The 53,186-nt window shown below is 39.5% G+C and carries 50 protein-coding genes, 1 tRNA gene and 1 pseudogene; 15 read left to right on the forward strand and 37 right to left on the reverse strand.

What is annotated here, in order from left to right; translation table 11 throughout:
• Nucleotides 1-178: 178 nt before the first annotated feature.
• The 4 genes from ACVRWY_RS04515 to ACVRWY_RS04530 form a co-directional block, all read right to left on the reverse strand.
• Nucleotides 179-646, reverse strand: coding sequence for an FMN-binding protein (locus ACVRWY_RS04515; protein ID WP_354368459.1), 468 nt, complete (start codon nt 644-646; stop codon nt 179-181).
• 157 nt (nt 647-803) lie between these two features.
• The gene (locus ACVRWY_RS04520) at nt 804-1,568 is read right to left on the reverse strand and encodes a hypothetical protein (protein WP_354368457.1); all 765 of its coding nucleotides are present in this window, start codon (nt 1,566-1,568) and stop codon (nt 804-806) included.
• A 175-nt stretch (nt 1,569-1,743) separates the two neighbouring features.
• Entirely contained in the window at nt 1,744-3,033 is a 1,290-nt protein-coding gene (locus ACVRWY_RS04525; protein ID WP_354368455.1) for an adenylosuccinate synthase, read from the reverse strand.
• 82 nt (nt 3,034-3,115) lie between these two features.
• A complete protein-coding gene (locus ACVRWY_RS04530) occupies nt 3,116-3,328 on the reverse strand; it encodes a hypothetical protein (RefSeq protein WP_435533034.1) in 213 nt (70 codons plus the stop codon).
• 136 nt (nt 3,329-3,464) lie between these two features.
• On the opposite strand from ACVRWY_RS04530, the gene hslO reads away from it, so the two are divergent.
• On the forward strand, nt 3,465-4,331 hold the full coding sequence (gene hslO, locus ACVRWY_RS04535) for an Hsp33 family molecular chaperone HslO (protein ID WP_354368453.1): 867 nt from the start codon (nt 3,465-3,467) through the stop codon (nt 4,329-4,331).
• On the forward strand, nt 4,324-5,301 hold the full coding sequence (dusB, locus tag ACVRWY_RS04540) for a tRNA dihydrouridine synthase DusB (protein WP_354368451.1): 978 nt from the start codon (nt 4,324-4,326) through the stop codon (nt 5,299-5,301). The genes hslO and dusB overlap by 8 nt, the downstream gene beginning before the upstream one ends.
• A 40-nt stretch (nt 5,302-5,341) precedes the next feature.
• Here the strand turns inward: dusB and ACVRWY_RS04545 are convergent, their stop codons facing one another.
• The 6 genes from ACVRWY_RS04545 to rpsB all read right to left on the reverse strand — a co-directional run bounded on the left by ACVRWY_RS04545 (nt 5,342) and on the right by rpsB (nt 11,143).
• On the reverse strand, nt 5,342-5,710 hold the full coding sequence (locus ACVRWY_RS04545; RefSeq protein ID WP_354368449.1) for a hypothetical protein: 369 nt from the start codon (nt 5,708-5,710) through the stop codon (nt 5,342-5,344).
• A gap of 12 nt (nt 5,711-5,722) precedes the next feature.
• Nucleotides 5,723-6,037 (reverse strand): bacteriocin immunity protein, encoded by a 315-nt coding sequence (locus tag ACVRWY_RS04550; protein ID WP_354368447.1) that lies wholly within the window; start codon nt 6,035-6,037, stop codon nt 5,723-5,725.
• Between the two features lie 119 nt (nt 6,038-6,156).
• On the reverse strand, nt 6,157-8,586 hold the full coding sequence (locus ACVRWY_RS04555) for an ATP-dependent Clp protease ATP-binding subunit (protein ID WP_354368445.1): 2,430 nt from the start codon (nt 8,584-8,586) through the stop codon (nt 6,157-6,159).
• Nucleotide 8,587: 1 nt separating this feature from the next.
• A complete protein-coding gene (locus tag ACVRWY_RS04560) occupies nt 8,588-9,046 on the reverse strand; it encodes a CtsR family transcriptional regulator (protein ID WP_354368443.1) in 459 nt (152 codons plus the stop codon).
• Nucleotides 9,047-9,192: 146 nt separating this feature from the next.
• The gene (gene tsf, locus ACVRWY_RS04565) at nt 9,193-10,233 is read right to left on the reverse strand and encodes a translation elongation factor Ts (RefSeq protein WP_354368441.1); all 1,041 of its coding nucleotides are present in this window, start codon (nt 10,231-10,233) and stop codon (nt 9,193-9,195) included.
• A 130-nt stretch (nt 10,234-10,363) separates the two neighbouring features.
• Nucleotides 10,364-11,143, reverse strand: coding sequence for a 30S ribosomal protein S2 (gene rpsB, locus ACVRWY_RS04570; protein ID WP_354368439.1), 780 nt, complete (start codon nt 11,141-11,143; stop codon nt 10,364-10,366).
• Nucleotides 11,144-11,371: 228 nt separating this feature from the next.
• On the opposite strand from rpsB, the gene ACVRWY_RS04575 reads away from it, so the two are divergent.
• Nucleotides 11,372-11,442 (forward strand) — tRNA-Cys (locus tag ACVRWY_RS04575).
• 202 nt (nt 11,443-11,644) lie between these two features.
• The gene (locus ACVRWY_RS04580; RefSeq protein ID WP_354368437.1) at nt 11,645-12,601 is read left to right on the forward strand and encodes a S66 family peptidase; all 957 of its coding nucleotides are present in this window, start codon (nt 11,645-11,647) and stop codon (nt 12,599-12,601) included.
• 36 nt (nt 12,602-12,637) lie between these two features.
• Here ACVRWY_RS04580 and ACVRWY_RS04585 read toward each other — a convergent pair whose 3' ends face one another.
• The gene (locus ACVRWY_RS04585) at nt 12,638-14,533 is read right to left on the reverse strand and encodes a M13 family metallopeptidase (RefSeq protein WP_354368435.1); all 1,896 of its coding nucleotides are present in this window, start codon (nt 14,531-14,533) and stop codon (nt 12,638-12,640) included.
• A gap of 394 nt (nt 14,534-14,927) precedes the next feature.
• Between ACVRWY_RS04585 and ACVRWY_RS04590 the strand changes: the two genes are divergently transcribed.
• On the forward strand, nt 14,928-15,911 hold the full coding sequence (locus ACVRWY_RS04590) for a Gfo/Idh/MocA family protein (RefSeq protein ID WP_354368433.1): 984 nt from the start codon (nt 14,928-14,930) through the stop codon (nt 15,909-15,911).
• Nucleotides 15,912-16,067: 156 nt separating this feature from the next.
• Here ACVRWY_RS04590 and treC read toward each other — a convergent pair whose 3' ends face one another.
• Both treC and treP read right to left on the reverse strand, forming a co-directional pair.
• Nucleotides 16,068-17,690, reverse strand: coding sequence for an alpha,alpha-phosphotrehalase (treC, locus tag ACVRWY_RS04595; protein WP_354368467.1), 1,623 nt, complete (start codon nt 17,688-17,690; stop codon nt 16,068-16,070).
• 165 nt (nt 17,691-17,855) lie between these two features.
• Nucleotides 17,856-19,817: a PTS system trehalose-specific EIIBC component gene (gene treP / locus ACVRWY_RS04600; RefSeq protein WP_354368431.1), complete on the reverse strand. Its 1,962-nt coding sequence runs from the start codon at nt 19,815-19,817 to the stop codon at nt 17,856-17,858.
• 191 nt (nt 19,818-20,008) lie between these two features.
• Between treP and treR the strand changes: the two genes are divergently transcribed.
• Nucleotides 20,009-20,722: a trehalose operon repressor gene (gene treR / locus ACVRWY_RS04605; protein WP_354368429.1), complete on the forward strand. Its 714-nt coding sequence runs from the start codon at nt 20,009-20,011 to the stop codon at nt 20,720-20,722.
• A 67-nt stretch (nt 20,723-20,789) separates the two neighbouring features.
• Here the strand turns inward: treR and ACVRWY_RS04610 are convergent, their stop codons facing one another.
• The 5 genes from ACVRWY_RS04610 to ACVRWY_RS04630 form a co-directional block, all read right to left on the reverse strand.
• Nucleotides 20,790-21,515, reverse strand: a complete 726-nt coding sequence (locus ACVRWY_RS04610; RefSeq protein ID WP_354368427.1) for a DUF6287 domain-containing protein — start codon at nt 21,513-21,515, stop codon at nt 20,790-20,792.
• A gap of 11 nt (nt 21,516-21,526) precedes the next feature.
• Nucleotides 21,527-23,266, reverse strand: a complete 1,740-nt coding sequence (locus tag ACVRWY_RS04615) for an SH3 domain-containing protein (protein ID WP_354368425.1) — start codon at nt 23,264-23,266, stop codon at nt 21,527-21,529.
• A gap of 360 nt (nt 23,267-23,626) precedes the next feature.
• Nucleotides 23,627-23,824 (reverse strand): hypothetical protein, encoded by a 198-nt coding sequence (locus tag ACVRWY_RS04620; protein WP_354368423.1) that lies wholly within the window; start codon nt 23,822-23,824, stop codon nt 23,627-23,629.
• 90 nt (nt 23,825-23,914) lie between these two features.
• Nucleotides 23,915-24,358, reverse strand: coding sequence for a D-aminoacyl-tRNA deacylase (gene dtd / locus ACVRWY_RS04625; RefSeq protein WP_354368421.1), 444 nt, complete (start codon nt 24,356-24,358; stop codon nt 23,915-23,917).
• Nucleotides 24,359-24,365: 7 nt separating this feature from the next.
• Nucleotides 24,366-26,582, reverse strand: coding sequence for a RelA/SpoT family protein (locus ACVRWY_RS04630; protein ID WP_354368419.1), 2,217 nt, complete (start codon nt 26,580-26,582; stop codon nt 24,366-24,368).
• Nucleotides 26,583-26,769: 187 nt separating this feature from the next.
• Here ACVRWY_RS04630 and ACVRWY_RS04635 point away from each other — a divergent pair, with 187 nt between their 5' ends.
• Nucleotides 26,770-27,810, forward strand: a complete 1,041-nt coding sequence (locus tag ACVRWY_RS04635) for a M42 family metallopeptidase (protein ID WP_354368418.1) — start codon at nt 26,770-26,772, stop codon at nt 27,808-27,810.
• Between the two features lie 131 nt (nt 27,811-27,941).
• On the opposite strand, the pseudogene tnpA reads toward ACVRWY_RS04635, so the two are convergent.
• Nucleotides 27,942-28,386, reverse strand: a pseudogene (tnpA, locus tag ACVRWY_RS04640) (IS200/IS605 family transposase).
• A 43-nt stretch (nt 28,387-28,429) separates the two neighbouring features.
• Here tnpA and ACVRWY_RS04645 point away from each other — a divergent pair.
• A complete protein-coding gene (locus ACVRWY_RS04645; RefSeq protein ID WP_354368416.1) occupies nt 28,430-28,576 on the forward strand; it encodes a hypothetical protein in 147 nt (48 codons plus the stop codon).
• On the opposite strand, the gene ACVRWY_RS04650 is transcribed toward ACVRWY_RS04645, so the two are convergent.
• The 7 genes from ACVRWY_RS04650 to ACVRWY_RS04680 form a co-directional block, all read right to left on the reverse strand.
• Nucleotides 28,573-28,974 (reverse strand): hypothetical protein, encoded by a 402-nt coding sequence (locus ACVRWY_RS04650; protein ID WP_354368414.1) that lies wholly within the window; start codon nt 28,972-28,974, stop codon nt 28,573-28,575. The genes ACVRWY_RS04645 and ACVRWY_RS04650 overlap by 4 nt on opposite strands.
• A complete protein-coding gene (locus ACVRWY_RS04655; RefSeq protein WP_354368412.1) occupies nt 28,967-29,623 on the reverse strand; it encodes a helix-turn-helix domain-containing protein in 657 nt (218 codons plus the stop codon). Before ACVRWY_RS04655 ends, ACVRWY_RS04650 begins: the two co-directional genes overlap by 8 nt.
• Nucleotides 29,624-29,957: 334 nt before the next feature.
• Nucleotides 29,958-30,800 (reverse strand): aldo/keto reductase, encoded by an 843-nt coding sequence (locus ACVRWY_RS04660; protein WP_354368465.1) that lies wholly within the window; start codon nt 30,798-30,800, stop codon nt 29,958-29,960.
• A gap of 108 nt (nt 30,801-30,908) precedes the next feature.
• The gene (locus ACVRWY_RS04665) at nt 30,909-31,625 is read right to left on the reverse strand and encodes a DUF554 domain-containing protein (protein WP_354368410.1); all 717 of its coding nucleotides are present in this window, start codon (nt 31,623-31,625) and stop codon (nt 30,909-30,911) included.
• A gap of 3 nt (nt 31,626-31,628) precedes the next feature.
• Nucleotides 31,629-32,375, reverse strand: a complete 747-nt coding sequence (locus ACVRWY_RS04670) for a 16S rRNA (uracil(1498)-N(3))-methyltransferase (protein WP_354368408.1) — start codon at nt 32,373-32,375, stop codon at nt 31,629-31,631.
• A 1-nt stretch (nt 32,376) separates the two neighbouring features.
• Nucleotides 32,377-33,330 carry a 50S ribosomal protein L11 methyltransferase gene (prmA, locus tag ACVRWY_RS04675; protein ID WP_354368463.1) on the reverse strand — a complete coding sequence of 318 codons (954 nt, stop codon included), beginning with the start codon at nt 33,328-33,330 and terminating at the stop codon, nt 32,377-32,379.
• A gap of 162 nt (nt 33,331-33,492) precedes the next feature.
• A complete protein-coding gene (locus ACVRWY_RS04680; protein WP_354368406.1) occupies nt 33,493-33,963 on the reverse strand; it encodes a DUF3013 family protein in 471 nt (156 codons plus the stop codon).
• Between the two features lie 154 nt (nt 33,964-34,117).
• On the opposite strand from ACVRWY_RS04680, the gene ACVRWY_RS04685 reads away from it, so the two are divergent.
• Together ACVRWY_RS04685 and polA are read left to right on the forward strand one after the other, a co-directional pair.
• Nucleotides 34,118-35,383: a replication-associated recombination protein A gene (locus ACVRWY_RS04685; RefSeq protein ID WP_354368404.1), complete on the forward strand. Its 1,266-nt coding sequence runs from the start codon at nt 34,118-34,120 to the stop codon at nt 35,381-35,383.
• A 388-nt stretch (nt 35,384-35,771) separates the two neighbouring features.
• On the forward strand, nt 35,772-38,408 hold the full coding sequence (gene polA / locus ACVRWY_RS04690; RefSeq protein WP_354368402.1) for a DNA polymerase I: 2,637 nt from the start codon (nt 35,772-35,774) through the stop codon (nt 38,406-38,408).
• Nucleotides 38,409-38,498: 90 nt separating this feature from the next.
• On the opposite strand, the gene ACVRWY_RS04695 is transcribed toward polA, so the two are convergent.
• Entirely contained in the window at nt 38,499-39,557 is a 1,059-nt protein-coding gene (locus ACVRWY_RS04695; RefSeq protein WP_354368400.1) for an LLM class flavin-dependent oxidoreductase, read from the reverse strand.
• 136 nt (nt 39,558-39,693) lie between these two features.
• On the opposite strand from ACVRWY_RS04695, the gene ACVRWY_RS04700 reads away from it, so the two are divergent.
• The gene (locus ACVRWY_RS04700; protein ID WP_354368398.1) at nt 39,694-40,137 is read left to right on the forward strand and encodes a CoA-binding protein; all 444 of its coding nucleotides are present in this window, start codon (nt 39,694-39,696) and stop codon (nt 40,135-40,137) included.
• Nucleotides 40,138-40,260: 123 nt separating this feature from the next.
• On the opposite strand, the gene ACVRWY_RS04705 is transcribed toward ACVRWY_RS04700, so the two are convergent.
• Nucleotides 40,261-41,064, reverse strand: coding sequence for a DUF975 family protein (locus ACVRWY_RS04705; RefSeq protein ID WP_354368396.1), 804 nt, complete (start codon nt 41,062-41,064; stop codon nt 40,261-40,263).
• Nucleotides 41,065-41,193: 129 nt separating this feature from the next.
• On the opposite strand from ACVRWY_RS04705, the gene tgt reads away from it, so the two are divergent.
• The 4 genes from tgt to yaaA all read left to right on the forward strand — a co-directional run bounded on the left by tgt (nt 41,194) and on the right by yaaA (nt 44,528).
• Nucleotides 41,194-42,339: a tRNA guanosine(34) transglycosylase Tgt gene (gene tgt / locus ACVRWY_RS04710; protein WP_354368394.1), complete on the forward strand. Its 1,146-nt coding sequence runs from the start codon at nt 41,194-41,196 to the stop codon at nt 42,337-42,339.
• 84 nt (nt 42,340-42,423) lie between these two features.
• On the forward strand, nt 42,424-42,804 hold the full coding sequence (locus ACVRWY_RS04715; protein ID WP_354368392.1) for a hypothetical protein: 381 nt from the start codon (nt 42,424-42,426) through the stop codon (nt 42,802-42,804).
• A gap of 152 nt (nt 42,805-42,956) precedes the next feature.
• Nucleotides 42,957-43,784, forward strand: coding sequence for a zinc transporter ZupT (gene zupT, locus ACVRWY_RS04720; protein ID WP_354368390.1), 828 nt, complete (start codon nt 42,957-42,959; stop codon nt 43,782-43,784).
• An 18-nt stretch (nt 43,785-43,802) separates the two neighbouring features.
• On the forward strand, nt 43,803-44,528 hold the full coding sequence (yaaA, locus tag ACVRWY_RS04725) for a peroxide stress protein YaaA (RefSeq protein ID WP_354368388.1): 726 nt from the start codon (nt 43,803-43,805) through the stop codon (nt 44,526-44,528).
• A gap of 104 nt (nt 44,529-44,632) precedes the next feature.
• Here the strand turns inward: yaaA and ACVRWY_RS04730 are convergent, their stop codons facing one another.
• The 9 genes from ACVRWY_RS04730 to ACVRWY_RS04770 all read right to left on the reverse strand — a co-directional run bounded on the left by ACVRWY_RS04730 (nt 44,633) and on the right by ACVRWY_RS04770 (nt 52,967).
• A complete protein-coding gene (locus ACVRWY_RS04730) occupies nt 44,633-45,982 on the reverse strand; it encodes an MATE family efflux transporter (protein ID WP_354368386.1) in 1,350 nt (449 codons plus the stop codon).
• Nucleotides 45,983-46,321: 339 nt separating this feature from the next.
• Nucleotides 46,322-46,915: an anaerobic ribonucleoside-triphosphate reductase activating protein gene (nrdG, locus tag ACVRWY_RS04735; RefSeq protein WP_354368384.1), complete on the reverse strand. Its 594-nt coding sequence runs from the start codon at nt 46,913-46,915 to the stop codon at nt 46,322-46,324.
• Between the two features lie 125 nt (nt 46,916-47,040).
• A complete protein-coding gene (locus ACVRWY_RS04740) occupies nt 47,041-47,487 on the reverse strand; it encodes a GNAT family N-acetyltransferase (protein ID WP_354368461.1) in 447 nt (148 codons plus the stop codon).
• A 38-nt stretch (nt 47,488-47,525) separates the two neighbouring features.
• On the reverse strand, nt 47,526-47,675 hold the full coding sequence (locus ACVRWY_RS04745) for a hypothetical protein (RefSeq protein WP_354368382.1): 150 nt from the start codon (nt 47,673-47,675) through the stop codon (nt 47,526-47,528).
• A gap of 188 nt (nt 47,676-47,863) precedes the next feature.
• Nucleotides 47,864-50,047 (reverse strand): anaerobic ribonucleoside-triphosphate reductase, encoded by a 2,184-nt coding sequence (gene nrdD, locus ACVRWY_RS04750; RefSeq protein WP_354368380.1) that lies wholly within the window; start codon nt 50,045-50,047, stop codon nt 47,864-47,866.
• Nucleotides 50,048-50,143: 96 nt separating this feature from the next.
• Nucleotides 50,144-51,730 (reverse strand): DUF2079 domain-containing protein, encoded by a 1,587-nt coding sequence (locus tag ACVRWY_RS04755; RefSeq protein WP_354368378.1) that lies wholly within the window; start codon nt 51,728-51,730, stop codon nt 50,144-50,146.
• A 240-nt stretch (nt 51,731-51,970) separates the two neighbouring features.
• Complete coding sequence (locus tag ACVRWY_RS04760) at nt 51,971-52,270, reverse strand: DUF1292 domain-containing protein (protein ID WP_354368376.1); 300 nt, start codon at nt 52,268-52,270, stop codon at nt 51,971-51,973.
• Nucleotides 52,271-52,281: 11 nt separating this feature from the next.
• Entirely contained in the window at nt 52,282-52,701 is a 420-nt protein-coding gene (gene ruvX, locus ACVRWY_RS04765) for a Holliday junction resolvase RuvX (protein WP_354368374.1), read from the reverse strand.
• On the reverse strand, nt 52,701-52,967 hold the full coding sequence (locus ACVRWY_RS04770) for an IreB family regulatory phosphoprotein (RefSeq protein ID WP_354368372.1): 267 nt from the start codon (nt 52,965-52,967) through the stop codon (nt 52,701-52,703). Before ACVRWY_RS04770 ends, ruvX begins: the two co-directional genes overlap by 1 nt.
• Between the last annotated feature and the right edge of the window lie 219 nt (nt 52,968-53,186).

The raw sequence follows: 53,186 nt of genomic DNA on the forward strand, positions 1-53,186 counted from the left end.
ATAGCGAAGATTTTGTGATATACTAGTCATGAGAAGATTCCTTTTTTGATGAGTGGTGGTACTCTTATCATATCAGGGAATCTTCTTTTTTGACTTCTAGAAGTCTCACATCTATTGTAACGCTACAGGTAAAAGGAAGCGTCATCGCTTCTACAGTTTGACTAATAATCTCCATAGATTAAGCCTGAGCTTGATTTAAGGCATCTTGAAGAGAGCCTGTAAAGCCTTTATAAGCTTCGGTTGCACCTGAGATTTGATTGACCTCTGCGGATTGATTCGATAAAGCTTCGGCTGTGTAAGTTGGAAGGGCGTTATCATTGATAGATTGAGATTCTGGATTATCATTTGGATACTCTAGAACGGTAATATCATCAATTTTACCACTAGCTACCGTAATCTGTACCTGGTAATCACCACGATTGGTTGAGGTAACCGCACCAGAGTACGTTCCATCTTTCAAACTTGAAGTAGCAGCAGATGACGTAGCTAGAGTTGTTTCTGAACTTGAAGTATTAGTACTAGCAGATGAGCTAGTAGCTGGTGTTGCCATTTGGTTCGTTTCTCCTTTAAAAAATAAGAGATAGGCATTAAATACTGCAGCCACAACCGCTACAATTCCAACCAATAGAGAGATAATTTTTTTCATCTGAAATTCCTTTGTGTTTTTTAATTTTCCTAAACTTTTCAACCCATTATAGCAAAATATACAACTAATTAGTGGGAATTTTGCAATTTTAACAGACTTGTTATATTTGTCATAGAAATACAAAGAGACTGGATAATCCAATCTCTTTTATCTCTTCTTAATCTTTATCCTCATGATCATAATCTTCTTCATGGTCCCATTTATTCTCTAGGCGATCTAAGGCATCGCTGGATTCAACTGCATCATCTCCATAGATGGCTTCTAACATCTGTTCTGTTACACCATGTTTTTTATAAACTTGGCTAATCTTATCTTCCTGAGCTTTAATGTCTGACTTAATACTAGCTACTGCAGATTGATATTTACTGGCTTGTGCTTGCCACTCTTTCGCCAAACTTAAACGCTCATCAATTTCTTTTGTCAGCTTCGTCTTTTCATCAGCTGTCAAAGCTGTCGAGGAAGCAATTTCAGATTTTAATTCATTAGCATCTTGATCTGTAAAATCATCTAAGTCATCACGACTGAAGGCATCTGTCTCACCAAATTTCACCCATAGACTAGCAGTATCAAAAGCCATAAATTTCTTTTCAATCGATCCAAAATACTCTGTATATAATTTTTCTTTCTGTGTCTCTAGGTCTGCAATTTTATTGTAATAAGTCGCTGCTTCTTTTTCTGCAGCTGTTACCTTTGCTTTATCTGCTGAAGATAAACTTGATGCAGATAAGCGATTCGTTTTATCTGTCAAGCTAAGTTTTGCCGTTGAACTATTTGTCTCTACACGAACTTGACTGGTATTCGCTTTAACATAAACACCTGCTCCGACACTTAGAGCACCAGTTAAGGCAAGTGCTGATAAGCCTATAATAACAGTCTTTTTCGACGGCTTCAAGTTTCCTAAAATTTCTTTAACAGTTTTCATTTTATAGTACCTCTATTTATTTGATTGATTAATTTTATTATAAACTAGAGGGCTCTTTAAAATCTTGGTCAAATTGAGCCAAAACTGTGGCAAAACTGTGGCAAAAAATTTTTAAAAATAAAATAAAAAATAGGCTGACTGTCCCTCAAATGGACAATCAAACCTACTTTAAATCTTAATTACTCCAAACACTCTCAAGAATGTTAGTTTGTTCACGACCAGGTCCCACAGAGAAGGTTGAAATGCGAACACCCACCAACTCGCTAATACGACGAACATAATTACGTGCATTTTCTGGAAGTTCTTCAAGGCTGCGCACACCTGTAATATCTTCTGACCAACCTGGCATTTCTTCATAAATTGGTCGGCAACGTTTTAACTGTTCAAGACTGGCTGGATAGTGATCAATACGCTCACCATCTAAATCATAAGCCACACAGATTTTCACAGTCTCTAAACCAGATAAGACGTCAATAGAGTTTAAGCAAAGATTAGTGATTCCCGACACACGACGAGAGTGGCGCATCACAACAGAGTCAAACCAACCTACACGACGTGGACGGCCTGTTGTTGTCCCATACTCTTTACCAACTTCACGAATACGGTCACCAACTGCATCAAAAAGTTCTGTTGGAAATGGTCCATCACCAACACGGCTAGTATAGGCTTTACATACCCCAACTACCTTATCAATCTTACTTGGACCAACACCTGAACCAATCGTCACACCACCCGCAACTGGGTTTGATGAGGTTACAAATGGATACGTCCCTTGATCAATATCAAGCATCACACCCTGAGCTCCCTCAAACAAGACACGTTTTCCTTGATCTAAGGCATCATTTAAGATAACAGAAGTATCAGTGACATATTTTTTAAGTTCTTGCCCGTAAGCATAGTATTCTTCAAAAATCTCATCAAAAGATAAGGTTTCTGCATCATACATTTTTTCAAAAAGACGGTTTTTTTCTTCTAGATTACGCGCCAGACGGTCTCTAAAGATATCACGATCAAGCAAGTCAGCGATACGGATACCAACACGCGCCGCTTTATCCATATAAGCTGGCCCAATCCCTTTAATCGTTGTACCAATTTTATTGTCACCTTTCGCTTCTTCTTGTAAGCGATCAAGATGAATGTGATATGGCAAGATAACATGGGCACGATCTGAAATGCGTAAGTTATCAGTTGTCACACCTTCTCCATGCAAGTACTCCAACTCCTTAACCAAAGATTTTGGATTAACTACCATACCATTTCCAATAACAGAGATTTTTTCTGGGAAGAAAATCCCTGATGGAATCAAATGTAACTTAAACTTTTTACCATCAATCACGATAGTATGTCCTGCGTTATCTCCACCTTGATAACGTGCAATGACTTCGGCATTTGCAGACAAGAAGTCTGTAATCTTACCTTTACCTTCATCTCCCCACTGGGTACCAACAACAACAACTGATGTCATAATTTCGATTCTGAACTACAAATATGTAGTTCCTCATCCTTTCTCAACTCTCTAGGGCAGGAATCTCACCTGCAAGAATGTTTTACACTCTATTATATGAAATTTCTGATAATTTTTCAAGAAAGCTCTGTGACTTTAACACCAGAAAGGTCACAAATGGTGATAGAGACCACTCAAGACTTGATGACACAGCTCTTCCTAAGCCATTAACCAAACTAGATAAAAAAATAACCATAAAAATCATGGCAACCACTAGCAATTCAAGCAGAGCATACTTTTTCAATGCAAGTTTCATCATAAACCTCCTTTTGGTGCTGATTGTATCACACTAATATGACCTTATGATGACTTTTACAAAAATAATCTCAAGTAAGCCTATTCAAAAACGCATCCGACTGGTATTTTATAAGGGGTGTGCTATAATATTCTTTATGGATAAGATTATAAAAACTATTACAGAATCAGGCTCTTTCCGTGCCTATGTATTAGACGCTACTGAAACGGTCAAAACAGCTCAAGAAAAACATCAAACCTTATCAAGCTCAACCGTTGCCCTAGGGCGTACCCTTATCGCTAACCTCATCTTAGCTGCCAACCAAAAAGGAGACAGCAAGGTTACTGTTAAGGTTATCGGAAACAGCTCTTTTGGTCATGTTATCTCAGTTGCCGACACTAATGGACAGGTTAAAGGCTACATCCAAAATAAAGGTGTTGACATCAAAAAAACAGCAACTGGTGAGGTTTTAGTTGGCCCATTTATGGGACAAGGCCACTTTGTTGTTATTACAGACTACGGGACAGGTAACCCTTACACTTCAACCACTCCTCTTATCACAGGAGAAATTGGTGAAGACTTTGCCTACTACCTCACTGAAAGTGAGCAAACCCCATCTGCTGTTGGACTAAACGTCCTCTTGGACGAGAACGATCAGGTCAAGGTGGCAGGAGGCTTCATGTTGCAGGTCCTACCTGGTGCTAAAGAAGAAGAGATTGCACGCTTTGAAAAACGTATCCAAAGCATGCCTGCTATCTCAACCTTGCTAGAGTCTGAGGACCATATCAATGCTCTACTCACTGCTATCTATGGAGACGATAGCTACAAGGTGCTCTCAGAGGAAGAGATTGGCTTTGTCTGCGACTGCTCACGTGAGCGATTTGAGGGAGCTCTCATCACTCTTGGAAAAGAGGAACTAGAAGCTATGGCAAAAGAAGATCATGGCGCTGAGATTACCTGTCAATTTTGTGAAACCACCTACACATTTACCGAAGAAGACTTGGAGGGCTTGATCAATGACTAAATTAAACTCTTCTTTTATGATTGGAAATGTCGAGATTCCTCATCGTACGGTCTTAGCTCCAATGGCTGGTGTCACCAACTCAGCTTTTCGGACTATTGCTAAAGAATTTGGTGCTGGGCTGGTTGTGATGGAGATGATTTCTGAAAAAGGGCTCCTCTATAACAACGAAAAAACCCTTCACATGCTCCACATCGATGACAATGAACATCCCATGTCTATCCAATTGTTTGGTGGAGATGCCGAAGGGCTAAAACGTGCCGCTGACTTCATTCAAAACAATACCAAGGCTGATATCGTTGATATTAATATGGGCTGTCCTGTCAATAAGGTCGTTAAAAATGAAGCAGGTGCCAAATGGCTCAAAGACCCCGATAAAATTTACCACATTGTCAAGGAAGTAACATCTGTCCTAGATATTCCGCTAACCGTTAAGATGCGTACGGGCTGGGCTGATAGTAACCTCGCTGTAGAAAATGCCCTTGCTGCTGAATCTGGTGGGGTCTCTGCCCTTGCTATGCATGGCCGTACCCGTGAACAGATGTACACTGGCACTTGTGATCACGAGACACTCTCTCGCGTATCAAACGCTGTTACGACTATTCCGTTTATCGGAAATGGCGATGTTAAAAGTGTGCAAGATGCTAAATTTATGATTGAGGAGTTGGGGGTAGATGCTGTCATGATTGGACGCGCTGCCTTGAACAACCCTTACCTCTTTACCCAAATCAATCATTTCTTTGAAACAGGTGAAGAATTGCCTGACCTTCCTTTTATCAAAAAATTAGATATCGCAGAGGAACACCTGCGCCGTCTCGTTGACCTGAAGGGTGAGAAAATCGCAGTTCGAGAATTTCGCGGCCTAGCACCTTATTACCTACGTGGCACATCAGGTGCTGCCAAAGTCCGCTCTGCCGTTGCTAAGGCAGAAACTTTTGAAGAAGTCCAAGGACATTTTAATAGCTTAAGATAAAATAACAAGACTGGATTAAAGTATCCAGTCTTGTTTTTTATTATTTTCTCTGAATAAAAGGATTGCGATAAGGATAAAGAATCACAAACAAGCTATTGATTACCATCAGCACAACTTCCCAGTTTAAGCCATCAGAAAGCATGACCCCTACCCCTAACAAGAGTAAACCAAGCACACCAGCTAACCAAAGATTCAGGTTGCCTAGAAGTACTGACATACCAGTCGTTTTACTGACTAAAACATAAGCTAGCACAAACACAATACTATGTAACACACTCAAAACCATCGACAAGTTCATAAAATCTAGTTTAGGCTGGGCAATATGAATGATAAAGAGAGCAAATACAATGCTATCTATCACAATACTAACAATTTTACCTGATATAAGATAAGGTGATCTATTTCTCATCATTACCTCCAGTTAGCGAAAAAGACCTGATAAACTTTGAGACAACATCAGCCAAAAAGACAGTTTCCCTCGCTCCTTAGGAACCGAACTAGATAAGCAAGTCCCCAACCCTATCACACACTTAGGCGCCTTATAGCGATTAAGCATGAGATAAAGAGAAATCCTTTGGCTGATTTCTGCTTGTAGTCTTAGGAGCTCATCCTCTTTTTGAATAGACTCACACATTTTCAAAGACTCTTCAAAATAAGAACACAGCTCCCGACTAGCCCTGACGTCACTGTCATCACAAACAGCTGTCAGCTGATTTAGCAACTCTGTTTTTGTCATAGAAAATACACCTCGCCTTTAATCATTGAAAATTCTTCCACCGATAGTAACCTTTTTTCTGAATCGGCATAGGCATCTCCCTTATCACTTATCCCTAAAGTAGTCTAACTATATTACTCCTAGCTGATATCAAACTTCATCTTGCCTTTAGTAATTCCCACTTTTAGCGTTTGACCAGCGGTCAATTCACCTGATAAGAGGAGTTCTGCCAAGCGATCTTCTACCTCTGTCTGCAAGGTACGACGAAGCGGACGGGCTCCCATTTCAACATCATAGCCTATTTCAGCTAAGTGTTTCAAAGCTGAAGGTTGGAATTTTAAGGTTATTCCTTTTTCAGATAATGTTGCAATTAAAGGTTTTACCATAATTTTGACAATATCACGCATATTGTCTTCTGTCAAGCTATGGAAAACAACTTTCTCGTCAATACGGTTGATAAATTCTGGACGATAGGCTTTTTTCAATTCTTCCAGAATACGTTTTTGCATGGCATCATCATCATGAACAAGGGCTTTTGTCCCAAATCCAACAGTCTTTTCATCACGAAGAGCTGTCGCTCCAAGGTTGGAGGTCATAATGATAATAGTATTTGAAAAATCTACCTTACGACCACGACTATCTGTCAAGACACCATCATCTAAAACTTGAAGGAGAACATTAAAGATATCTGGGTGAGCTTTTTCCACTTCATCAAATAGTAGAACAGAGTACGGTTTGTTACGGACTTTTTCTGTCAGCTCACCCCCTTGATCGTAGCCTACATAACCTGGAGGCGCACCATTTAAACGGCTAGCTGCAAATTTTTCCATGTACTCACTCATATCAAAACGGATAAGAGCTGATTCATCGTCAAAAAGGAGTTCTGCCAAAGCTTTCGCTAACTCTGTTTTTCCAACACCAGTCGGTCCCAAAAACATAAAAGAGCCAATTGGACGTTTACCTGTTCGAATACCTGACTGGTTACGACGAATCGCGCGACTTATACTAGATACCGCTTCATCTTGTCCAATAACACGCTGATGAAGTTCTTGCTCTAACTTAAGATAGCGTTTGGCATCAGATTGTGTCATTTTTTCAACGGGAATTCCTGACAACTTGCTAAGCGTTGCTAAAACGTGCTCCTCTGTCACCATAAGGGCTGGCTTATCTTTCTTTTTATCCTCTTTTTTTAGAGCTGATAGCAAAGCCCTTTGATCACCACTCATCAAGGCATGGTCAACATCTGTTAGAAAACTATATTCTCTTTTAGGACGATTTTGTTGTGCCGTTGCACTAGCTTCATCTAATAAGTCAATAGCAGAATCTGGTAGCTTCTTACTGGTCAAATAACGATGAGCTAATTTAACAGCCAAACGAGCCACTTCATCTGAGATCGTCACATGATGATAATCTTCATAAGATGCCTTTAAGCCCAAGAGAATCTGGCTAGCATCTTCTACTGAAGGCTCTTCAATCATAACCTTGGCAAAGCGACGTGAAAGAGCCGCATCTTTTTCAATATGTTTTTGATATTCATCTTGGGTTGTTGCCCCCAAAGTGCGTAAGCTGCCGCGGGCAAGGGCTGGTTTCAAGATATTGGCAGCATCAAGAGTGGAGTCAATACCACTACCTGATCCCATAATCGTGTGTAACTCATCAATAAATAAAATAATATGACCGTCTTCTTCAATATCTGAAATGATTTGATTCATCCGCTCTTCAAAATCCCCACGAAAACGAGTTCCAGCAACCACAGACATCATATCAAGCTCTAAAACACGCATTTTAGATAGATTTTCTGGTACATCACCAGATAAAATGCGTTGAGCTAAGCCATAAGCTAAAGCCGTTTTCCCCACACCAGCTTCACCAACTAATACGGGGTTGTTTTTGGTTTTGCGACTTAAAATCTGGACCATACGCGTGATTTCTTTATCACGTCCCACAACAGGATCAATCTGACCATTACGAGCAAGATCTGTCAAATCGCGTGTAAAATCCGCTAGATCTCCAGCTGTCGATTGTGGTTTCATCATATCCATCATAGCTGGACTAGCTTTAGGTTTATCTAGTTGACGGATAGCTTTAACTTGTGCCTTAGTATAACCCGCAATTTGGTCAATAGATTTTCTAACATCTGCCAATCGAAAAGAAGGTGCCTCAAGATGACTAGATGTTCCAAGTGTCGCTAAAATACGTGCAGGATACAAATCAGGAAGGAGCAACATCGCCATCAAAACATGCTCGCTTCCCACTTCATCTTGATGTACCACTTTTGAAATGGCATAAGCTTTATTCATAATCAGTTCCAAAGCAGGAGATTGTCTAAAAAAGACCATCTCTTCTCTCTGAGATAAGGTCTCCTTCCGAGCAGTTACCGCTAAAGTCGCAGCCATAAACTCTTCAAAGCTAACTTGCAAAGAATCTAAAACCTGACCTGCAATAGAATCTTGGAAATGAAGGAAAGCCAATAATAACTGCCAACTTTCCAAATAGTCCGTATCAAATTTATTAGCTATAAACTGAGCCTTGGCGAAGGCTTGTTCTAGCTTAGTTGAATAGCGTTTCATTCTAATATCCTTTTCTATCTAAACGTTGTAAAATTTTTGCCAAAAGACGTGGACGGATAGTAGCCGCATCGGATCCTAAAACGCTATCCAGACCACTAGCTAAAATAATATTTCCTTCACGCTCACTAATGATAGCCTCGTCAAACAATAATTGGATCAAATCCGTAAATTCCTGCTCACTAATCCGATCACCTAAAGAGCCAATTAAACTCCCTAACATTTGATGTTGATCAGAAAATCGAATTTTAGCAATACGGATATAACCGCCCCCTCCTCGTTTACTCTCAACAATATAGCCTCTACTTTCAGTAAAGCGGGTTTTAATCACATAGTTGATTTGACTAGGAACCACTTGAAAGCTATCTGCCAAACTACTACGTTGAATCTCAGCAAAATCGGATTGTGCTAAAAGATCCTTAATGTATTCCTCAATATGATCTGATGCATTTTTAGAAGGCATGACTCTTCTCCTTTCAAGTTTTCTTTGACATTAACTGACTATTATTATACCGAATTTTCACCTATTTGAAAACTAAAAATCCTCATTCTCAAATATCATAAAGAAAAACCCCAGCCTAAAAGACTGGAGTTTCAACTTTTACTCTATTAGTTGTTAAGGGCTGCTGCCATAGTTGCTGCAACTTCTGATTCAAAGTCGTTAGCAGCTTTTTCAATACCTTCACCAACTTCAAAGCGTGCAAATTCAACTGCTTTAGCGTTTACTGAGTCAAGGTAAGCTTCAACTGTTTTGCTATCGTCCATGATGTAAACTTGTGCAAGAAGTGTGTAAGCTTGGTCAACTTGAGTATTGTCAAGCATAAAGCGATCCATTTTACCTGGAATGATTTTATCCCAGATTTTTTCTGGTTTACCTTCAGCAGCAAGTTCTGCTTTGATATCTTCTTCAGCTTGTGCAATAACGTCATCAGTCAATTGTGCTTTAGATCCATATTTAAGGAATGGAAGAGCTGGTTTGTTAACCATTGCACGTGATTCGTTATCTTGCTCAATTTTGTGGTTCAATTGCGCTAACTCATCTTTGATGAATTGCTCATCAAGTTCAGTGTATGAAAGCACTGTTGGGTTCATCGCAGCAATGTGCATTGATACTTGTTTTGCAAGTGTTTCATCGCCACCTTCGATAACTGAGATAACACCAATACGTCCACCATTGTGTTGGTAAGCACCAAAGGCTTGCTCATCAGTTTTTTCGATCAAAGCAAAGCGACGGAATGAGATTTTCTCACCGATTGTAGCTGTTGCATTAACATAAGCTTCTTCAAGTGTCTCACCTGAAGGCAATTTGATTGCAAGTGCTTCTTCGTTGTTAGCTGGTTTAGCTGCAACAATAGCTTTTGCAGTTTCTTCTACCAACTCAACAAATTGAGCGTTTTTCGCAACAAAGTCTGTTTCAGCATTAACTTCAACAACTGCTGCGACGTTACCGTCAACATAAACACCTGTCAAACCTTCAGCAGCAACGCGGTCAGCTTTTTTAGCTGCCTTAGCCATACCTTTTTCGCGAAGTAATTCAATCGCTTTTTCGATATCACCTTCAGTTTCTACAAGGGCTTTTTTAGCGTCCATAACGCCGGCACCTGATTTTTCACGCAATTCTTTAACGAGAGCTGCAGTAATGTTTGCCATTTCTAAATTCCTCCAAAGTTTGATATAAAAAAACGAGAGCAGAGCGGTTTGCTGCTGCCCCGTTTACAAGTTACTTAATTGGGTGGAGAGTTTTTCTCCTCTAAGACCTAATCTTAGTCTTGTTTTATGATTAGTTAGAACCTTCTACAACTTCAACGATTTCTTCGATTGAATCTGCAGTAGCTTCTTCACCAGCCAATTCAGCTTCAACAGCTGCAACTGAATCTTCACCTTGACGACCTTCAATGATAGCGTCAGCCAATTTAGAAGTGATCAATTTAACAGCGCGGATAGCATCATCGTTAGCTGGGATGATAACATCGATCTCATCTGGATCAGCGTTTGTATCAACCATAGCTACAACTGGGATACCAAGTTTTTTAGCTTCTTTAACTGCGATTTGTTCTTTGTGTGGGTCAACAACGTACATCACATCTGGGATGCGAGGCATATCAGCGATACCACCTAAGAATTTTTCAAGACGGTCACGTTGTTTGTTAAGAAGTGCAACTTCTTTCTTAGGAAGAACTTCAAAAGTTCCTTCTTCTTCCATTTTGTTGATTTCTTTAAGGCGTGCGATACGTTTTTGGATTGTTGACCAGTTTGTCAATGTTCCACCCAACCAACGGTGGTTGATGTAGTATTGACCAGCACGTTCTGCTTCTTCTTTAACTGCTTCTGAAGCTTGCTTCTTAGTTCCTACGAACAAGATAACCGCATCGTTAGCTGCTGCATCACGAACAAATTCGTAAGCTTGATCAGCCAATTTTACAGTTTGTTGAAGGTCGATAACGTGGATACCGTTACGCTCAGTAAAGATGTACTTAGCCATCTTAGGATTCCAGCGACGAGTTTGGTGACCAAAGTGTACACCAGCCTCAAGAAGTTGTTTCATTGAAATTACTGCCATGAGTAATGTCTCCTTTTTTGTTTTTTCCTCTCCTAGACTTCGACTTGCAGTCTCACCTTGCGGCAACAAGACCACAATTGGTCCAAGATGAGTATTATCGCTATTGCGACCTTACTATCATACCAAAAAAAATGAGGATTGACAAGCCATTTGTGGTTAACTCTTGCATAAAAATCACTTTTATGTCTTGACATTCTGATTATCTTACGATAAAATAAATGGTGTTGTGGCGGTATAGCCAAGTGGTAAGGCACGGCTCTGCAAAAGCTTGATCGTCGGTTCAAATCCGTCTACCGCCTTTTATAACTCAATTTAATAAGAGTTCTCCTAAAAAGTCCGTAAATCGGGCTTTTTTTTTGTTGATATGCTGATAAATGTAATCGCTAAACTTTCTATCTATTCACTAAAAGAAGTTTTACAACATTAACAATCACTCCCTATCCTTTACTCCTTCTAATGCATCTGCTATACTGTTAACACTTTAATAAAGGAGGTTTGGTGATGAAAAAATTAACTAAGGGTGATCATATCCGTGTTCTTAGCCCATCTAGTTCTATCGAACGTTTAGGGGGATTTAAAGCCAATTTATCTGCCAAAAGAAAATTAGAAGAACTGGGCTTTACAGTGTCCTTCTCTGAGCATTATTTTGAAAATGATAGATTTTATTCATCCTCTATAAAAAGTCGTGTCGCAGATTTACATGCAGCATTTGCCGATCCAATGATCCATGTTATTATGACAACTATTGGAGGATTTAACTGTAACGAATTGTTACCTTATCTAGATTACGATCTCATCCGAAACAATCCGAAAATTTTTTGTGGGTATTCCGATACGACTGCCCTTTTAAACGGCATTTATGCCAAAACAGGTCTTAAAACTTATATGGGACCTTCTTTCTCTAGTTTTAAAATGATAGAAGGGCAAACCTATCAAACAAAAATGTGGCATCGCGCTCTGAGCCACACCAATTACCACTTGGAACCTAGTCAAGAATGGTCTAGCGATGCTTGGTATGATCCCTCTCAAACAAGACACTTCAAACCAACTGAGTGGAAAGTTTATCAAGAAGGAACAGCTCATGGTACTATCATTGGAGGAAATATCTCAACGTTTAATCTTCTAACAGGAACTGAGTTTGCACCGAAAGTTGAGAACTATGTTCTATTTCTGGAGGAAGCTGAAGGCAATCACTATTATACGATACTTAGACATTTAACAGCCATCCTACAAGCCTATCCAAACCCCAAGGCAGTTGTTTTTGGTCGTTTCCCTAAAGAAACAGAGATGACTGAGGAAATTTTTAAAGCGATTTTAGACAAATACCCTCTACTTAAGACTATCCCTGTACTTTATGACCTAGATTTTGCCCATACTCAGCCTCTTTTTACTATTACAATTGGCGCCAACATTTCTATTGATACTAAGACAATGACTTTAAACATCTCTGAAGATTAAAAAACCATTTGGGAGGGTTCCCAAATGGTTTTTGTATTACCAAATCACGACACGCTTGTCTTTATCTCGCCACATCCCATCGCCTTCTTTAACATCAAAAGTAGCAATAAAATCATCAAAGTTTGGCAACTGAACATTGGTGCGAAGTTTTCCTGGGGCATGTACATCTACAGCAATCAATAACTGCAAATATTCCTCACGCGCCTTCATGCGCCAAATACGAGCAAAATTGATAAAGTAGTCCTCAGCAGAAAAATCTGCTTCTTTTTTAGCGGCCTCAAGGGCTGCTGCCAAGCCTCCCAAATCCGCAACATTTTCAGAAACGGTTAACTTACCATTGACTTTTCCTCCTGCAAAGTCAATCCCATCAAACTGCTCCACTACCTTGTCTGTACGCTCTTTAAAAGCAGCGTAATCTTCATCTGTCCACCAATTATTAAGGCTACCATTTTCATCAAAAGAAGCCCCATTGGTATCAAAAGCATGAGAAATTTCATGAGCAATAACAGCACCTATTCCTCCATAATTAGCTGATGATGACTGCTCCAAACTATAAAACGGTGCTTGGAGGATAGCTGCTGGAAAGACAATTTGATTTTGTTGCGGATTGTAGTAAGCATTAACCATGTGGGCAGGCATTCCCCACTCATTTTTATCGACTGGCTTATTCCACTTGCTCCAGCTATGAGCTATTGAAATTTTTGCAAGATGGGCCGCGTTTTCAATCAAGCTAGCTGAGTCATCAATAACTTTTTTCGCATAGGTATCTGGTAATTTTTCAGGATAACCAATATGTGGTGTGATGCTGTTTAGCTTGATGATAGCCTTATCTCGTGTTTCTGGTTTTAGCCAGTCGTTATTAGCTAAGCGCTCCTTATAAACCTCAATCATAGTCGCTACCTTCGCCTCCACATCAGCTTTGGCTTTTTTAGAAAACTTCAAGTCCGCATACCAAAGACCAAGGGCTTGATTGTAGGGACCTTGTGCCAAATAAAAAGCAGCTTTTTTCTGATCCATGGCTTGAGGAGTACCAGATAAAGCACGGCTATAAGCACCTGATAAGACTCGAATCTCATCTGTCAGGTAAGAGGTATAAGAAAGAGCCGCACTTCTCACTAAAATCGCTTTTAGGGCTGTCCAATTTTTTTCAGAATAAAACTCCGCTGCAAACTCTGTCCAAAAACGCTCCTCTGGAACAATCACTTTATCTGGAACTTGTCCTAAAATGTGTTTAAAAATAGTATCTAAAGGTAGTTCTGGTGCCAATTTAGTAAAATCTGCCCAGTCATAAGGATGATACAACTTTGCATACTCAGAAGACTCCTCACTTGAGAGAACATATTGAGCTAATTTGGCATCAAGCGCAATCATCTCATCTAAAATATGCTTGATCTCTTCTGTAGAAAAGCCAAACTTAGGCAATAGATCTTCTTGGCATCGGCGCCATGTTGCCAATAGCTCTTTTCCCTTCTCATTATCCTCGCCATAGTAGCTAGTGTCTGGCAAAATGGTGCTCGGAGCTTCTGCCCACAAAACGTTGGTCTGGGCATCCATAAAGTCTGGTGCTACACCAAACGGTAAAAGGTTCGGTTTGCCATCCATCTCAAACTCTGCTATCCGCTCTGCAAAGCTTGAGAAAGACGATAGACCCTGATACTCCTCAATCAAGGGTTTAACAGGGGTAACACCGAGTGTTTCTCTTGTTGTAAAATCACTGACCTGCTTATGAAACTTGACAAAGTTGGATAAAATAGGATCTGTTGGGACATCTTTACCTGCTAACCAAGCATCGGTTGTGTCTAACATTAGGTCCTCTATTTCATCAGCTAAATCTGAAAAGCCACCAGTTCTTGGCTTATCAGCAGGAATAACAGCTGTTTCTTCCCACTTTTTATTGATCGCATCATAAAAATCATCTTGATAACGTGTCATCATTGTACTCCTTTGTATTGTCTTTTTTTATTGTAACAAAAAAAGATTAGAATTGCTTTTTTAGGCTATTTCCCCTCACGCCATACGCATGAAGAAAATGCATGTAACCATTTTCTTATCACATGCATTTTTTCAATTTATTTTCATAGTTTTTATATTTAGTCATGAGTGATTCCTCAAATTCAGACTAATTATAGCATAAATTTTTGCTAAAAAACTGTATAAAATATGAAAATATGTTTTCTGAAAAACATATTTTCTTCATCCGTTTGTCGTGTATTTCCCCTTCACTTTATTTATTCGAAAAAAAATATAAAAAGAAAGGCTTTTTTTAAAAAATTTTTTTCGTTATTTTTGATATACTAATGTTAGCGCTTTTATAAGGAGAAATCACATGAAAAATTTAGTTCAATACAAATGGGCTACCCTAGGAACTGGGGTCATTGCTAATGAATTAGCTCAAGCTTTGCAGTCACTAGGCGGCAACCTCTACTCCGTTGCCAATCGTACCTATGATAAAGGTCTAGCATTTGCTCAAAAATATGATATTCAGAAAGTTTATCAAACCATTGATGAAGTATTTGAAGATCCTGAGGTAGATATTATTTACATCTCAACCCCGCATAATACCCATATTAACTATCTAAGAAAGGCCTTGTCAGCAGGAAAGCACGTCCTTTGTGAGAAGTCTATTACACTCAATTCAGAGGAACTGGAAGAGGCTATTGCGCTTGCCGAAGAAAACCAAGTCATTCTTGCTGAAGCAATGACTATTTTCCATATGCCTATTTACCGCCGTCTCCGCGAACTTGTCCAATCACAAGCCTTGGGGGACCTAAAAATGATTCAAATGAACTTTGGAAGCTATAAAGATTACGACATGAGCAATCGTTTCTTTAATAGAAATCTAGCTGGTGGAGCCCTCCTTGACATTGGGGTTTATGCCCTATCTTTTGTTCGCTGGTTTATGTCTGAAACGCCTGATCAAATCAGCTCTCAAGTAAAATTAGCACCAACTGGGGTTGATGAACAGATGGGAATTTTATTAAGTAATCCCAAAGGAGAAATGGCTACTATTGCCCTTACCTTACACGCTAAACAACCTAAACGCGGTACCATTGCCTACGATAAAGGCTATATTGAACTTTATGAATATCCTCGTGGTCAAAAAGCCATCATCACCTATACAGAAGATGGCCACCAAGATATCATTGAAGCAGGAGACACCAGTCAAGCCCTCTCCTACGAGGTCCAAGATATGGAAAAAGCTGTCGCTGGTATCGAAAATGAGATGCACCTGGCTTATAGCCAAGAAGTGATGGCTATCATGACCAAACTCAGAAAAGACTGGGGCTTAGTCTATCCAGAAGAAGAATAAATCACAAAAACTCTTCCACCAAAATAAATGATTGGGGAAGAGTTTTACAATATTATCTATATAGAAACTAAAAAGCGAAGGATATTGTTGCTCAGTCCTTCTCTTTTTAGTTAAATCTCATCTTATTTCCACTCTTACTACTGGATAACACACATTTTATTTTTTTAAAATAGCAAGGGTTTGATAAGGTTTGAGGGTAATCTGATCTGCTAAGACAGTGTCTTTATAGTTGCTGATCAAAACTTGACCTGAGGCATAATCAGCTAGGTCAAGGGGTACTTCCTCAGCAAAGAAGTTGTTTAGGACAAGGAGTTTTTCATCGCCAAGCTGACGCTCAAACGCATAAACCTGATCACTATCTTTATAAGCTGCCTTATAGTCTCCTTCTGCGATTAAAGGCATCTCTTTACGCAATCGAATCAAGTCTTGATAGAAAGTAAAGATTGGGCCTTCCTTCTCATTTTTCACATTAATCTCTGGATAAGACTTACCTGCTTTTAGCCACGGTGTCCCCGTTGAGAAACCAGCATTTTGGCTATCATCCCACTGCATTGGAGTTCTCGAGTTATCACGAGATTTAGCCTGGATAATCTTGAAAGCTTCTTCTTTAGATTTGCCCTCATCCAACATGATTTGATAGGCATTGAGACTCTCAACATCTACATAGTCTGCCATAGAATCATAGTCTGGGTCAATCATCCCAATCTCTTCTCCCATGTAGATATAGGGTGTTCCTCGAGAAAGGTGGATAGAGGCTGCCAGCATGGTTGCTCCTTCATTGCGGAAATTTTTCACATCCACAAAACGATTGAGGGCACGCGGCTGATCGTGGTTGTTGTAGAACAGCGCATTCCAACCATTGCCTTCACTCATCCCTTCTCCCCAAGTATGGAAGAGACGTTTGAGTTCTTCAAAGTCAAAATCCATAATAGTCCATTTTTGGCCATCTTTGTAATCCACTTTCAAGTGGTGGAAGTTGAAAGCCATAGACAACTCTTCACGCTCAGGAGCCGTGTAGAGAATGCAATTTTCAATGGTCGTAGCAGACATTTCCCCAACCGTCATAAAGCCTTCTTCTTTTCCAAAGGTAGCATTATTCATCATCTTGAGGTAATCATGCGTAATAGGGCGATCGGTATAGGCAGGTTTGCCGTCATTGATAGAGCAGTCTTCTAGGACTTCATCTTTACCAATCAAGTTGATAACATCGAAACGGAAGCCTTTAACCCCCTTGTCTTTCCAAAAGTTAACGACTTTGAAAAGTTCTTCACGGACATGGGGATTGCGCCAGTTAAGGTCTGCTTGCGTCACATCAAAAAGGTGGAGATAGTATTTTCCAGTATCACCAAATGGCGCCCAAGCATTGCCACCAAACTTAGATACCCAGTCAGTCGGCTCATCACGTAGGATAAAAAAATCTTGGTAATATTTGTCGCCAGCGAGGGCTTTTTGGAACCACTCATGATCAGTTGAGCAGTGGTTGAGGACCATATCTAGCATAAATTCAATGCCTAATTCTTTTCCAACAACCACCATTTCTTCAAAGTCTGCCATGGTGCCAAAGTCAGGATTCACCGCAGTGTAATCTGAAATGTCATAACCATTGTCACGCTGAGGACTTGGGTAAAATGGGTTTAGCCAGATCATGTCAATCCCTAACTCACGAAGATAGGGGAGTTTTTCAATAATACCACGTAAATCCCCTACACCATTTCCTGTCGTGTCCTTGTAAGATTTGGGATAGATTTGGTACACCACTTTACGTTTGTCGATTGCCATCATTAAGATACCAAGAACATGAGAGAAAAACTTGTTCACTCAAGCCTTCCACTCGGGTTCTATTCCTTTCTCTAGTTTATAAAAGCGCTGCTTTTCTCTTGTTACTTTACTTATTAAGTGAAAGAGACTAGGCCAAGCTGTCCAAGTCTCAATCACGATTTATGTTTAAATTTTACTTGCTTTAATCACATCTTCACCACGTTTAATCTCACGTGGTAAGTCGCCAATCGCATCTGGTTGGTAATCATATTGGTTAGTGACGATAACTGGAGTTTCCGTAACATAACCAGCTTCTTTGATAACATCCATATCAAATGTGATCAATTTATCACCAACTGCTACACGATCACCTTGTGCCACATGAGCTTCAAAACCTTTGCCATCAAGGTTAACTGTGTCCATACCAATGTGCATCAACAGTTCAACACCGTCATCTGACAAGATACCGACAGCGTGTTTTGAAGGGAAGAGAACAGAAATCACACCAGATACAGGAGCAGTTAATAGACCTTCTGTTGGTTGGATAAGGACACCTTGTCCCATCACACCTTGAGCAAAGACAGGATCAACTGCTTCTGAGAGAGGTTTTGCTTCCCCAGTAAGAGGGCTTTGGATTGTGACAACTGTGCCAACTGCTGGCGTTTCTTTTTCCTCCACTTCAGCTAAAGCTTGAGCTGGGCTCACTGCTTCTTCGTTATCTTTTTTTGAAAAAGCGCCTGTACGGTTAAAGATAAAGGTTAATGCCATTGGGACTGCAATCGCAACAGCCATAGCTAGAGCAAAAGCTCCCCAGTAATTCGCTTTAATCGATAAGATACCTGGCAAACCACCGATACCGATAGAAGCTGCTTGAATGTTAAAGGTTACAGAAAGTAAACCTGCGATTCCTGAACCAATCATACCTGCTACAAATGGGTAAACATATTTTACGTTAACCCCAAAGAGAGCTGGTTCAGTAATTCCGAGATAAGCTGAGATAGTTGCTGGAAGTGAGATTTGTGCCTCACGTTCGTTGTGACGGTTAATAAGGAAGTAAGCAAATACTGCTGATCCCTGTGCAATGTTTGAAAGAGCGATCATTGGCCATAGACCAGTTCCACCTGTATCTGCAATCAATTGGGTATCGATGGCGTTTGTCATGTGGTGAAGACCAGTGATAACAAATGGCGCATAAAGAGCACCAAAGACTGCACCGAAGAACCATTTAAGCGGTCCTGTCAAACCAGCAAGCACAATTGTTGATAGCCATTGTCCGATAGTCCATCCGATTGGACCAAGAACAGTATGAGCTAGGATAAGAGCTGGAACAAGTGATAAGAATGGCACAAAAATCATTGAAACCACTTCTGGAATAACCTTGCGCCAGAATTTTTCAAGGTAAGCTAGTGACAAACCTGCTAGAAGAGCTGGAATAACCTGTGCTTGGTAACCGATACGGTTAACAGTGAAGAAGCCAAAGTCCCAAACCCAATCTTTAGCAATTTCTGCTGCTGATGTGCTTGGCACAGCATAGGCATTAAGCAATTGAGGCGACACCAAACAGATCCCAAGAACGATACCAAGGATTTGTGAAGTTCCCATCTTACGAGTCACAGACCAAGTAATCCCTACTGGTAAGTAGTGGAAAATCGCTTCACCTGGCAACCATAAGAAATGGTTTACCCCACTCCAAAATGGAGACACTTCAACAATAGTTTTCCCATCAAGAGCTGAAAACTGCACGCCTTCAAGCACGTTACGGAAACCAAGAATCAAACCACCAACGATAAGAGCTGGAATGATTGGGGTAAAGATTTCAGCCAACATGGTCATGACACGTTGAACTGGGTTTTGATTACTTTTGGCAGCTGACTTGGCTGCTTCTTTAGAAACCCCTTCAATACCTGATACAGCTGTGAAATCGCCGTAGAAGATTGGCACGTCATTACCAATGATTACTTGGAACTGACCAGCGTTTGTGAACGTTCCTTTAACTGGAGAGATGTTTTCAATACGTTTGACATCTGCTTTTTTCTCGTCAACAAGCACAAAACGCATACGAGTGGCACAGTGGGTTACTGCGCTGATATTTTCTTTGCCGCCAATCGCTTCAAGCATCTCGCGGGCTTGGTTTTCAAATTTTCCCATTTTTTACTGACTAGGTAAGTCCTAGCTTCCTCCTTATTTTGATAAATTTGTACGTACAACCTTTACATGTTTTATTGTAACCGATTGCAAATTCAAGCACAAGCCTTTCTTCAAAAAAAAATAGAATTTTAATAAAATAAAGTCATCTTGTATGCCTTTTCAAAGACAAATTAAAATAAGGAGGCCTTTTAATGAAAAAATATATCCAAATCTTCCATGATTTAGAACATAAGATTCACACCCAATTTTACCAAGCAGGAGACTACCTTCCTACTGAGTTAGCCCTAACTAAAGAATATCACGCTAGTCGTGATACGATAAGAAAAGCCCTTCGCTTACTGAATGATGCAGGACTTATTCAAAAAATGCAAGGAAGAGGATCACAGATCATCAAACGAGAACAAATCAATTTTCCTGTATCTGAACTGACCAGTTATCAAGAGTTAGTCGAATCTATCGGACTCAAATCACAAACAAAGGTGATTAGTATTGACAAAATCATCACAGATGAACACTTGGCTAAAAAAACAGGCTTTAAAATCAATGACTTACTTTGGCGCGTTGTCCGCCTTAGAATTGTCGATGGGGTGGCTTCCGTCTTAGATACAGATTACCTCTTAAAACAGATAGTTCCCCAAATGACAGTAGAAACCGCTCAAAGCTCCATCTATCACTATCTTGAAACAGACCTCAAACTTGATATTGCTTATGCTGAAAAAGAAATTATCATTGACCATGTCACTGATAAAGATAGACGTTATCTAGACCTAGGCTCTGATATTCATGTGGTTTCAGTCAACTCTAAGGTTTATCTATCTGATACGACACAATTTCAATATACCGATAGCCGACATAAACTTGAAAAATTCAAATTTGTGGACTTTGCTAGAAGAAAAAGTAAATGATCAATCAAACAAGGCCTGGGAATTATCCCAAGCCTATTTTTATAAAATCAACTAAATCAATCATTTATTAAGTACGGTACAAGGTATTAAATCCAACCTCTGTTCCTCTTGGTACAAGATATAAACTATCCTGACCTGATTGAGAAGCTGTGTAGCGCAAATCAGGGACACTAGCTGTACCTGATGGATCACCCATGCTAGCTTGATAAACATGGATCCCTTGAAGTGCCCCAGTTCCTTCTATAATATGGTAAGTAAGTATCCGACCATCGGCATACACCATCTGAACCTCTCCACCAGCATCAACAACGACACTATTTCCTAGATTATCTGACCAAGTTCCCGCAATAGCACTATAATCTCCACTGATAAGCTGATTTAAAGCAGAAGGTGTCCCATCTTCTTGAGCAGAAAGAGAAGCGACTTCTCCTCCTTGTGGTGCTGGAGTAGTGGTTTGCTCAGCTACTGCGCCATCTGATACTACTGTTTCTTCCATAGATGATTCTGGCACTGTTTCCACAGCTGAATTGAGAGAAGCATCCTCAGAAAGCTCAGTTGAAGAATCGACTTGATTCTCTTGTAATTTTTCTACTGTTTGAGAGGACTCAGTTTGGTTTGAAGAGCTAGCTGTTGAGGAAGACTTGGAAGTGGAAGATTTTGATTGCGATGGACGACTACTTTGACTAGTCTTAGGCACAGACTCCACTTGCTGACTCTTGCTTTCTTCTTTCCAACAACCACTAAATAATATTAACACGGCTAAACACACTAAACTAAGATGTACTTTTTTCATTTTAAAGCCTCCTAACTGACAGCGATATATCTCCTATTGCCTGCATATGAAATGTAACTAATCCACTGATAACCTTCTGAAATTAATACCTTATCATAATTAACAGATTGACCTGCATCATAATACGCAAGATCAGGGCTAGACATTGTAGGGGAGGATTTTATATAAGAACGCTTTGTAAAATGATAAGTGCCACTTTGAGGTAGGGTTACTTGAGAAGTATTTTTATTAACAACTGTTGTTGCTGTAGCAACTCCCTCAAGAGTACCATCATTTTTCACATAATAAAGATGGATATTATAAAGTCCTACAGAATTTTTATGATTATTTGAGGTTACCGATACTTTATATGTCCCATCTGATTGTTTGATTCCGCTATACCACACTAAATCATCCTGACCATTCTCGGATGACCATACTGGAATTTTTACCTCTTTAAGACCTTTAGGACTATATACATTGGTAATAACAACATCAAACGAGCCAGAAACATCATTTTTATTTTGTATAATAATATTTCCTGTAGTAGTGGAAGGAGTAGGTGTAGTCTGTTCTTTCTGAACTGCTATATAACGTCGATTCCCTTGGAAGGATAAATAACTAATCCATTTGTATCCATCTGAACTTAAAATCTTATCATAATTAACAGATTGACCTGCATCATAATACGCAAGATTTGGACTAGATATCTTAGGCTCTGATTTGATATATAATCTTGTTGTAAAATGGTAAGTACCACTTGAAGCAAGTGTCCCACCTCCATTTACAGCGTTTGATGTTGAGGAGCTAGTGTCATGTGCTACTAAGTCTTTGAAATGGATAAAACCACTCACTAATTTAATTGGCATTCTAAATGTTCCATAAGCATACTTATTGGGTGAACGGTTGTATTCTTCCAAGATCACATCAGTACCTTCTACTGCAGCTACCCATGAAACATGTCCGTAGGTAGAGTCAGACCATCCTTCACCTGGTCTGAACCACGCCACTGCCCCAATATTTGGAATCGAATCAACTGTTGCTCCTCTATTCACAGCTGAATATCCCCAAGAACCAGCATTACCTAAATAACTAACATTAGAGAAACCATTTGTTTCTGCCAAACGAAACGCAACAAAAGAAGTACACTGTCTGACAGGATAGCCCCAACTATCCACATCGGTATTGATATTTCCATTTTTCCAACGGTAGTTATCACCAATAAGGCTTGAAGTAGCGCTTCGATCACTATAGAATATCTTGTTGGTAGATTCATTGACTGTATTTTCTGATGCTTCATCTACACTTATATATTCTACATGTGCACTCGTATTAGGCTCTAAATAAATAATTGGTTCATTCTGTTTAGTCTCATTATTAGAGAGTGATTGATTCGTAACTCCATCTGATAAAATTAACTCCGACTCTACTACCTTCTTAGATTCATCATAACCTGAAGCCTCGACTTCATTACTGTTATCTAATACTGAATCCTTTTCTGATACAATTCCAACCTCAGGATTAATAATAGAGTTATCCTGAGATTGGAGTTGTGTAGAACTATACTCGATAGCATCCCCGCTTGTCGTTAGATTATCTATTGGATTTGACACTTCAGAAAGTGTCTCAACCACTGAAACTGTTGGCGATTCCTGTTGTTCTGCTGAAACTATTTGACGATTTCCTGTTAACAATCCTCCTGCTACCAACAACATACCAACTGTACATTTTCGTAACAATAAATTGAAATGATACTTTTTAAGATTTTCCATGATTTACCTCCTCATTTACTCTAGATAAATAACTAAGGTATGCCATATTTTTCTATTGTCGGTACCGAACACCTTAAATATAACAAAAAAATAATTAAAAACAAGTCTTTTTTTTATCATTTTTTCATGATATAATAACCATTATATATGACTAAAAAGTGATGGACAATCCTTAGTCATCTTCATCAGTTAAAAAGAGGTGGACTTTCGTCCACCTCTTTAAACGTCTTCCATATGATGTTCAAAAATCCTAATCAATTGGACACAGGACCAGACTCCCACCCCAGTTAGCGTAATAATGAATAAAATTTCAAGAAGGTCCTTTAACATCATCATCACCTCCAAACATTAGAAAATATCTCAAAGTAAGGTCCCAAAAGAACCTTTTTGATCCTTGTCACTTGCATCTTGCCGACCAAGATAACGAAGGACCACAAAAAGTAGTAACCAAATTCCCACAGACCAGATACGGTCACTATTAAAGCTTAAAACCAACATCAGAATCACCCCGTATCTCTTTTTCACTTCTATTATACCATCAAGCGAAAACCTTTTCAAAAACAAGCCACCACCATCTAAAAGCATCAAATCCCTTACCTAACGGCAAGGGATTTGATCAAAGAAAAACTATACAGGTCCTTCTAACCTCTATCTGTGCTTTGTATCTAGAATGATGGTCACTGGACCATCATTAATTAAAGATACCTGCATATCAGCTCCAAAAATACCAGTTTTAACGGGTACTAACTGTGCCAATTTTTGATTAAATTGGTCATAAAATTGGCTAGCCCAATCAGGCTTAGCGGCACCTGTAAAGGCTGGGCGATTTCCTTTTTTAGTATCTGCAAAAAGGGTAAATTGGGAGATAGATAAGATTTCACCATTAATATCTTGCAAAGACAAGTTCATCTTATCATTTTCATCAGAAAAGATCCGCATCTGAACGATTTTTCGAATGGCATAATCCATATCATCTTGCTGATCATCTGGAGCAACACCAACTAGAAGAAGAAAACCTTGTTTGATACTGGCATGATTTTTTCCTTCAATAGCAACAGAGGCTTCTTTAACACGTTGAATGATAATCTTCATCTAGCACCTACCCATTTGTTCGCTTAACAGAATAAACATCTGGAATCACTTTTATCTTATCAACCACTGTTGTGAGACTATCTAAGTTCGGAATCCCAAAAGCAATATGAATATTAGCAAACTTCATATCTTTTGTCGGTTGAGCATTGACAGAAGATACGCTCTTGGTCATATTTGACAAGACTTGCAAGACATCGTTTAAAAGACCAGAACGGTTCAAGCCATAGATGTCAATTTCTGCCATGTAATCCTTACTTGAATGCTGATCATCCCATTCGACTTCGATCAAGCGTTGCTCGTAGCCCTCCTGACTCTTAATATTGTGACAATCAGATCGGTGAATGGCAACCCCACGGCCTTTTGTGATATAGCCTTCAATAGCATCACCAGGGACAGGGTTACAACATTTGGCGATACGCATAAGAAGTCCTGACGCCCCTTGAATAATTACACCGTTTTCACTTCTAACTTTTAAAACATCTTTTTTCTCATGCTTGATTTCGCCACCATTTAGTAACTCATCTGCTTCTGCTTTAGCTTTAGCTCGCTCTTCTTCGCGACGTTCTTTTTCAGTTAATTTGTTGAAAACACTAATAGGGCTAATTTCGCCAAAACCGATAGCCGCGTAAAGTGCTTCTTCATTACGGTAGCTGACCTTAGGTAAAATATCCTCAATATGCTTACGATCAAGGTAGCGATTGGCAACATATCCCTGTTCTTGGAAGTAATCAATCAGCATCTCACGGCCTTTATGTACCGAGAGCTCTTTATCTTGATGCTTAAAGAACTGGCGAATTTTATTTCTGGCCTTATTGGTCTTAACAATGTTAATCCAATCACGGCTTGGACCAAAAGAATTACTGTTGGTGACAATTTCAACAACATCACCTGTTTTTAATTTTGCCGTTAATGGCACCATGCGACCATTTACTTTGGCACCTGTTGCTTTTTCTCCAACTTGGGTATGAATAGCATAAGCAAAATCAATTGGACCTGAATCTTTCGGTAACTCCTGTACAGCACCTGTTGGGGTAAAAACATAGATGCGTTCAGCAAAGATATCTTCTTTAACCGAATCAACAAAATCTTGCGCATCACTAGAGGCATCTTGAAGCTCCACTAATTCCTTAATCCAGTTCATGCCAAGGGCTTGTTCACGTCCGTCAACTTTGCCTTTCATGCCTTTTTTGTAAGCCCAGTGTGCAGCTACCCCATACTCCGCCACTTCATGCATCTCACGGGTACGAATCTGAATCTCAATAGGACCTTTTGGACCATAGACAGTTGTATGGATAGACTGGTAACCATTAGCTTTAGGATTGGCAATATAGTCCTTAAAACGACCAGGCATAGGACGCCACAACTCATGGATGTAGCCCAACATGGCATAAACATCACTTTGAGTCTCCATGATACAACGAATGGCCGTCAGATCAAAGATTTGATCAAACCGTTTTTTCTTATCATGCATTTTACGGTAAATGGAATAAATATGCTTTGGACGACCATAAACATCTCCATGAAGACCTTGTTCTTCGGTATAGGTTTTAATTTTATTGACAATTTCATCCACTAAAGCTTCACGCTCACGACGTTTTTCCGTCATCATGTGGGAAATACGATAAAATTCCTGTTCATTAAGATAGCGAAAAGACAGGTCTTCAAGTTCCCATTTTACACGGCTAATCCCTAGACGATGAGCTAGTGGGGCATAAATTTCTAGCGTTTCACGTGAAATACGTTTTTGCTTGTCTGGGCGTAAATGTTTGAGTGTGCGCATATTATGAAGGCGGTCTGCTAACTTCACCAAAATCACACGAATATCTTGAGACATGGCCATCAACATCTTGCGATGATTTTCTGCTAGCTGCTCCTCATGAGATTTATACTCCACTTTTCCAAGCTTGGTGACGCCATTAACAATCATCCTAACATCTGGACCAAAAGCCTCCTCAATGTCATCTAAAGTATAAGGCGTATCCTCAACCACGTCATGTAAGAAGCCACAAGCCACCGTAACAGCATCTAAATGTAGCTGAGCTAAAATACCAGCAACTTGGATAGGATGGATATAGTAAGGCTCACCAGATTTTCTAAATTGTCCCTCATGGGCCTTTTCTCCGTATTCTAAAGCTTTCTTAACAAAGGCAACATCTTCCTCATTCAGATAAGAGGCTGCAAGTGTCAGAACCTCTTCTCCTGTCAAATTTTTTTCTTTAGGCATCTCTTTCCTCTTTACAATCATCAACTTAAATTATATTGTTCCCATTTTACCATTTTTTAGCCTAAAAATAAAAAAACTTTACCAAAATCAGACAGCAGGTTAAGCTTTAATACCTCACTTCTTCTTGAAAGCCACTGTTAAAAATCCTATAATGGACTTATCATATCTCAATAGAAAAGGAACATTTATGTCAGAAACCCTAACTTATCTTACCAAACTCACTCAAATCCCTTCTCCAACAGGATTTACCAAGGCTATCATGGACTACGTTGAAGCTGAGGTCACTTCCTTAGGTTACAAAGCCAACCGCACCCCAAAAGATGGTCTGCTTGTTACCGTAATGGGAAAAAATGATGATCAGCATCGACTACTAACCGCCCATCTAGACACCTTAGGGGCTATGGTACGTGCCATCAAGCCAGATGGGCGTCTCAAACTTGATTTGATCGGCGGTTTCACCTACAATGCCATAGAAGGTGAAAACTGTACCGTCCATGTTTCTCAAAATGGCAAAACCATATCAGGTACGATTCTCATGCACCAAACTTCTGTTCATGTCTATAAGGATGCTGGGACTGCTGAACGCAATCAGACCAATATGGAAGTCCGACTAGATGAAAAAGTCACCTCTGCTGAAGAAACACGCGCACTTGGCATCCAGGTCGGAGACTTTATTTCCTTTGATCCAAGAACTCAGATTACCCCAACTGGTTTTATCAAATCACGTCACCTAGATGACAAAGTTTCGGCAGCCATCCTTTTAAACCTCCTAAGACAATACCAGCATAATCAAGTGAAACTCCCCTATACAACCCACTTCTACTTTAGCGCTTTTGAAGAATTAGGACACGGTGCCAACTCTAGTATCCCTGAAAAAACTCTAGAGTATTTAGCTGTCGATATGGGAGCTATAGGAGATGACCAACAAACAGACGAATACACCGTCTCTATCTGTGTCAAAGATGCTTCTGGACCTTACCACTATGGCCTCCGCCAACACATCGTCCAACTAGCAGAAGCACACCAAATTCCCTACAAATTAGACATCTACCCTTACTATGGTTCAGATGCCTCGGCTGCTATGCGAGCTGGAGCAGAGGTACGCCACGCACTTTTAGGTGCAGGCATTGAAGCTAGCCATGCCTATGAACGCACCCATACAGACTCCATCGAAGCTACCGAAAAACTCATCCACGCTTACCTAATGAGTCAGATGTTGGAGTCATAACCACCCGTGAAAACGGGTGGCTTGTACACCGGATATAAGCCGTTTCTCTCCAGCGATGTCTAAAGACGTTCGCTGAACTTCGTTCAGGTTAGTGCTATAATTACTTGACTAATGCCCGTAACAACGGGCTTTTATCTTGTTCTAAAACTGCCATCTGAAAATGGATCTTCATACTCTTTGACACTCAAGAATCAAGTGCAATGTCATTTTTCTCCTGCTCGCGAATGTATTTCGCAACTGTCTTTTCGTTCAGCCCAACGGTACTAACATAGTAGCCTCTGGCCCAAAACTTTCGATTTCCATACTTATATTTTAAATTAGCGTGTTTATCAAATATCCCATAAAATCGGAAATCGAAAGTTTTGGGGGTATCAAGACAAGCATATGAACATGGTCTGGCATCATGTGTCCCTCAATGATTTCCACGCCTTTGTATTGACATAGATGACGGAAAATATCAATTAAGTCCTGTCTAATTTTGTAGTAAATGGATTTTCTCCGGTACTTAGGTGTGAAAACTATGTGATATTTGCACATCCATTTGGTATGTGATAAACTGTAACTGGTTTTAGCCATTTCTTTTTCCTCCTTTATCTAACCTGAACAATTAGATTATAACATGAAAAAGAAATGGAAGCTCAAAGCCTTGTCAGCCACCAGCATAGCTGGTGGTTTTCTTGTTTTTCTCTACGAGAAAAACTGGCTCGAAGCCATAATAGAAAAACCTAGAGAATGGAAAATTGGTCATTCTCTAGGTTTTTGTTAGTTAAATGTTGATTCATATTTTTGGTTGAATAGTTTCTGAAGGTTAATAAAGGGGATTTTTTGAGCCTTAATAATATCTTCAGTTGCAGGATTTAATATGTCTTCAATTTCCTGTAAAGTCTTCCTATTCAGGGATTTTGGCTTTTGTTTATCATCTGGGGAGAAGTATGATATTAGTTTTCCAGTTAAATCAGTATTGTAAAAATAGAGTTCCTTTTGCTTTTCTACTCTTATGTAATATCCTTTATAGTCTTTGGTAAAATATGCATCTTTATTAAGATATATGGTTTGACTATCATCCTCATAAAATTGAACATTTTCAGTATTTGGTTTATCAATGAAGTATGAGTTCTCTAATGCCATGACCAATTCGGGTCTAGCTCCATCTTTTCTAGGCATATGAGTAGCATAATAGACGGAGTATCGAGCTAAATTGTACTGAATATAAATATATATAGATCCAATGAAAACAAAGGACAAACTCAGTATAATTAAAAATTTTTTCATTATAACAACTTTCATCAATTGAGATATAAATAAAGTAAAAATCAATCCATAGTAAATCTAATTCTTTTATATCTGTTACAGAAGAGAGAGGACGTTTTAAAAATTGAAAAAAGTACCCTCTGGCAGTCTGTGTTTCACCGCTATGTAGCAGTTTAGCCGTGATATCTAATAAATCAATACTTTCTTTTTCTTGCTTTGGAAGGATATTGTAATAAGTATAAAGATCTCTAATAATATCTTCTCTTTCCTCCATTTGTTTCTTATCGCCTTGAGTAGCAAAATGAATAGCCTTAGCCTTCAATTGATAGTATCGTTCTGGAACTGGATTTAAAAGTTGTTCTACAGAAACTTGAAAGATTTCTGCTAGATATAAGGCAATGGACACTTTTAGCAGATGCTCTCCTTGCTCAATACGTGCTAATTGTCTTGAACTAACATAAACCTCATCCCCACAGACATCTGCTCGACTAAGCCCCTGCTCTATTCTCAATTTTTTAATACGATTACCGAGTTCTTTTTTTAAGCTATCATCAGTTATCATAAAGACATTATAACAAATTTTGGGTTGTTCTCAAAAAATGTGGACAAAAGTGTCATTTCTCCGATTCCGTATATTTGATAATATGGTTTTACTAGATAAAGGAGGGAATTATCAATGAGATGGTATATATCAGTTATCAGTTGGTATTTTCATTAATATCTGATACCTATAATTAAGAGAAAGGAGGTGGAGAAATGTTAGCAGGTACTCTGGCTTATACTGCTGTTAAAGTAGGTGTCTTCGCTTACTGGGCTTATCGTGCCAATCGTTAAAATTTCTATGGTAACCCATTGAACATAAAAAAAGCTTGAAACTGTCAAGCTTTTTTTATGTTTTAAAAATCAACTTCATCAGGATTTTTCTGAGCTTTAATCCCCTCTAATTGATCTAGCTTTTGGAGTGCTTCTGGACTCAAACTTAGCCCTGATACATCTAGATTAGCCTTGATATTTTCAGGACTACTGGATTTTGGTAAGGGGAGGAAGCCCTTAGCTAAGGACCAAGCCAGCGCCACTTGAGCAACAGAATAACCTGTCGCTTCTGCTAGTTCATGAGCAAGGTTATTTTGAAAAAGAGTCCCTGTCCCAAATGGGCTATAGGCTTCTAATAAAATCTCTTTATCTCTACAGTAAGCTACTAAATCTTCTTGCGGACAACCAGGGGCTAATAAGACTTGATTGACATGAGGGATAACCTTAGCAGTTTTTAAGAGCTCATCTAGATGGCTAATCATAAAGTTAGATACGCCAATAGCTCGCACTTTCCCCTCTTGATAAAGCTCCTCCATCGCCGACCAGACCTCTGCATTACGCTTTCTCCAAGCGCCATTTTCTCGCACAGCTTTAGGATTTGGCCAATGAATCAAAACCAAGTCTAGGTAAGTCACCCCTAATTTTTCCATAGATTGCTCAATGGACGCCCGCGCTCCCTTGGCATCTAATTGATCATTCCAAACCTTAGTGGTTAAAAAAATTTCCTCACGTGCTATCGAACTATCTGCTACCGCTTGGCCGACACTCTTTTCATTACCATAAATCTGAGCCGTATCAATGTGACGATAACCCGCTTCAAGAGCATAAGAAACCGCACGATAAGCCTCTTCACCATCTGGAATCTGCCAAGTTCCAAAACCAATCTTAGGGATATTTAAGCCATTAGCTAATTGATAATGATTCATCATCTGACCTCCTTTTGTTTTCTTTCTTCATTATAAAACAATAAAGAAACAAAAACAAAGAAAACCCTTACTTTATCAGAGCTTTCTGTGCAAAATCCCACTGTAGCCTTAAGTAAGATAAGACCATAAAACCGCAAGTAAAATAGCAGGTAGCATATTGGCGACAGGGAGTTTTTTATCCCAAATAATATTAACACCAACACAAAAAATAAGAACAGAACCGATTAAAGATAAGTTGGCAAGTGCCTGTTCTGACATAATAGGTTCAATCAACCGTGCTAAAATAGTAACCGAACCTTGAAAGATAAAAACAGGTAAGGCCGAAAATCCAGCCCCCTTGCCCAAGCTAGTGGTCATAACAAAGATGATAATAAAATCTAGAATACTCTTAATAGCCAGCAAGCGATAATTTCCTGTCAAACCGTCCTCAATGGAGCCGACAATTGCCATAGCCCCAATACAAACGGTTAAAGAAGCTGTCAAAAAAGCATCTAAAAACTGAGAGTCTTGACCATTACCTGATTTTTCTCGAAGCCACATCCCCAATTTTTCAAACCAACCTTCGATATGAAGCAGTTCTCCAATCAAGCTTCCTAAAACTAGACTGACAACAAGAAGCATACTATTTTGGCTAGTTATTTGACCATCAACAACGACCAAGAGCCCCTCTAAACTACCTGAAATCCCTAGAAAAAGAACAGCGAGACCACAGGCCAAAAACAAGCCTGACTGATGGCGGTCTTTCAACAAGTGTCCAAACCAAGAGCCTAAAAAACCTGCTAGGGCAATAGCGATGGTATTGATAATTGTTCCTAAGGCAAACATGGACTACCTCAACAATTCCGTCGCGTAGCTAATGGCAGAAAGAGCATAAAGTGGAGCCGTTTCTGCTCGTAAGATACGCGGACCAAGACCTGTCTTGACCGCTCCTGCTCCTTCAAATGCGGCTACTTCCTCAGGCGACACGCCACCTTCTGGACCGACAATGACAAGGACTGATTGGCCAGCTTCTAAGCCAGATAAGATTTTCACTAGATTGGCTTGTTCGCCCTCTTTGGCGGCCTCTTCGTAGGCTAAAATAATCTGATCAAAGCCTGCCAGCTGAGCTAGGAAATCCGCTTTTTTCTCAAATAATCGAATAGCTGGAATGCGATTGCGTTTGCTTTGTTCGGCTGCACCTTGGGCGATTTTTTCTAACTTTTCTGCTTTTTTGGCTAATTTTTTACCATCCCATTTGACCACAGACCAGTCAGCTGGGAAGGCCCAAAGAGCTGCCATACCTAACTCTGTTGCCTTTTGGGCGACAAATTCGAGCTTGTCTCCCTTGGGAAAGCCCATGGCAATGGTCACGGAAACGGGTAATTCAACATTATCTGCCAATTCTTGGATGACTTCAACAGATTGGCTCTGGCTGTCCACTACCCGTGCCAAGCGTTTGATCCCGTCGTCAAAAACGAGGACAATCTGGTCGTCTGCCTGCAAGCGCATGACAGAAAACATATGCTTGGCTGTATCCTTATCGCCTATCTGAAAAACACCCTGCGGTGCTCTGCCATTGACAAAATACTGCTGCATCCTAGCCTCCAATCACACCTGAGCGGTCAGCGGTTTTCTTGAAGACACAGCAATTCCACTCGCCTTGAATCATGTGGGTTTCGAGGAAGAAACCAGCCGCCTCCGCAGATGCTCGCACCATGTCCCACTTGTCCGCGATGATGCCACTCATAATCAAGTAACCCTCGTCCTTGACCAGACGGTAGGCATCCTCGGTCAGATGGATGAGAATGTCCGCCAAGATATTGGCAACGATAACCTCTGCTTTAATGTCAACGCCACGAAGCAGGTCGCCTGCTGCGACATGAATATTGCTAGTATTGGCATTGAGGTCAATGTTTTCCTGAGCCACACGCACCGCCACTTCATCCAAGTCATAAGCGTAAATCTCCTTAGCACCCAAGAGAGAACTGGCAATAGAGAGAACGCCTGAGCCTGTGCCGACATCGATGACCGTTTCGCCACCACGCAAGACCTGAGAAAGAGCATAGAGGCTCATCTTGGTCGTTGGATGAGTACCCGTACCGAAAGCCATACCTGGATCTAGGCGGATAATCTTCTCACCAGCAGTCGCCTCGTAGTCGGTCCAAGACGGCACAATGGTCAAATCATGGGTAATGCGGGCTGGCTCATAGTATTTCTTCCAGTTGTCCGCCCAGTCTTCCTCTGCCAATTCTTGACTTTCTAGGCTGACCTGACCCGTCTCTAAACCAAAGCCTGTCAAATCCGACAAGCGAGTCGCCAAATCTGCCTTAACTTCCTCAATATCCACAGTATCAGGATAATAGGCCGTAATCGCAATCATATCTGACTGCTCCACCTCGGGATAGAGTTCGCCGAAACGGTCCTCCTGCCCCACATAGTCAGCTGAGTCGCTAATAGCCACCCCCTGACTGCCCGTTTCAATCATGAGATTTGAAACTGCCTCTTCTGCATCACGATGCACGTGAATCGTTAATTCTTGCCATGAGTTCATCATATAATCTATTGAAGGACCTTTTACTGACCGAAAAAATGCCGTAACATCTAGTCCCTATTTCATTCCTTTCTGAATTTTTTAATCAATAAATAACTATTTTGTTCCACCCTATCTCATCGTTAAATTGCCAGCCCATACTCTCTGACAAATCAATTCGTCTCAATACCTCGGATAGGGGTAAAACTCGCCTTCTACCAATTCTCTTCTACCTTTTTCAAAAGCCTCTTGATCCCAAACCAAAGTGAACTCTTGAGCTTCTGGATCTGCTAAAAAATCCATAATGCCATCTAAACCATTTTCAGCAACCGTGTTGAGCTGGCTAGCAAAATAAGCTAAAAACTCTCGTGAAAAGCCTTTTTTAGGGTCAAAAGGTAAGGCTAGGAGATAATCTTCTGTCTCAAAGCGAGACTTATTAGGATTGTAAAAAATGACAAATTCCTCAAGTGCAATGTCCTCCTCAAAGGCATTTCCCTCATCATCTACCATCTCAACCTCAGCTTGATTAGCTACCTCTAAAATAAAACTCACCTCAACAGCATGATTTTTCTTATCCCAATCTATCGCATAATCATAATGAAAATGCTTATCCATTTCTTCTTCTAAAACCGACAAAAAACCAAACTTCGCCATAATAACTTCCTTAATCTATATATGATATAATGATTATACCATTTAAAGAGCAAAAAAACAGGACCATAAAAAACTCCCTTGCTCAAATACTAAGCTGGTAAAGTCCCTTCTAATACCAGCTTCTTTAATTTTTAAAAATTGTTAAAGGAGGACTATGGACACGAATCTTGCTATGCGGATGCGCCCCAAAACCATTGAGGATGTGATTGGGCAAAAACACTTGGTTGGCGAGGGAAAAATCATCCGTCGTATGGTGGAAGCTAATCGCTTAACCTCTATGATTTTATTTGGACCACCAGGGATTGGAAAGACCTCGATTGCCTCAGCTATTGCTGGCACGACCAAATACGCTTTTCGCACTTTTAATGCAACCATTGACAGTAAAAAACGCCTACAAGAGATTGCTGAAGAGGCAAAATTTTCAGGTGGGCTTGTTCTGTTACTAGATGAAATCCATCGGCTAGACAAAACCAAACAGGACTTTTTATTACCCTTACTTGAAAACGGTACTCTAACCATGATTGGGGCTACAACAGAAAATCCATTTTTCTCTGTCACACCAGCTATCCGTAGCCGAGTACAAATCTTTGAACTAGAGCCCTTAAGCAACCAAGACATTACAGAGGCCTTAAACCGTGCCATCTCAGACAAAGAAAATGGACTTAAAGGCAATATTGATCTTGCTCCAGAAGTGATTGATTTTATCGCTACTGCCACTAATGGTGACCTACGTGCTGCCTACAATTCACTAGAATTAGCTGTTCTTTCTACCAAGGAAAGCGATGGCCGTCGCTACATTGATCTAGATGCTGTTCAAAATAGCTTACAACGCTCTTTCATCAGTATGGATAAGTCAGGAGATAGTCACTACGATACCCTATCTGCCTTACAAAAATCCATACGAGGTAGCGATGTCAATGCTAGTCTGCACTATGCTGCACGATTGATTGAGGCTGGGGATTTACCCAGTTTAGCACGCCGACTAATTGTCATCGCCTATGAAGACATTGGTTTAGCCAACCCCGAAGCTCAGATTCACACCGTCACTGCTATGGAGGCGGCACAAAAAATTGGCTTTCCTGAAGCACGAATCTTGATTGCTAATGTCATAATTGACCTCGCTCTCTCACCCAAATCAAACTCAGCCTATCTTGCCATAGATGCCGCACTAGCTGACCTTAGAAAGTCAGGTCATCTTGCTATCCCACGACATCTTAGGGACGGACACTATTCAGGTAGTGAGGAACTCGGCAATGCCAAAGACTACCTTTACCCACATCACTATCCTGAAAAATGGGTTAAACAAGACTACCTTCCTGACAAACTCAAACAAGCCAATTATTTTACCGCTAACGCAACAGGAAAATACGAACGTGCCCTTGGGCTCAATAAAGAACGAATTGATAAACTCTCAAAATAGAAAACGATTGCAAAAAAATCCTGTTTTTGACTTGAAAAATTTTTTGAATATGGTATCATAAAAGTACAGAAAAGAACTGCTGTGGTATACGAATTCACATCTATGTGTTGACCGACTATTTTTTGTATTTTTCGGGAAACGAAGACATCCAACAGCTCGCAAGCCGTCTCACACGGAAGCAGCTTCAGTTGGAGCGAGTTGCCCACCTGCTATGTACGTCGCGGGTTCAATACAAAACGTGAATCATCGGTACCAATACAGCTTTTTTTTATTTCAAAATAAGACTCTGAGGTTGGGAAACTCTCCCAACCTCTTTTTACATCGTAACGTTTTTAGGCCAGCAAAGCTTCTCAAAGCCTGTCTATCCATTCTATGCTATAATAGAAACATGACTAACAAGAATAAATTACTTTTAATTGATGGCTCATCTGTAGCCTTTCGTGCCTTTTTTGCCCTTTACAATCAAATTGATCGTTTTAAAAACAAGAGTGGGCTTCACACCAACGCTATTTACGGCTTCCATCTCATGTTGGATCACATGATGAAACGCATTGAGCCGACACATGTCCTTGTCGCATTTGATGCAGGAAAAACTACCTTTAGGACAGAAATGTTTGCAGACTATAAGGCTGGACGCGCCAAAACACCTAATGAATTTCGTGAGCAATTTCCCTACATTCGAGAAATGCTGACCGCTTTAGGTATCAAATATTATGACCTTGAAAATTACGAAGCTGACGATATCATTGGGACGCTAGACAAAATGGCTGAACGCACAACAACACCATTTGAGGTGACTATTGTCAGTGGGGATAAAGATTTAATCCAGCTGACTGATCAAAATACTGTTGTTGAAATTTCTAAAAAAGGAGTGGCAGAGTTTGAGGAGTTTACACCTGCTTATCTAATGGAAAAAATGGGAATTACCCCTAGCCAATTTATTGACTTAAAAGCTCTCATGGGAGATAAGTCAGATAATATCCCTGGTGTCACCAAGATTGGAGAAAAAACAGGGTTAAAACTACTTCTAGAACATGGCAGTCTAGAAGGCATCTATGAAAATATTGAGCATATGAAGGCTTCTAAAATGAAGGAAAATTTGATCAATGATAAAGAACAAGCCTTTCTCTCAAAAACTCTTGCGACTATTGACACCAAAGCTCCTATCACCATCGGACTTGATGACATCATCTACCAGGGACCAAACCTTGAGGTACTCTCTGCTTTTTATGATGAAATGGACTTCAAGCAATTAAAAGCTGGATTAGGTGGCGCTGGTCAAAAAGAAGTCGAGATCTCCTATACAGAAGTAACCGAATTACAGCCTGAACACTTTAGCGAAAATCAATTTTTCCATTTTGAGATTTTTAACGATAATTACCACCTAGAAGATATTATTGGATTTGCTTGGGGAAATCAAGAAAATATTTATGTTTCCACCAATCGCCAACTACTGACGCACCCTCTTTTTAAGGCTGCCTTAGAAAAACCTGTTAAAACTTATGACTTTAAACGCAGCAAGGTTCTTCTCAGCCACTATGGCATCACCATGCCAACCAGCCTTTTTGATAGCCGTCTTGCTAAGTATCTTCTCTCAACCGTTGAAGACAATGCCATCTCTACTATTTCTAAGCTTTATGGGCAAACCCCTCTGGCTGATGACATTGAAATTTATGGTAAAGGCGTTAAACGTGCTATTCCTGAAAAAGCTGAGCTTTTGAGCCATCTTGCCAAAAAATTACAAGTCTTGATTGAAACAGAAGAACCTATGCGACAAGCACTGGAACAAAACCATCAGCTAGAGCTCCTCTTTGACATGGAATTGCCACTCGCTAATGTCTTAGCAAAAATGGAAATCGCAGGAATCAAGGTTCAACGTGAAACCTTGCAAGCCATGCAGGTGGAAAACCAAGTTGTCATTGACAACCTCACTCAAGAAATCTATGACTTGGCTGGAGAAGAGTTTAACATCAATTCACCAAAACAACTAGGCACCATTCTTTTTGAAAAAATGGCTCTCCCTTTATCAGCCACTAAAAAAACTAAAACAGGCTACTCAACAGCCGTTGACGTCTTAGAACGTCTAGCCTCTGAAGCGCCTATTGTTGCTAAAATTTTAGACTATCGCCAGATTACCAAACTCCAGTCAACCTATATTATTGGCTTACAAGATTACATCTTAGAGGATGGTAAGATCCATACCCGATATGTGCAGGATTTAACCCAAACAGGAAGATTATCTTCCATTGATCCTAACTTACAAAATATTCCTGTTCGCCTAGAACAAGGACGTATGATTCGTAAAGCCTTTCTACCAAGTATGGAAGACAGTGTTTTATTAAGTTCAGACTATTCACAAATTGAGTTACGGGTGTTAGCTCACATCTCTCAAGATGAGCACCTCATCGAAGCCTTCAAGCATGGGGCAGATATTCATACCTCAACTGCCATGCGTGTCTTTGGTATTGATAAGCCAGAAGATGTCACCTCAAATGACCGTCGAAATGCTAAAGCCGTTAACTTTGGTGTAGTGTATGGCATTTCTGACTTTGGCTTAGCTAATAACCTAGGTATCACCAGAAAAGCAGCTAAAGACTACATCGAAACTTATTTTGAACGTTATCCTGGTATCAAAAATTACATGGAAACTGTCGTACGCGAAGCCAAAGACAAAGGCTATGTTGAGACGATCTTTAACCGACGCAGAGAATTGCCAGATATCAACTCCCGCAACTTTAACGTGCGTAGCTTTGCAGAGAGAACAGCTATCAACTCCCCAATCCAAGGGTCTGCCGCAGATATCCTAAAAATTGCGATGATTCAATTAGATCAAGAATTAGAAAAAGCAGGTTATCAAGCACGCATGCTCCTACAAGTACACGATGAAATCGTTCTTGAAGTCCCAAAACAGGAGTTAGAAGCTGTTCAAAAATTAGTCAAAGACACGATGGAATCTGCCATCTCACTATCTGTTCCTCTTATTGTTGACAGCAATAGTGGGGCTAATTGGTACGAAGCCAAGTAAAATCATCATAAAAAAAAGCTGGCATAGCGTCCAACTTCTTAACCCTGAGTTAGTAGCCCTTAAAACAAATGATAAGGGCTACTAACTCTTTTATTTTTTAGTATATTTTTTAACAGCAGGCATGACGATGGAGCCCAGTTTATCAATCGTTTTCATCACCTGTTTAAAAGGCATTCCTCCAAAATCAATCTGAGCCATGTAACGTTGATGACCAAAAGTCTCTGCTTGATAAAGTAATTTTTCAATAACTTCTTGTGAACTTCCTAAGACCATGACATTAGTTAAATCAGAGCTTTGTGCGAAAGCCTCTTTCGCCCAACCTGTCCCATTAGCCTTACGCATCCCTTCATCAACATAAGGATAAAACTCCTTCATTGCTTGCTGCGTCGTCTCCGCAACATAACATAATCCTGTCGTCGCTAAAGGGATTTGCTCTGGCTGATAACCTGCTTCTACAAGGGCTTCTCTATAAGCTTCAATAACATATTGATAATGCTTGATATGACCACCCAGCATGGCCAAAGCCATTGGCACTCCCTGTTGACCTGCCTTGATGGCACTTGGTTTTTGTCCTCCAACAGCACGCCAAATAGGAAGCTTACCTTGAGCGGGACGTGGAAGAATTAAGGCATTGTCTAAAGAAGCGCGATACTCTCCTTGCCAAGTGAGACGTTCTGTTGCATTAAGCTGCAAAAGAAGATCAAATTTTTCTTCAAATAAGGCTTCATAATCCTTTGTATCATAACCTAACAAATCAAACAAACCTGTACGAGAAGCTCGTCCAGCTATGATTTCAGCCCGTCCATGAGAAAGAAGGTCTATGGTAGCAAAATTTTCATAAACACGAACAGGATCTGAAGTTGATAAGATGGTTGCAGCAGAGCCAATTTTAATAGTTTTGGTAGCTTGGGCAATAGCCCCTAAAATAACGGCATGGGCTTGCCCCACAAAATACTTCTGATGACTCTCCCCAATACTGAAAAAATCAAACCCTGCCTCTTCAGCCAACTGGGCTGCCGAGATAATCTGATCTAAGCGCTCTTGGGCTGAAATGCCTTTCCCACTAACACTATCTGGCATATGATCCCCTAAAGAATATAAACCAAACTCCAAGCCAGTTTTATCCTGTTGAATACGAAATGATTCCATTTTCTACCTCTTATACATCACTAATTAGTGATAATATACCCTAAAAAAGACTAGCCGTCAAAAAATTAGCCCATTTGATTACAGAAAATGAAATCCCTTTCAAAATATGCTAAAATATGAGAAAAGGAGGTCTCCTATGACATATCATTTTATCAACCCTAGTCAACCCATCATTGATCATTATCTTAAAAATGCTCAAACCATTGCTATTGTCGGCTTATCTGACCGTACAGACACCGCTGCTTATCGTGTGGCTGCTTATTTAAAAGAAGTTGGCTACACCATTATTCCCATCAATCCTAAATTAGCTGGATCTGAGATTTTGGAAGAAAAAGCTTACGCTAAACTACAAGATGTTCCTATCCATATTGACATCGTTGATGTTTTTAGACGTAGTGAGTTTTTAGCTGATGTCGCACAAGATTTTTTAGAAACCGATGCAGATATCTTTTGGGCGCAGCTAGGCTTAGAAAGCCAAGAAGCCGAAAACATCTTAACGAAAGCCAACCGTACTGCTATTGTCATGAATAAGTGCTTGAAAATTGAACATGCCAATCTAGCAAAAAGGGACGGGAAGTAACTCAACCATTCAAAGAAGAGTTTATCTCCCAGCCCCTGTGCAGTGATCGATTAGATTTGAAGTGTCAAACACGAACAAATCTGCCAACTAACCACCGCTCTGAAATACTTAGGCTAACCTTGATCAAGTCGTGCTGGGCTTTTTACCCAGCCTTTTTCTTAATTCATGATAAAAAACAGCCCGTGCGGTAAGGTAATAAGGTAAAACATAAATAATAGCAAATCCAAAAGTAATCAAAACCAGTAGATACCAGCCTAAAAAACTCAAATGAAGTCGGAAAAATTTAAACTTCTGCTTTCTCATCAAATCTTGACTCTCAGATAAGATTTTTGAGGCATTCTCATAGCTTCCATCTGATAAAGCATCCAATAAGACGTATTCTGCTTGAGAGTAGGCAAAACATTTTATCACGAACAGCACTATTCCAAATAGTTGTAAACCCAGACCAACCAGCACCAAAGCGAGAGCTATCCAAGTTTGAAGTTGTGACCAAATGTCCTGAGAATAGATGACAATTTCACTCAGGGCAGGAATCCCAACAGTGTTGATCATCGTTCCCATTATGGTAAAAAACAACCAAGGTAGTAAGAAAATAAGGCGAACAATAGCCAGCCAGATGACCTTAAAAATGGTATGGTTATCAAAAATCATCACAGCATCTGCTAAAGTAAGACGCTCTTTTTTTCCTCTTAGACTATAGACCAAACTCATGATAACAGAAAGCGTTATTCCCATATTTAAAAGATTAACCAAGATAGGAAATACTGTGTCTGACCAATCCCAGTCTAGCTGTGTCTGGATCTCTTGACGATAGCTAATACTAGAACTAACAAAGATGAGTAAAATTGGTAGTAGAAAAAATAAGTATCTTCCTTTCAATTGTGCTAGATGAAGCCTAGCAACTTGACGCATTTGTTTTAAGGACATAAAAACCTCCTAATGTCTATTATAACATAGGAGATGATAAGTCGACTTAATGACAAAGAGCTTTTTTTTTGATAAAATTGTAGGGCTAAAACGCTCAGAACTGTATTTTCTGACAGCAAAGGAGAAAAAATGACAACTGATTCACCGATTAAATATCGTTTAATCAAAAAAGAAAAACACACTGGTGCACGTTTGGGTGAGATTATCACCCCACATGGCACTTTCCCAACCCCTATGTTTATGCCAGTTGGGACGCAAGCTACCGTTAAAACCCAAAGCCCTGAAGAGCTTAAAGAAATGGGCTCAGGGATTATCTTGGCAAATACCTACCACCTATGGTTACGCCCTGGGGATGAGTTGATTGCCCGTGCTGGTGGGCTCCATAAATTTATGAACTGGGATCAGCCTATTCTAACGGATTCTGGTGGTTTTCAGGTTTATTCTTTAGCTGATACACGCAACATCAGTGAGGAAGGGGTGACCTTTAAAAACCACCTCAACGGTTCTAAGATGTTCCTATCACCAGAAAAAGCGATCTCTATCCAAAATAATCTAGGGTCTGATATCATGATGAGCTTTGATGAGTGTCCACAGTTTTACCAACCTTATGACTATGTCAAAAACTCTATCGAACGGACGAGTCGTTGGGCAGAGCGTGGGCTAAAAGCTCACCGTCGCCCACATGATCAAGGACTTTTTGGAATTGTTCAAGGGGCTGGTTTTGAAGACCTTCGTCGTCAATCTGCGCAAGATCTGGTTAGCATGGACTTTCCAGGTTACTCTATCGGAGGATTAGCTGTGGGAGAAACGCATGATGAGATGAATGCTGTTCTTGACTTTACAACCCCACTCTTACCTGAAAACAAACCTCGTTATCTTATGGGGGTTGGAGCGCCAGACAGCTTAATTGATGCGGTTATTCGTGGCGTTGACATGTTTGATTGCGTCTTACCAACTCGTATCGCTCGTAACGGAACGTGTATGACCAGCCAAGGACGACTCGTTGTTAAAAATGCCCAGTTTGCAGAAGACTTTACACCACTAGATCCAGAGTGTGACTGCTACACTTGTCAAAACTACACTAGAGCTTATATCCGCCACTTGCTCAAGGCAGATGAGACCTTCGGTATTCGCCTAACTAGCTATCATAACCTTTATTTCTTAGTTAATCTGATGAAAAAAGTCCGTCAAGCCATCATGGATGACAATCTGTTGGAATTCCGACAAGATTTCCTTGAAAAATACGGCTATAATCGCTCAAATCGCAATTTCTAACCCATTCTGTATCAAAAACGTCTCAAAAAACTAGGATATTACAATCTATAATTGAGATGTTTTTTATTCAATTCATGATATAATATGAAACAAGATATTACAGTAGTAGAAAGAAGTAAGACTATGGCATTTAATAACTATATCAGTCGATGGTTAAAATCAGCACTATTAGACCGAGCTCATAACCGACAAAAATTAAAAGAAATTTGGGATGCTCCTTCAATCTATATTGAAGTTATGTCTACTTCTTACAATACTGTCCTCCTTGCTCTTACAACTGATAAAAAATCTGTCTATGTTTTTGAGATAGCAAAGGGAGAAATTCTTTATAAAGCAGGTTACCAAAAAACAAATCAAGCACTTACGGGAAGATCTGTTACTATCTCAAAAAAAGTTAGTCAACAAATTCAACTAACTTGTATTTTTGTTCAAGATTTACTAGATCAATCTATCTGGACATTTTAACATCTAAAAGCCTGACCTGAAAGTCTTCGGCTTTTTTATTTATCAAGAAAATGACTAAGGTTTTGACCATTTTTATTATCTTGTCTATTTACTTCAAACATACTATAATAAAATTCATATCATTCTATATTTAGAAAGCGTAGGAATTTCCTATGAATACTAACTTCTTTATTGCCTTTGCATTGACGGCTATTGCAGGTTTGAGTACTGGTATTGGTAGTCTTATTGCCTTTTTAGCCAAAGATACCAATAAAAAATTTCTATCTGTTAGCCTTGGTTTCTCCGCAGGGGTCATGATCTATGTCTCTCTTATTGAGATTTTTCCAACAGCTCAGAGCATTCTCGTTAAAGAATTGGGCGAAAAAGGCGGAGCTTGGTTAAATGCCATAGCTTTTTTCCTAGGCATCTTTCTCATCGCTCTCATCGATAAACTTATCCCATCAGATGAAAACCCTCATGAAATCAAACATCTCAAGGAAGAACAAAAAGATAGCCTCACAGAAGCTAAAGAACACATACAACGCCCTAAAAAGCTAATGCGTATGGGCTTAATGACCGCTCTAGCAATTGGAATCCATAACTTTCCTGAAGGCCTGGCCACTTTTATTTCTGCCATGCAAGATCCTAGCATTGCCATTCCTATTGTCGTCGCCATCGCCATTCATAATATCCCAGAGGGAATAGCTGTTTCTGTTCCTATCTATCAGGCAACTGGTTCAAAAAAAGTTGCCTTTACCTATTCTTTTTTGTCTGGCTTAGCAGAGCCTATCGGAGCTCTTGTCGGATGGTTTCTCCTCATGCCTATTATGAACGATGTCGTTTATGGCATGATTTTCTCAAGCGTAGCTGGGATCATGGTTTTCATCTCTCTAGACGAACTACTTCCTGCCGCCCATGAGTACGGTGAGCATCATTTATCCATTTATGGACTGATTGCAGGTATGATCATCATGGCTATCAGCCTTCTTCTCTTTATTTAACTTATCCACAGGTGCTTTATGAAAATTCTAATTCCAACTGCAAAAGAAATGAAGACAGGAACTCCTCTTTCCTCCCAGCCTCTTTCCAAAGCCAGTCAAGCTGTCTTAGAGGCACTACAGGGTTGTGACGTTTCTGATTTGCAACAACTATATCATTTAAAAGAAACTGCTGCTCAAAAAGAGATGGAACGTTGGCAAGCCATGGTCAAGGGATCTGCCTTGACTTATCCTGCATTGGAGCTTTTTAATGGCCTAATGTATCGGCAAATTGCTTTTGAGCCAACTCCTGAAAATCTAGCATTTATCCACAGATCTATTTTTATCACCTCTTCCTTTTACGGCATCATCAATGCTCTTGAGCCTATCGCAGAACACCGACTAGACTTCCTTAATCCTCTTAAGGTAGATGGAAAAACCTTAAAACAATTTTGGCGAGGGAGCTTCGATGCCTTTGTTTCAGATACGGAACCTATCTTATCCCTTCTTTCTAGTGAGTTTGAAGAGGTTTTCTCTAGTCCTATCCGAAAAAAATTGATTCGCGTCAGCTTTTTTGAAGAAAAAAATGGTCAACTCAAAAAACACTCTACCATTTCAAAAAAAGCAAGAGGACAACTGATTACTCAGATCATTCAAAATAAGATTACAGAGCCCGAGCAATTAAAAACCTTAACCTTTTCTGGTTTTACCTATCAAGAAGATCAATCGGATGCACAACACCTTGTTTACATCAAATCAATCACATAAAAGACTGAAAAATAGAAATAGCTTAGAATCACATCATGAGAAATGTTGATTCTAAGCTATTTTTGATTGTTATAAGTAGTATTTTTGCTTAACCTCTTCTATCACTAAGCAGGGGCAATCTCTTGTTTTTCAACATATAAAAGGCGCAAACCTAGACCAAGCCCGCACGTCAATAAACCTAGAATTAACCCAATCCAGTACGCATAAGGCCCAAGGTCCGTCCATCTATCCAGTAGCAAACCAAAAGGAATGCAAAGTGCCCAATAGCTAACAACACAAATCACAAAAGGAATACGCGTATCCTTATAACCTCGTAAAATGCCTTGTATAGGTGCTGATAGGGCATCTGATAGCTGAAATAATAAACTATACGTCAAAAATCGCGTTACCAAATGGATAAAGTCAGGATCTTTTCCATAAAGAGCTGCAATACCTGCACGATTAAAATATAAAAAAGTTAAGGTGCACACAACAAAAGCCAATCCAGCCAAAAGACCTAATCGCGTATAAGTACGAGCATGGTCATACCGCTTAGCTCCGACCTCAAAGGAAACCATAATAGCCAAAGCCATTGAATTAGATAGGGGAAAAGCATACATCAAACTGGCAAAATTGATAGCAGCTTGGTGAGCCGCTATCACTTCTGTTGAAAATTTCGACATAAAAATTGCGACAATCGCAAAAAAACCAACCTCTGCAAAACTCATCCCTCCAATTGGAAGCCCTAAACGTAAGGCTGAACGACAAGCTTGCCAGTCAAAAGACTCTTTTTCCTGCAGATCATAGCCTCTTAAGTCAGGATGGTACCTTAATACCAAGACCGTTACACCCAATAAAAACCAATAAGCTAGAGCTGTCCCTAAACCTGCTCCTGCTCCTCCTAACTTTGGAAAACCAAACTGACCATAGATAAATAAATAATTCAATCCAGCATTAAAAGGGACAATTAATAGCATCAAATACATGGAAAGACGCGTCAGCCCAAGAGCATCCATAAAGGAGCGACAAACGGTAAATAATAAAAAAGGAAGAATCCCTAAAGCAAGGTAAGTAAGATAAGTAAAAGCCACTTCTTCTACTAAAGATTCTAGACCTAGCAAGGATAAAAGAGGTTTTAAGAAAAGTCCTCCTAAAACAAGTGTGACAAGCGATAATCCTAAGGCAAGATAGATAAACTGATAGAAATCTTTCTTAATCTTTTCTTTTTTTCCACTTCCAAAGTCTTGTCCCACAATTGGAACAAGTACTGAAGCAATACCTGTCAATAGCGTTAAAATCGGTGTCCAAATAGAGCCACCAATAGAAACACCTGCTAAGTGCGACGTCGCATAACGCCCTGTCATCATCGTATCAATAAAAGCTGTTGAATAATTAGCCAACTGATAGACTAAAATCGGTAAAAAAATCTTAAAAAATAAAACAAGTTTTTGCCTAATACTTTCTGTCGTGTACATCATTCTCCCTAAAAATAAAATTGGACACAACTACTGATACTCATGATCAGACGTTGTGTCAACATCTCAGTGGCAGTGGTGGATTGGGTTTAATAGTCCAGTGGACTTATTAAAGATTGGAGATAAGATTTCTCAATTTATATTTTTCACTTCAAACTTGATCTCTGCAACTATCTCCCAGACAGCTGAAATCAGCAAGATCGTTCTGCTTTCACCTAACCACTTAAAACTAGAACTGATTGATGAACTTGTTTTTGATGGGCTGAGTGCTTTCTCCTTCTCACTCTGATAAGATGATATTTTTTTTTCGATTATTATCTTATCAGAGAAAGAAAAGTGTTATTGCTCGCGTCTAGCAGGCTCAAAGCTCTCTTTCCCATCATTAAGCTTGTCCCAGATAACAACCTGTCCTGTCGCTAAAGAACGTTTAACATCAATAATTCGCTGATTAGATGAGCCTCTAAACTGGAGCATTAAATTGCGCTTCGTACGATCATAACGTCCATCTACTAAAATATCAATATAAGATAATAACTCTAGCTTATCGTCTGTTTCTAGCAACATCTCTTCCCAAGTATAGCCTGTCCAAGACCAAATATCCTTATTGGGTAATTCTGTCTTGATGCGCTTCACCAAGGGCAATAAAATTCCTGTATTTAAAAAAGGTTCTCCTCCTAAAAGGGTTAAGCCTTGAACATAAGGTTGAGCAAGATCGGTCATAATCTTCTCCTCCAACTCCATTGTATAAGGTTGCCCTGCTTTAAAGGACCACGTTGCAACATTATAACAGCCCTCACAGTGAAATAAACAACCACTCACATAAAGAGAGTTCCGCACCCCTTCACCATCAACAAAATTAAAAGCCTTGTAATCAATGATACGCCCTTGGCTCAGCTCCTCACTTTTCCACTCTTGTGGTTTTGGATTATTCATATCAACTCCTAGAGTCATCAGAGCTAGATTAAGTCCCATTACTTGCCTAGTTATGAAGATTTCTATCCATCTCTAAGCCTTAACCTAAACTCTCTTTGCTTCCTTTCATGGTTAGTGTTATCAGGCTAGAGCTCAATCCAATAACGTTCTGTTTGCTCACGGCAATCCTCTAGCTCACCCCCACAAGCCAAAATCGTACGACGACTGGCCTCATTTTGCTCATGGCAGGTCACTAACACACGCTTAATATTCTTATGGGTTGCCTCTATTAAACCCAGTTGTAATTGCTTTTTGGCATATCCTTTTTTTCGCTCACTCGGACGAATAGAATATCCGATATGTCCACCTTTTTGCAATAAAAAATCATTTAACCGTAATCGTAAATGTAAAAACCCAAGCGGCTTACCAGTCTGATCAAAAGAAACGTACTGAATCGCAGGGACATAACCGTCAGGTAAATCTAATCCCATCTCATTTGAGAGATTCTGTTCTAACCATTCTTCATAGGCCAAATCCTTCGGATAATGGCCACCATCCATAGCAGAGCCATCTTGGTTGAACTCTGCAATCATCTCAAGGATGGCCTTTTTATCCTCCAAAGCTGGCCGTCTTAAACTGATGACTTTTTTACAGTTTTTTTCAAAAATTGTTCCCGTAAACTAGCTACGCGATCTTTTTTATTATTTCCTCCCTTCGAGTACTTTTCATGATAGCGAGCTACCTGTGCTTTTCCTTTATCATCTAATTGATATTTTCCCATTATGATTTCTCTTTTCTATTTTTATTTATAAAAGGAGGCTGGATAAAAAGCCCAGCACTACTTCTCAACGTTCGTATTAACATCTTATTGTAGCAGTTGGGTCGTGGAGTGAAACAGTTTGGAGAATTATTTGACCCTAAGCCTATGAGGTAAAAAGGTTTAAGATGAAATGGGTCCACTCCTCATTCTTACAAACTAGAGCCGTTCATATGTTTCACACGCGCGGTGATTTCTTTATGACGGCCATTCACCATTGGACGCGCTTGCGGATTTCCTAGATAACCACAAGTCCGCTTCACCACATCAACCGTCTTAGGATCGCTGTTGCCACAATTAGGACACTTAAATCCACGCTCTGTTGGTTCAAAATCCCCTTCAAAATCACAAGCATAACAGTGATCAATAGGCGTATTTGTTCCCAAGTATCCTACCCTATCATAAGCATAATCCCATACCGCTTCTAGAGCTTTTGGATTTTGTTGTAGCACAGGATACTCACAGTAATGAATAAAACCACCGCTTGCTCCGGTTTCTGGATAATCCTTCTCAAAGTCTAACTTTTCAAAAGGTGTTGGATTTTTTCTCACATCGTAATGGAAACTATTAGTGTAGTATTCCTTGTCTGTAATATCGTCAACTATTCCAAATTTCTCAGTATCTATACGGCAAAAACGATCTGTTAAGCTCTCTGAGGGGGTTGAATAAACAGAGAAATGATAGCCATATTGGTCAGACCAATCCTCTGTCAATGCCTTCATTTTTTTAATAATGTCAAGAGTAAATGCCTTAGCTTCTGGCTTGTCCTCCCACTGTCCACCATAAAAGACGGTCGCAACCTCATAAAGACCAATGTAGCCTAATGACACTGTAGCACGACGATTTTTAAAAACCTGATCCACTTGATCTTCTTTTCTCAAACGCTTACCAAAAGCACCATATTGGTAGAGGATAGGCGCATTGCTTGGTGTCGCTTCTTTGACACGCTCTACGCGATACACTAGGGCATCTTTTGCTATACCCATACGTTCTGAAAAAATCTCCCAAAATTTTTCCTTGTTTCCTGCAGATTCAAGTGCTATCCGTGGCAGATTAACCGTTACCACACCAAGATTCATCCGACCAGATGTGACATCCTGTCCTGTTTCATCCTTCCAACCTTGTAAGAAAGACCGACAGCCCATAGGCACCTTAAAAGAACCTGTTAATTCAACAATCTTATCATAAGACAGCATATCAGGATACATACGCTTAGTGGCACATTCTACTGCTAACTGCTTAATATCATAATTAGGAGAGCCAACCTCTAAGTTCAAGCCACGCTTTACGGTAAAAATCAACTTAGGAAAAATAGCCGTCCGATTTTCACTTCCTAAGCCCTTAATACGAATGGTTAAAATGGCCTTTTGAATTTCACGTTCAAACCAAGATGTCCCCAAGCCAAATCCTAAAGAAGTAAATGGCGTTTGTCCATTTGATGTGAACAGAGTATTAATTTCATACTCCAAACTCTGCATGGCATCATAAATGTCTTTTTTAGTCTTTTCACGCGCATAGGCCTCATGCTTTTCTGGCATCACCCATTCTTTAGCGTCATTTAGGTGCTTATGGTAGTTCAACTCCGCATAAGGAGCCAACACTTCATCAATACGATCTGCTGAACAGCCACCATACTGGCTAGAGGCTACATTCGCAATAATCTGTGAGATTTGAGCAGTTGCCGTCTGAATAGATTTTGGACTCTCTACCTCTGCGTTACCAATTTTAAAGCCATTAGCTAGCATTCCCTTAAAATCAATTAAACAACAATTTGTCATAGGAGTATAAGGGCTATAGTCCAAATCATGATAGTGAATCTCACCTTTTTGATGTGCATTGGCCACATGAGCAGGCAACATCTTAAGACCTATAGATTTACCAACAATACCTGCGGTCAAATCACGCTGTGTATTAAAAACATCACTGTCCTTATTCGCGTTTTCATTAACCACCGCACTATCTTTATTGATTAACTTACCGATGCTAAAATTAATATCCGTTGCTTGAGCTCGGTCAAAGTCACGTTGTGTACGGTAACGAATATATTCCTCTGCAAGATCATATTCATTAGCTTGTAGTAGTTCATGCTCCACAATATTTTGAATCTCATAGATATTCACATCTACTGTAAAGCGGTCAAAAATCTCAGCCAAGACAGCATTCGTGATACTCTCTAACTTAGATTCCATGATTGGGGTTATAGGAGCAAGCTTTTGAGCTGCCTTAAGAAGGGCTTGATAGATTTTATCTCCATCCAGTCCCACCTTACGCCCATCACGTTTGATGACCACCATATCAAAACGATTTGTAACATCATGTTCACTAAGTACTGGCATTATTTCTCCTCCTTTAACAACGTTTTTATTATATCATAACAAAGAAAAAAATCAATATCTTGTGGTTTTTTGAATAAACACCCACAAGATATTGATTTACTTGAGTTTATAGACAACAAATCCCTCAACCTGATCAAGAGAAATTTTTTCATAATTTTTTGCTAAATTTTGTTTAACAGCATCTGATAATGCCATTTTTTTATTTTGAATCACATAAGTGGCTTTGTCAGATAACAGATTGTCTTCTAATTCCTTCTGATACGACGATTGACGCGCTGCCAAAAAAGGTAGGGGGTAAAGACTACTTGAGCTAGTTTGACTCTTTATATAAACCGTTGCTTGCGAGTCCCAGACATATATCGTATCATCTTTACCGACCTCTTTTTTTAGATAAGTTGCAATAAGATCACGCTCTGTTGACATCCGATAAGATGAAGCATAAGACACAACAGGAGCAGCCATAGCATAAATCACCATAACAACGGGCAAATAATAAAAAGATTTAAAAATAAAAGTAAAAAAGCTTCTTGATGTTTTAGTCACACGATGACTACGTCTTTGTTTCTTATTAACCACCTCATAAGCCTCATTAAGATAAGGGGCTGATAGAACAAGACCAAAAGGTAAAAATAAAATTAACTGAGATAAGTCATAAGTTCGAGAAAAAATAGCATAAATCAGATAACAAACGGAACTACATAGCATAAGGTAGCAAAACCATTTGTCTTCTTTAAAGGATTTTAAAGAAATTAAGGATTTAAGTCCCCAAAAAATCAAGCCTGAAGAAAATACAATTAACACTTGTAAAGCAATGGTGATCAGCCAATTACCATCAGATAAGGCTGGTTGAATAAAATTATTCCACCCTGTTTGCGCTAAATAAGCTGAGACAGACTGCATATTCAATACAAAGTAGCCTGCAATATAAAAGACAAATAAGTTTCCAAATAAAACACATAACAATTGATAAAAGCCTCTCGCCATATGTTTATTTCTTAAATTATAAATGCCAATAAAGATAACTGATAACAGCCAAAAAATTAAGGATCTTGGCTCAATTAAAATAGCAATAGCCCCCGTCAAGCCATAAATAATAAAGGTCTCATCTGGAATTTCTTGTTTAAAATAACGCAACAAAAACCAAATTGAAACTAAGATAAAAGGAAGGGCTAACTGACTTGCATAAAGACCCCCAAAGCCAAAAGTTGCTAAAAGCACATAGAAAAAACTGGTTAAGGCTATCGTTGCACTATCTCTAAGTGTCAAATAAGACATTAGCTTATAAATGTAAATTCCCGAAATATAATGTGCCAGAAAATATATAGGAATTGTTAAAAGAAGTGTTCCTCCTAAGTAAGATAGAGCCAATAAAGCATAATAAATAATCCCTGAGCTTGCATAAATCTCACTGTAGGGATAGGTACCCTGACTCATCATAAAACCAATATAAAGATTTTCTGATTGCTGAGTACTCGCCAAATCACTAAAAATGGGAAGGGCAATACTAATGGTACTCACCAATAAGCTCATCAAAGCAATATAAAACTTATGCTGAGACGGGACTTTGATTTTAGTTTTGGGAGCCTCTTCCATAGAAAGAGCTACTTTCTCCTGTCTCCCACTACGTTGCGTACGACTATATTCTGAACTTGTTGTTGGAATTTGCTGTTTTTCTTGATCCACAACAGACCTCTCCTTATCTTTCATATCTCTTCCAGTATATCAGAAATTAGTGTTTAGTCAATTTCTCACAAAGATAAAGATAATACAAAATATCTTTAAAACGATGCAAAGACTGTCGTGAATAATTTTTTAAAAATATTCGTTCTTTCTCGTTTAATGTTAAAAATTTTTTCTTCATACTAATTTATTCGAAAAAAGATATGTTATTTGACAAAAAAGACTGGTTGCCCAGTCTTTTTACTAATCCTCGTCTACAAAACTATTGAAGACTTCCTCAATCATATCCCACTCCGCATCTGAATCTTCAGGAATAGGTTGAAGATCTCCTTCTGTACCATCTTCATTTTCTGTATAAGAGTAAGCTTGGATCTCAATTTCACCATTAGCATCTTCTTCTGCACCTGCTGGTACTAAAAGAACATAGTTTTTACCAAATTCTTCTCGACCATCAATTGTCAATAAAATTTCAAACAAGGTTTCATTTCCTTGCTCATCCACTAACGTAATAACTTCATGTTCATGATCATGATTATGTGACATTATTTTCTCCTTTAAAACATACGATCTAGATAATTTTGTAGAATCAGTTGGGCAGCAAGCTTATCAATAACTTTTTTACGCTTTCCACGGCTAACATCCGCCTGCTCTACCAACATACGCTCTGCTTGCACAGTTGTTAAGCGCTCATCTTGGTAATCTACAGGAAGTTGAAAAAGTTCCTTAATTTTCTCACCATAGGCTTGGCTCGCTTCAACACGAGGACCGCTGGTGTTATTCATATTTTTGGGTAAGCCAATCACAAACTTATCAACACGATACTCTTTTACCAGCTCTGATAACCGTTCAAAACCAAATTCTTCCGTTTCTTCATTAATTTTGATGATTTCAAGACCCTGTGCTGTAAATCCCAAGGGATCACTAATTGCTACCCCAACTGTTTTAGAACCAACATCTAATCCCATTACTCGCATTATAAATCGATTCCATTTCCTTTTAGATAGTAACGAACAAGCTCTTCAACAATCTCATCGCGTTCATGTTTTCTGATTTGATTTCTGGCATCATTGTAACGAGGGACATAAGCTGGATCTCCGCTCAAAACATAGCCTACAATTTGATTAATTGGGTTATATCCTTTTTCATCCAAGGAACGATAGACGTGCGTCAAAGTCTCACTAATTTCTTTTTTATTCACATCATCTAGATTGAAGCGGACGGTTTCATCTGTAAAGCCCATCTCTACACCCTCTTTCCAATATATAGTCCCATTCATTATATCTTATTTTTAAGGAATAAACAAGAACCAGATACAGAAGGTAAGATTAGAATTGTAGCGTTACAATAGATGTGAGACTTCTAGAAGTCAAAAAGAAGATTCCCTGATATGATAAGAGTACCACCACTCACCAAAAAGGAATCTTCTCATGACTAGTATATCACAAAATCTTCGCTATTT

The sequence above is a fragment of the Streptococcus porcorum genome (assembly GCF_053203725.1).

What these genes read in the sequence shown, in the direction of transcription:
- ACVRWY_RS04515 (WP_354368459.1), bottom strand. Translation starts at nt 646, where the DNA reads ATGAAAAAAATTATCTCTCTATTGGTTGGAATTGTAGCGGTTGTGGCT.
- ACVRWY_RS04520 (WP_354368457.1), bottom strand. Translation starts at nt 1,568, where the DNA reads ATGAAAACTGTTAAAGAAATTTTAGGAAACTTGAAGCCGTCGAAAAAG.
- ACVRWY_RS04525 (WP_354368455.1), bottom strand. Translation starts at nt 3,033, where the DNA reads ATGACATCAGTTGTTGTTGTTGGTACCCAGTGGGGAGATGAAGGTAAA.
- ACVRWY_RS04530 (WP_435533034.1), bottom strand. Translation starts at nt 3,328, where the DNA reads ATGAAACTTGCATTGAAAAAGTATGCTCTGCTTGAATTGCTAGTGGTT.
- hslO (WP_354368453.1), top strand. Translation starts at nt 3,465, where the DNA reads ATGGATAAGATTATAAAAACTATTACAGAATCAGGCTCTTTCCGTGCC.
- dusB (WP_354368451.1), top strand. Translation starts at nt 4,324, where the DNA reads ATGACTAAATTAAACTCTTCTTTTATGATTGGAAATGTCGAGATTCCT.
- ACVRWY_RS04545 (WP_354368449.1), bottom strand. Translation starts at nt 5,710, where the DNA reads ATGAGAAATAGATCACCTTATCTTATATCAGGTAAAATTGTTAGTATT.
- ACVRWY_RS04550 (WP_354368447.1), bottom strand. Translation starts at nt 6,037, where the DNA reads ATGACAAAAACAGAGTTGCTAAATCAGCTGACAGCTGTTTGTGATGAC.
- ACVRWY_RS04555 (WP_354368445.1), bottom strand. Translation starts at nt 8,586, where the DNA reads ATGAAACGCTATTCAACTAAGCTAGAACAAGCCTTCGCCAAGGCTCAG.
- ACVRWY_RS04560 (WP_354368443.1), bottom strand. Translation starts at nt 9,046, where the DNA reads ATGCCTTCTAAAAATGCATCAGATCATATTGAGGAATACATTAAGGAT.
- tsf (WP_354368441.1), bottom strand. Translation starts at nt 10,233, where the DNA reads ATGGCAAACATTACTGCAGCTCTCGTTAAAGAATTGCGTGAAAAATCA.
- rpsB (WP_354368439.1), bottom strand. Translation starts at nt 11,143, where the DNA reads ATGGCAGTAATTTCAATGAAACAACTTCTTGAGGCTGGTGTACACTTT.
- ACVRWY_RS04580 (WP_354368437.1), top strand. Translation starts at nt 11,645, where the DNA reads ATGAAAAAATTAACTAAGGGTGATCATATCCGTGTTCTTAGCCCATCT.
- ACVRWY_RS04585 (WP_354368435.1), bottom strand. Translation starts at nt 14,533, where the DNA reads ATGACACGTTATCAAGATGATTTTTATGATGCGATCAATAAAAAGTGG.
- ACVRWY_RS04590 (WP_354368433.1), top strand. Translation starts at nt 14,928, where the DNA reads ATGAAAAATTTAGTTCAATACAAATGGGCTACCCTAGGAACTGGGGTC.
- treC (WP_354368467.1), bottom strand. Translation starts at nt 17,690, where the DNA reads ATGGCAATCGACAAACGTAAAGTGGTGTACCAAATCTATCCCAAATCT.
- treP (WP_354368431.1), bottom strand. Translation starts at nt 19,817, where the DNA reads ATGGGAAAATTTGAAAACCAAGCCCGCGAGATGCTTGAAGCGATTGGC.
- treR (WP_354368429.1), top strand. Translation starts at nt 20,009, where the DNA reads ATGAAAAAATATATCCAAATCTTCCATGATTTAGAACATAAGATTCAC.
- ACVRWY_RS04610 (WP_354368427.1), bottom strand. Translation starts at nt 21,515, where the DNA reads ATGAAAAAAGTACATCTTAGTTTAGTGTGTTTAGCCGTGTTAATATTA.
- ACVRWY_RS04615 (WP_354368425.1), bottom strand. Translation starts at nt 23,266, where the DNA reads ATGGAAAATCTTAAAAAGTATCATTTCAATTTATTGTTACGAAAATGT.
- dtd (WP_354368421.1), bottom strand. Translation starts at nt 24,358, where the DNA reads ATGAAGATTATCATTCAACGTGTTAAAGAAGCCTCTGTTGCTATTGAA.
- ACVRWY_RS04630 (WP_354368419.1), bottom strand. Translation starts at nt 26,582, where the DNA reads ATGCCTAAAGAAAAAAATTTGACAGGAGAAGAGGTTCTGACACTTGCA.
- ACVRWY_RS04635 (WP_354368418.1), top strand. Translation starts at nt 26,770, where the DNA reads ATGTCAGAAACCCTAACTTATCTTACCAAACTCACTCAAATCCCTTCT.
- ACVRWY_RS04645 (WP_354368416.1), top strand. Translation starts at nt 28,430, where the DNA reads ATGAAAAAGAAATGGAAGCTCAAAGCCTTGTCAGCCACCAGCATAGCT.
- ACVRWY_RS04650 (WP_354368414.1), bottom strand. Translation starts at nt 28,974, where the DNA reads ATGCCTAGAAAAGATGGAGCTAGACCCGAATTGGTCATGGCATTAGAG.
- ACVRWY_RS04655 (WP_354368412.1), bottom strand. Translation starts at nt 29,623, where the DNA reads ATGATAACTGATGATAGCTTAAAAAAAGAACTCGGTAATCGTATTAAA.
- ACVRWY_RS04660 (WP_354368465.1), bottom strand. Translation starts at nt 30,800, where the DNA reads ATGAATCATTATCAATTAGCTAATGGCTTAAATATCCCTAAGATTGGT.
- ACVRWY_RS04665 (WP_354368410.1), bottom strand. Translation starts at nt 31,625, where the DNA reads ATGTTTGCCTTAGGAACAATTATCAATACCATCGCTATTGCCCTAGCA.
- ACVRWY_RS04670 (WP_354368408.1), bottom strand. Translation starts at nt 32,375, where the DNA reads ATGCAGCAGTATTTTGTCAATGGCAGAGCACCGCAGGGTGTTTTTCAG.
- prmA (WP_354368463.1), bottom strand. Translation starts at nt 33,330, where the DNA reads ATGAACTCATGGCAAGAATTAACGATTCACGTGCATCGTGATGCAGAA.
- ACVRWY_RS04680 (WP_354368406.1), bottom strand. Translation starts at nt 33,963, where the DNA reads ATGGCGAAGTTTGGTTTTTTGTCGGTTTTAGAAGAAGAAATGGATAAG.
- ACVRWY_RS04685 (WP_354368404.1), top strand. Translation starts at nt 34,118, where the DNA reads ATGGACACGAATCTTGCTATGCGGATGCGCCCCAAAACCATTGAGGAT.
- polA (WP_354368402.1), top strand. Translation starts at nt 35,772, where the DNA reads ATGACTAACAAGAATAAATTACTTTTAATTGATGGCTCATCTGTAGCC.
- ACVRWY_RS04695 (WP_354368400.1), bottom strand. Translation starts at nt 39,557, where the DNA reads ATGGAATCATTTCGTATTCAACAGGATAAAACTGGCTTGGAGTTTGGT.
- ACVRWY_RS04700 (WP_354368398.1), top strand. Translation starts at nt 39,694, where the DNA reads ATGACATATCATTTTATCAACCCTAGTCAACCCATCATTGATCATTAT.
- ACVRWY_RS04705 (WP_354368396.1), bottom strand. Translation starts at nt 41,064, where the DNA reads ATGTCCTTAAAACAAATGCGTCAAGTTGCTAGGCTTCATCTAGCACAA.
- tgt (WP_354368394.1), top strand. Translation starts at nt 41,194, where the DNA reads ATGACAACTGATTCACCGATTAAATATCGTTTAATCAAAAAAGAAAAA.
- ACVRWY_RS04715 (WP_354368392.1), top strand. Translation starts at nt 42,424, where the DNA reads ATGAAACAAGATATTACAGTAGTAGAAAGAAGTAAGACTATGGCATTT.
- zupT (WP_354368390.1), top strand. Translation starts at nt 42,957, where the DNA reads ATGAATACTAACTTCTTTATTGCCTTTGCATTGACGGCTATTGCAGGT.
- yaaA (WP_354368388.1), top strand. Translation starts at nt 43,803, where the DNA reads ATGAAAATTCTAATTCCAACTGCAAAAGAAATGAAGACAGGAACTCCT.
- ACVRWY_RS04730 (WP_354368386.1), bottom strand. Translation starts at nt 45,982, where the DNA reads ATGTACACGACAGAAAGTATTAGGCAAAAACTTGTTTTATTTTTTAAG.
- nrdG (WP_354368384.1), bottom strand. Translation starts at nt 46,915, where the DNA reads ATGAATAATCCAAAACCACAAGAGTGGAAAAGTGAGGAGCTGAGCCAA.
- ACVRWY_RS04740 (WP_354368461.1), bottom strand. Translation starts at nt 47,487, where the DNA reads ATGATTGCAGAGTTCAACCAAGATGGCTCTGCTATGGATGGTGGCCAT.
- ACVRWY_RS04745 (WP_354368382.1), bottom strand. Translation starts at nt 47,675, where the DNA reads ATGGGAAAATATCAATTAGATGATAAAGGAAAAGCACAGGTAGCTCGC.
- nrdD (WP_354368380.1), bottom strand. Translation starts at nt 50,047, where the DNA reads ATGCCAGTACTTAGTGAACATGATGTTACAAATCGTTTTGATATGGTG.
- ACVRWY_RS04760 (WP_354368376.1), bottom strand. Translation starts at nt 52,270, where the DNA reads ATGTCACATAATCATGATCATGAACATGAAGTTATTACGTTAGTGGAT.
- ruvX (WP_354368374.1), bottom strand. Translation starts at nt 52,701, where the DNA reads ATGCGAGTAATGGGATTAGATGTTGGTTCTAAAACAGTTGGGGTAGCA.
- ACVRWY_RS04770 (WP_354368372.1), bottom strand. Translation starts at nt 52,967, where the DNA reads ATGGGCTTTACAGATGAAACCGTCCGCTTCAATCTAGATGATGTGAAT.